This is a genomic window from Paraburkholderia acidipaludis NBRC 101816, assembly GCF_000684975.1.
GTDB classification, from domain to species: Bacteria; Pseudomonadota; Gammaproteobacteria; order Burkholderiales; family Burkholderiaceae; genus Paraburkholderia; species Paraburkholderia acidipaludis.
Genome location: NZ_BAXZ01000026.1, coordinates 1 through 54,017, shown reverse-complemented (window position 1 = coordinate 54,017; position 54,017 = coordinate 1). Strand labels below are relative to the sequence as shown.

Genomic DNA, 54,017 nt, shown 5'->3' with positions numbered 1-54,017 from the left:
TTCGGGCCAACCGCAGGACAGCGGCCCGGATCAGTCCGCCGTGTGGGCGGCGATGTAGTCCTTCACGCGCCGGGCGTCGGCGGGCACCACTTCGAAACGCTGCGGCAGCGACTCGAGCCCTTCGAACGCGGCCGGACGTTCGGCCTCGCGGTCGAGCGCCTCGCGAATCGTCTCGCCGAACTTGATCGGCTGCGCCGTTTCCAGCACGACCATCGGCACGCCGGGCTGCAGATGCTCGCGCGCTACCTTCACGCCGTCCGCGGTATGGGTGTCGATCATCGTGTTGTAGCGCGCAAAGACGTCGCGGATCGTCGCGATGCGGTCCGCGTGGCTGCTACGGCCCGAAACGAAGCCGAACTGCTGCACGCGCACGAAATCGCCGCTCGCTGCCAGATCGAAGCCGCCCTTCTCCTCCACGTCGCGGAACAGTTGCGTGACGCGCGCCGGATCGCGGCCGAGCAGGTCATAGACGAAGCGCTCGAAATTCGAAGCCTTCGAGATATCCATGCTCGGGCTGCTCGTATGCCACGTTTCGGCCGCGCCGCGCACGCGGTAGATGCCGGTGCGGAAGAATTCGTCGAGCACGTCGTTCTCGTTGGTCGCCACGACGAGCTTTTCGATGGGCAGGCCCATCATGCGCGCGATGTGGCCCGCGCAGACGTTGCCGAAATTGCCCGAAGGCACCGTGAACGCAACACGCTCGTCGTTGTTCTTCGTGGCCGCGAAATAGCCCGCGAAGTAATAGACGACCTGCGCCACCACGCGCGCCCAGTTGATCGAGTTGACCGTGCCGATCTTCTGCTGCGCCTTGAATGCGTGATCGTTCGAGACGGCCTTGACGATGTCCTGGCAGTCGTCGAACACGCCTTCCACCGCGAGGTTGAAGATGTTCGGGTCCTGCAGGCTGAACATCTGCGCCGTCTGGAACGCGCTCATTTTCTTGTGCGGCGAGAGCATGAACACGCGCACGCCCTTCTTGCCGCGCATCGCGTATTCGGCGGCGCTGCCGGTGTCGCCCGAAGTCGCGCCGAGAATGTTCAGCTGCTGGCCGGCCTTCGCGAGCGCGTACTCGAACAGGTTGCCGAGCAGCTGCATCGCCATGTCCTTGAACGCGAGCGTCGGGCCGTTCGAGAGTTCGAGCAGCGAAAGCTGCGCGCCGTTTTCCTCGCCGAGCGGCGTGAGCGGCGTGATCCGGTTTGCGTCCTCGCCGTGACGCACGTTGCAATACGTCGCGGCCGTGTAGGTACGGCGCGTGATGTCGCGCAGGTCCTCGGCGGGGATGTCGTCGCAGAACTTCGAGAGGATCTCGAACGCGAGATCCGCGTAGGAGAGACCGCGCCAGCGCGCGAGCTCATCCGCCGTGACCTGCGGATACTGCGCAGGCAGATACAGGCCGCCGTCGCGCGCGAGGCCGCCCAGCAGGATGTCCGAAAACGAGTGATGCTCGCCGGCGCCCGCGCCGCGCGTAGATACGTAATTCATCGTCTTGCCCTTAATTCAGTCCTTCCATGCGCAGCTTCGTCACCGACGACTTCACCGTCGCCAGCTTCTCGATCTGCGCGATCGCCGCGTTCACGTTCTTTTCGAGCGTGACGTGCGTGATCAGAATGATGTCGGTTTCCGACTTGCCCTGCGCGTCGACCTGCTCCGATTCCTTCTGCAGCAGCGCGTCGATCGAGATGCCGCTGTCGGCCAGGATGCGCGTGATGTCGGCCATCACGCCCGTCTGGTCGGCCACGCGCAGGCGCAGGTAGTAACCGCTCGTCACTTCCTCGATCGGCAGGATCGGCGTGTTCGAGAGGCTGTCCGGCTGGAACGCGAGATGCGGTACGCGGTGTTCGGGGTCGGCCGTGTGCAGGCGCGTGACGTCCACGAGATCGGCGACCACGGCCGAGGCCGTCGGCTCCGCGCCCGCGCCCTTGCCGTAGTAGAGCGTCGTGCCCACGGCGTCGCCGTGCACGACCACCGCGTTCATCGCCCCTTCCACGTTCGCGAGCAGCCGTTTGGCGGGAATCAGCGTGGGGTGCGTGCGCAGTTCGATACCGTGATCGGTACGGCGCGCGATGCCGAGCAGCTTGATGCGATAGCCCAGTTCCTCGGCGTACTTGATGTCGATGGCGTCGAGCTTGCTGATGCCTTCCACGTAGGCACGGTCGAACTGCACCGGCACGCCGAACGCGATCGCGCTCATGATCGTGGCCTTGTGCGCCGCATCCACGCCTTCGATGTCGAAGGTCGGATCCGCCTCGGCGTAGCCCAGCTCCTGCGCGGCCTTCAGGGCGGTCGCGAAGTCGAGACCGCGCTCGCGCATCTCGGAGAGGATGTAGTTCGTCGTGCCGTTGATGATGCCGGCGATGTACTGGATACGGTTCGCCGTGAGGCCTTCGCGCAGCGCCTTGATGATGGGAATGCCGCCCGCCACCGCCGCTTCGAACGCCACCATCACGCCCTTCGCGCGCGCCGCCTGGAAAATCTCGGTGCCATGGACCGCCAGCAGCGCCTTGTTCGCGGTGACGACGTGCTTGCCGTTCGCGATGGCGCGCAGCACGAGGTCCTTCGCGAGCGTCGTGCCGCCGATCATTTCGGCGACGATCGCAATCGACGGATCGTCGGCCACCGCGTTGAAGTCGGTCGTCAATTCGACCGTGCCGGCCTCGCTGCCGAGCGCCGCCGTCGCCTTGGCCGGATTGCGCACGGCAATGCGCGCGATCTCGATGCCGCGGCCCGCGCGGCGTTTGATTTCTTCCTGGTTGCGGCGCAGTACCGTGAAGGTGCCGCTGCCCACCGTGCCGAAGCCCAAGAGACCTACTTTGATCGGTTCCATGCAGCGTGTGTTCGTCTAAGAGTTTGAAAGGGAATCGGGATTCAGTTGCCGTGCTGCTTGCGATAGCCGTCAAGGAAGCGCGCGATGCGGTTGATCGAATCGGTCAGGTCGTCCACGTTCGGCAGGAACACCACCCGGAAGTGGTCCGGCTGCTTCCAGTTGAAACCCGTGCCCTGCACGAGCAACACGCGCTCCTGCAGCAGCAGGTCGAGAATGAACTGCTGGTCGTTCTGGATCGGATAAAGCTTCGGGTCGAGGCGCGGGAACATGTAAAGCGCCGCCTCGGGCTTCACGCAGCTCACGCCGGGAATCGCCGTGAGCATCTCATAGGCGAGCTCGCGCTGGCGATAGAGGCGCCCGCCGGGCTGGATCAGTTCGTTGATGCTCTGGTAGCCGCCGAGCGCCGTCTGGATCGCGTACTGGCCCGGCACGTTCGCGCACAGGCGCATCGACGCCAGAATGCCGAGGCCTTCCGTGTAGTCCTTCGCGTGGCGGCGGTTCTCGCCCGTCATGCCGGAAAGGAACATCCAGCCCGCGCGGTAGCCGCACGCGCGATAGCTTTTTGACAAGCTGTTGAACGTGACCGTGATCACGTCTTCGGAAAGCGAGCCGAGCGCCGTATGCGTCTTGCCGTCGTAGACGATCTTGTCGTAGACCTCGTCGGCGAACAGGATCAGGCCGTGCTCGCGTGCGATGGCGACGAGGCCGCGCAACAGGTCGTCCGAATAGAGCGCGCCGGTCGGGTTGTTCGGGTTGATGACGACGAGCGCTCGCGTGTTCGGCGTGATCTTCGCGCGAATGTCGTCCAGGTCGGGCATCCACGCGTTCGATTCGTCGCAGATGTAATGAACCGGCGTGCCGCCCGAGAGGCTCACGGCGGCCGTCCACAGCGGATAGTCGGGCGCCGGCAGCAGCACTTCGTCGCCGTCGTTCAGGAGCGCCTGCATGGCCATCACGATCAACTCGGAAGCGCCGTTGCCGATGTAGATATCGTCGAGCTCGACACCCTTGATGCCCTTCTGCTGCGCGTAATGCATGATTGCCTTGCGCGCGGCGAACACCCCCTTCGAATCCGAATAACCCGACGAGCCCGGCAGGTTCAGGATCATGTCCTGAATGACCTCGTCCGGCGCGTCGAAGCCGAACGGGGCGAGATTACCGATATTCAGCTTGATGATGCGGTGGCCTTCTTCTTCGAGGCGCTTCGCATGTTCGAGCACCGGTCCGCGAATGTCGTAGCAGACATTCTGGAGTTTGTTGGATTTCAGGATCGGTTTCAAAGCGGGCAATCCGGTTAATAAAGTGGGCTAGATCGGGCCAGACACCCGTGGGCACCCGCGCGCCACCGGCCAGGCCGGGACATCGACAGGGTTGATCGATGGGGTCAAAACGCGGGCCGCAGCGAAGGACGGTGGCCACGGCTGACGCCGGGCGCACGTCTTGTCCCGTCCTGGGTGGTGTCCCCGGGGTTGCCTCGTGGTGTATTGCCTCTTGTTGACGGCAGGCCGAACAGCGGCCGAACAGCTCGTGGCGACGGCGCGCGAAGCGTGGAACGCCGCAGCAGCGGCTAAAAAGTTATAATTTAGCGGATATTGGTCAACTTCCGCAATGCGCAAGACGCCACGGCGTCACCCGAACCGCGACAATCCGGAAACCCGTTTTGAAACTACACCAGGACTCGAGCGGCGCCCTCAACACCGTCACCGGCTACGGCACCGACTACGTCGAAATCAATCTCGAACGCCACGAAAGCAGCATCATCGTGCTGCCCGACGTGCCGGTCGTCCCCTGGCCAGTGAACGCGTTCGATGCCTTGACTCCCGAACTCTTTGAAATGCTGCTGGCGAACGCGCCCGAAGTCGTGCTGTTCGGCAGCGGCTCCCGCCTGCGCTTCCCGCATCCGCGCCTCACGGCCGCGCTCGCGGCGAAGCGGATTGGCGTGGAGGCGATGGACATCCAGGCGGCCTGCCGCACCTACAACATCCTGATGGCCGAGGGCCGCCGGGTCGCCGCCGCGCTCTTGATCGAACGCTGATCCCGTTCGAGCCTGGATCGCGCCTTAAGCCCGCATTAAGCCCGCGGGCCGCGCGATGACGTACACTTGCGCGCCGCGCCTGCACGCGGCCGGCGCCGCGAGTCGACAGCGCGCCGCCGTGCCTCACGAACCCCGAACGCCATAACAGTCTGGAACCATGAACGAAACGCTTTCGAGGCCCCCGCTCAACCGCGCCGCGATCCTGCTCCTCATCGTGGCGCTCGCCGTGATCTGGTTCGTGCCACTCGGCTGGCGACACCTGCTGCCCAGCGACGAAGGCCGCTACGCCGAAATGGCCCGCGAAATGCTCGCCACCGGCGACTGGATCACGCCGCGCTACAACGGCTACAAGTACTTCGAGAAGCCGCCGCTGCAGACCTGGGCGAACGCGCTCACGTTCGCGTGGTTCGGCCTCGGCGAATGGCAGGCGCGCCTCTACACGGCGCTCGCGGGCTTCGCGGGCGTCCTGCTGATCGGCTTCACCGGGGCGCGCGTGTTCAACGCGGCGACGGGCTTCTTCGCGGCGCTCGTGCTGGCCACGGGACCGTACTGGAACCTGATGGGCCACTTCAACACGCTCGACATGGGCCTGTCGTTCTGGATGGAGCTCACGCTCTGCGCCCTGCTGCTCGCCCAGCGCCCCGGCCTGCCAAAGGGCCAGGTGCGGCTGTGGATGTGGGTGTGCTGGGCCGCAATGGCCCTCGCCGTGCTCTCGAAAGGCCTGATCGGCCTGATCCTGCCCGGCGCGGTGCTGGTGCTCTACACCCTGGCCACGCGCGACTGGGCGCTCTGGAAGCGGCTCTACCTCGTAAGCGGGCTGATCGTGTTCTTTGCGGTCGCCTCGCCTTGGTTCGTCCTCGTGCAGCAGCGCAACCCCGAATTCTTCAACTTCTTCTTCATCGTCCAGCAGTTCCGCCGCTACCTGACGCCCGAGCAGAACCGCCCCGGCGCATTCTGGTACTTCGTGCCGGTGCTGTTGGTGGGTTTTCTGCCGTGGCTTTCCGTGAGCGTGCAGAGCCTGCGCCACGCGCTCGCCACGCCGCGCCAGCCCAACGGCTTCGCCCCCGTCACGCTGATGCTGATCTGGAGCGCCTTCATCTTCCTCTTCTTCAGCGCCTCGCACTCGAAGCTGATCTCGTACACGCTGCCGATCGCCCCGCCGCTCGCGCTCGTGATCGGCCTCTACCTGCCGCTGATGAAGCGTGAACAGTGGCGCCGCCACCTGGCCGGCTACCTGTTCCTGTGCCTCGCGCTCGCCTTCGGCTCGTTCTACCTGACGCGCCTTGGCGACGCGCGCAACCCGAATACGCTCTACCGCGAGTTCCAGGTCTGGGTGTTCGCGGCGGCCGCGGTCGCCTTCGTGGCGACGGCCGTCGGCTTGTGGCTGAACCGTGCGAAGCGCACGCCGGGCACCGGCGCCGCCGCGCCGGCCATTGCCCAGGGCGCCGCCTGGCTCCTGCTCGCCACGATTGCGGGCACGGGCCACGATGTCTTCGGCACGCTCAGTTCGGGCGCGCCGCTCGCGCCCGCCGTGCGCGCCGCCATCGCGAAACTGCCGCCCGATACGCCGTTCTACTCGGTGGGCGTGCTCGACCACACGCTGCCGTTCTACGTGCGCCACACCATGACGATGGTCGAAGTCACCGACGAACTCGCGTTCGGCATCTCCGAGGAGCCCAACAAATGGATTCCGACCATCGCCGACTGGGAACACCGCTGGAAGGCGGACCGCTACGCGCTGGCACTGATCCCGGCGCAGCGCTACAGCGAACTGGCCGCGCAAGGGCTGCCGATGGAAGTGATCGCACGTGATACGCGCCGCGTCGTCGTCGAAAAGCCTGACTCACCCTGACACCGCGGCGGACGAGCGCCGCGCTTGAGCGATAATCGCGCCCGGGCGCGACCAGGAAACCGACGCCGCGCAGACACCCGCATTCGACCCCATATATAGCCGAACCCGCCCGATGATGAATCCGATTTCCCTCTTCTGCATCCTTGCCGGCGTCGCCCTGAATGCGTGCGCGCAACTGTTGCTCAAGGCCGGTGTCAATGCTGTTGGACACTTCGAATTCAGCCGTGCGAACATCCTGCCCATCGGCCTGAAGCTCGCCACCCAGCTGCCGATCATCGGCGGGCTGGGCTGCTACGTGGTGAGCGTGGCCGTCTGGATCGTCGGGCTGTCGCGCGTGGACGTCTCGATCGCCTATCCGATGCTCTCGCTCGGCTACGTGGTCAACGCATTCGCGGCGTGGTACCTGTTCGGCGAGCCGCTCACCGTCCAGCGGCTCATCGGCATCGGCATCATTCTGATTGGCGTGGTCGTGCTCGCGCGCAGCTGACGGGTGCCCTCGCACGCCACGAGCTTGCAGCCGGCGCATTGCGCCCCAACATTACAATTCGGCAAGATAGGCCATCCGCCTTGCGTTTCGCCCCATTTTTCACGAGCCCTGCACCCATGACCCAGTCCAGCGTTGCGTTCCTGCCGTTCGTCAGGCCCGAGATCGACGAAGAAACCATTCAGGGCGTCGTCGACGTGCTGCGCTCCGGCTGGATCACGACCGGACCGCAGAACCAGGCGTTCGAGGCCGCCCTCTCGGCATTCTGCGGCGGCCGGCCGGTGCGCACCTTCAATTCGGGCACGGCCACGCTCGAGATCGGCCTGCGCATCGCGGGCGTGGGCGCCGGCGACGAGGTCATCACCACGCCGGCCTCGTGGGTCGCGACGAGCAACGTGATCTACGAGGTGGGCGCCACACCCGTCTTCGCCGACATCGACCCCGTCACGCGCAACATCGACCTCGACAAGCTCGAGGCCGCCATCACGCCGCGCACCAAGGCCATCATCCCGGTGTTCCTCGCGGGCCTGCCCGTCGACATGGACCGGCTCTACGCCATCGCCCGCCAGCACAAGCTGCGCGTGGTCGAGGACGCCGCCCAGGCATTCGGCGCCACGTGGAACGGCAAGCGCATCGGCGCGCTCGGCGACATCGTCTCGTTCAGCTTCCACGCGAACAAGAACCTCACGTCGATCGAAGGCGGCGCGCTCGTCCTCAATGACGAAGCGGAGGCCGTGCTCGCCCAGAAGTACCGCCTGCAGGGCGTCACGCGCACCGGCTTCGACGGCATGGACTGCGACGTGCTCGGCGGCAAGTACAATCTCACGGATGTCGCGGCCCGCGTCGGCCTCGGCCAGCTCCGGCATCTCGAGCGTTTCATCGAGCAGCGGCGCAAGCTTGCGCGGGCCTATTTCGCGGGCTTCGCGGGCGGCGCGGCGGTAAAGCTCGGCGTCGGCCTGCCGGTTGTGGACTTCGCGAACAGCAACTGGCACATGTTCCAGATCACGCTGCCGCTCGAGCGCCTCGCCTTGAGCCGCGCGGGATTCATGGAGCAGTTGAAGGAACGCGGCATCGGCTCGGGCGTGCACTACCCGGCGATCCATCTCTTCACGCTCTATCGCGAGCGGGGCTTCAAGGCAGGGATGTTCCCGCACGCGGAGCGGTTCGGCGCGACCACGGTCACGCTGCCGCTCTTCACGCAGATGACGGAAGACGACGTGGCGCGCGTGTGCCGCGCCGTGAACGAGATTTGCGAGCAGTACAGCCTGGGCTGAAAGCCCGACTTGCCGGCCATGGCAGCACGCGCGTACGGCGCAGGCCGAAGCCTTGACAGGGAAAGGCCCGTACACATGACCGCAACACCACGCGCAAGCGCTACGAATACATACGGAAAAGACGCACTCATGAGTCAAACGGAACAACGCACCTTGACGAGGCTAGAGCCGGAAGTCTCGGTCATCATTCCGGTCTACAACGAGGAAGCCGGGCTCGCGGCGCTGTTCGCGCGCCTGTATCCGGCGCTCGACAAGCTCGGCGCGGCGTATGAAATCATCTTCATCAACGACGGCAGCCGCGACCGCTCGGCGGCGATGCTCGCGGAGCAGTTCCGCGCGCGCCCCGACACTACGCGCGTGATCCTGCTCAATGGCAACTACGGCCAGCACATGGCGATCCTCGCCGGCTTCGAGCAGGCGCGCGGCGAGATCGTCATCACGCTCGATGCGGACCTGCAGAACCCGCCGGAAGAAATCGGCAAGCTCGTCGAGAAGATGCGTGAAGGCTACGACTACGTCGGCACGATCCGCATGCAGCGCCAGGACAGCCTGTGGCGCCGCAAGGCTTCGCAGATGATGAACCGTCTGCGCGAGCGCATCACGCGCATCAAGATGACCGACCAGGGCTGCATGCTGCGCGCCTACAGCCGCCACATCATCGACACCATCAACCGCTGCGGCGAGATCAATACGTTCATCCCGGCGCTTGCCTACACGTTCGCGCAGAACCCGGTCGAGGTCGAGGTCGCGCACGAAGAGCGCTTCGCGGGCGAATCGAAGTACTCGCTCTACAGCCTCATCCGCCTGAACTTCGACCTCGTCACCGGCTTCTCGGTCGTGCCGCTGCAGTGGCTGTCGTTCATCGGCGTGATCCTCTCGCTCGGCTCGGCCGGCCTCTTCGTCCTCCTGCTGATCCGGCGCTTCATCATCGGCGCGGAAGTGCAAGGCGTGTTCACGCTGTTCGCCATCACGTTCTTCCTGCTCGGCGTGATCATCTTCGCGCTCGGCCTGCTCGGCGAGTACATCGGCCGCATCTACCAGCAGGTGCGGGCGCGTCCGCGCTATCTCGTGCAGACCATCCTCGAAGAGCGCAACGGCGAGGCCGTCGCTGCTGCGCCGCGTCAGGACGTGGTCCAGCCCGTGCAGCCAGCCGCGCAAGGCGTGGGGATGCAGAAATGAAACCGCGCGCCGTCGTTTTCGCCTATCACAACGTCGGCGTACGCTGCCTGCAGGTGCTGCTCGCGGGCGGTGTGGACGTCGCGCTCGTGGTCACCCACGAAGACAGCCCGACCGAAAACATCTGGTTCGGCAGCGTGAAATCGGTGGTCGAAGAGCACGGCATCGACGTCGTCACGCCCGCCGACCCGAAAGGCGCCGAGTTGCGCTCGGCCGTTTCCGCGGCGCGCCCGGACTTCATTTTCTCGTTCTACTACCGGCACATGCTGCCGACCGACGTGCTCGCGCTCGCCGCGCGCGGCGCGTACAACATGCACGGCTCGCTCCTGCCGAAATATCGCGGCCGCGTGCCGACCAACTGGGCGGTGCTCAACGGCGAAACGGAAACCGGCGCGACGCTGCACGAAATGGCGGCGAAGCCCGACGCGGGCGCGATCGTGGCGCAAACGCCGGTGCCGATCCTGCCCGACGATACGGCTGCCCAGGTCTTCGACAAGGTCACGGTGGCCGCCGAGCAGACGCTCTGGCGCGTGCTGCCGGCGCTCGTCGCCGGCGAAGCGCCGCACCTGCCCAACGATCTCTCGCAGGGCAGCTATTTCGGCGGCCGCAAACCGGAAGACGGCCGCATCGACTTCGGCCAGAGCGCCCAGCAGGTCTACAACCTGATCCGCGCCGTCGCGCCGCCCTATCCCGGCGCGTTCACGGATATCGGCGGCGAACGCTTCGTGATCGCCCGCGCGCGCCTTGCCCGACCGGGCGCGATGCCGGCGGCGCTTTCGGGCGCGCTGTCGGGCCGATTGCCCCCCGGTATCCACGTAAGCGATAATGCGCTTTTCGCCCTCTGCGGCGATGGCCGCGCCATCGCGATCCACGAACTGCGCCGCGAGCGCGACGGCGTACAAACCGTCGTCAGCCCCGCCGCATTCGCCGAACTCACTTCATCCGCTTCCCGTCAATGAAAAAAGTCCTGATCCTGGGTGTGAACGGCTTCATCGGCCACCACCTCTCCAAGCGCATTCTCGAAACCACGAACTGGGAAGTGTTCGGCATGGACATGCAGACGGACCGCCTCGGCGACCTCGTCAAGCATGAGCGGATGCACTTCTTCGAAGGCGACATCACGATCAACAAGGAGTGGGTCGAGTACCACGTCAAGAAGTGCGACGTGATCCTGCCGCTCGTCGCGATCGCCACGCCCGCTACTTATGTGCAGCAGCCGCTGCGCGTGTTCGAGCTCGACTTCGAGGCGAACCTGCCCATCGTGCGTTCGGCCGTGAAGTACCGCAAGCATCTCGTGTTTCCGTCGACCTCGGAAGTCTACGGCATGTGCTCGGACGAACAGTTCGACCCGGACGCCTCCGCGCTGACCTACGGTCCGATCAACAAGCCGCGCTGGATCTACGCGTGCTCGAAGCAGCTCATGGACCGCGTGATCTGGGGCTACGGCATGGAAGGCCTGAACTTCACGCTGTTCCGTCCGTTCAACTGGATCGGCCCGGGCCTCGACTCGATCTACACGCCGAAGGAAGGTTCGTCGCGCGTCGTGACGCAGTTCCTCGGCCATATCGTGCGCGGCGAGAACATCAGCCTCGTCGACGGCGGCGCGCAAAAGCGCGCGTTCACCGACATCGACGACGGCATCGAAGCGCTCATGAAGATCATCGAGAACAAGGGCGGCGTGGCCTCGGGCAAGATCTACAACATCGGCAACCCGACCAATAACTTCTCGGTGCGCGAACTCGCGCACAAGATGCTCGCGCTCGCCGCCGAGTTCCCCGAGTACGCGGAAACGGCGAAGAAGGTGCAGCTCGTCGAAACGTCGTCCGGCGCGTACTACGGCGCGGGCTACCAGGACGTGCAGAACCGCGTGCCGAAGATCGACAACACGATGCAGGAACTCGCCTGGGCGCCGAAGTCGAGCTTCGACGACGCGCTGCGCAAGATCTTCGAAGCGTACCGCGGCCACGTGGCCGAGGCGCGCGCCCTCGTCGAGCAGCAATAACGCCTCGCGCGAAGGACCCTGGCACTTGGCCCGCATCGTCCTCAAGATCGACGTCGACACGCTGCGCGGCACGCGCGAAGGCGTGCCGAATCTCGCCCGCATCTTCGACTGCTACAAGGCGCGCGCAACCTTCCTCTTCAGCCTCGGCCCGGACCACACGGGCTGGGCGCTGCGCCGCGTGTTCCGCCCGGGCTTTCTGAAGAAGGTGTCGCGCACGTCCGTGGTCGAGCACTACGGCGTGAAGCAGCTGATGTACGGCGTGCTACTGCCCGGTCCCGACATCGGCGTGCGCGCCGCGGCCGAGATGCGCGCGATCCACGAGGCCGGCTTCGAATGCGGCATCCACACGTGGGATCACGTCTACTGGCAGGACAACGTGCGCGTTCGCGAGCGCGACTGGACCGTGCGCGAGATGCAGAAGAGCCACGAGCGCTTCGCGCAGATCTTCGGCGCGCCGCCCGTCACGCATGGCGCGGCCGGCTGGCAGATGAACGAAGCGGCGTTCGAGCAGATCGACGCGTGGGGCATGCGCTACGCCTCGGACGGGCGCGGGCACTCGCCCTATCTGCCGGTCGTGGAAGGCCGCACGCTGAACCACGTGCAGATGCCGACCACGCTGCCCACGCTCGACGAAGTGCTCGGCGTGGATGGCGTCGACACCGGCAGCGTTGCCGCCTGGATGCTCAAGCTCACGGAAAACAACCCGCACGACCAGGTGTTCACGCTGCATGCGGAGCTGGAAGGCCAGAAACTCGCACCGGTGTTCGAGCAGCTGCTCGCGGGCTGGCGCGCGCAGGGCCACACGTTTGCCACGATGGGTGACTACCATGCAACGCTGGACCGCGATTCGCTGCCATCGTACCCTGTTACCTGGGGCGAGATCACCGGCCGCTCCGGCCAGTTGATCGTCCAGCCCGACTGAATTCGCCGTCCGCACGCGTTTTTCGAGTCTCTCTCGCGTCCCGGACGGCGTCGTCCCGGCAATGCGCCGCGCCGCCCTCGCGCTACGCCCGACAATAACAACCGGAGGACCTCGTGCCCATCGCAGTCGACCAACCCGTTCCCGACTTCACCGCACCCGCTACCGGCGGCGACTTCACGCTTTCCAGCCTCAAAGGCAGCAAGATCGTGCTGTACTTCTATCCGAAGGACAACACCCCGGGCTGCACGACCGAGGGCTTGCAATTCCGCGACCTCAATCCGAAGTTCAAGAAGGCGGGCGCGCAGATCGTCGGCGTGTCGCGCGACAGCGTGCGCTCGCACGATAACTTCAAGGCCAGGCTCGAATTGCCGTTTACCTTGGTATCGGATGGCGATGAAGCGCTGTGCACGCTCTTCAGCGTCATCAAAATGAAGAAAATGTATGGCAAAGAAGTACGTGGCATCGAACGCTCCACCTTCCTCATCGACGCCGCTGGCGTGTTGCGCCGAGAGTGGCGCGGCATCAAGGTTCCGGGCCATGTCGACGAGGTCCTGGAGGCTGTACAAGCGCTTTGAGGCGCGTTATATTGGGCTGCAATGAGTGCCTGTCCACCCCATTTTTATTCGCATTGCCGCGGTTTCGCCAACGGTCACAGGATGACCGCTCAAGCCCTACCGCGCCGCGAAGCAGTCAAGCCGCTTGCCTCGTCAGTCGGGGCGGCGGCTTTTTTGTTTGTTCTCACTCCCTCTACGCCGCACCGGCCTAGCGACCCGGCGCGCGTCTACGTCAAGGAGCCGATCGAAAACCAGGCGAACCGGCATTTCCAGACCTGAGCGCGCACCCAGCGCGACAGCGGCGGGCGCCCACCCGGCATCCGAGCGCGTCGCCCGAAAGCGCACCGCACGGTTAACACCGCGCCCACTCGACCCGATTTTTTCGAGGGACACCATGCCTTTGCCTACCCCCCCCAGCAAGCTCGGCAATCTGCTGCCGCCCGAGGAATACAAGGCGCGCGCGCGGACCACGCGCAGCACGCGCAAAACGGCGAGCGACAATGACGCGCTCGACGTTGCCGAATACGGCGCCGCGAGTGTCGCCGAGCCGATGACGCCGGCCGCCAACGCCGCCACGACGTTGCGCACGGTGCCGCTGCCCGTCGGCGGCGCGGAGCTGGCTGCGCTCGAACCCGTGGCGCCCGCACCCGCCCGCAAGCGCAAGCAGACCGCGGCGCTCCTGCAGCCCATGGAAGCGGATGTCGAAACCGAAGCGCCGATTGCCCGCAGCGGCAAACCGGGCGCGGGCAAGACCGCCGGCGCGACGCCCGCACCGGGCACGCGCGGCACCGCGAAAAAACGCCTGCATCCGGAAGAAGGCACCGAAGTGCGCAAGCTCTTCGTGCTCGACACGAACGTGCTGATGCACGACCCGACCTGTCTCTTCCGCTTCGAGGAACACGACGTCTATCTGCCGATGATGACGTTGGAGGAACTCGACAATCACAAAAAGGGCATGTCGGAAGTGGCGCGCAACGCGCGCCAGGTGAGCCGCACGCTCGACCAGCTCGTTGCCAACGCGGGCCCGATCTCCGAAGGCATTTCGCTGGCGCGCCTCGGCAGCCGCGAGGCGCTCGGACGCCTGTATTTCCAGACCACGCTCACGCACATCGATCCGGTGGACGGCCTGCCCGAAGGCAAGGCCGACAACCAGATCCTCGGCGTCGTGCGCGCGCTGCAGCGCGACCGGCCGGACCGCCTTGTCGTGCTGGTGTCGAAAGACATCAATATGCGCATCAAGGCGCATGCGCTCGGCCTGCCCGCCGAAGATTACTTCAACGACCAGGTTCTCGAAGACAAGGACCTGCTCTACTCGGGCATCCGCGCGCTGTCGCAGGACTTCTGGGCGAAGCACGCCAAGGGCATGGAATCGTGGCAGGACACCAAGTCCGGCACGACCTACTACCGCGTGACGGGTCCCGAGTGCGCGTCAATGCTCGTGAACGAGTTCGTCTATCTGGAGCCGCAGAACGGCGAACCCGCGTTCCACGCGATCGTGCGCGAGCTCAACGGCAAAACGGCGCTCCTGCAGACGCTACGCGACTACGGCCACCACAAGAACAACGTATGGGGCATCACGGCGCGCAACCGCGAGCAGAACTTCGCGCTGAACCTGCTGATGAATCCCGACATCGACTTCGTGACGCTGCTCGGCCAGGCGGGCACGGGCAAGACGCTCGTGGCGCTCGCGGCCGGCCTTGCGCAGGTGCTCGACGACAAGCGCTACAACGAGATCATCGTGACGCGCGCGACGGTGCCCGTCGGCGAGGACATCGGCTTCCTGCCGGGCACGGAAGAGGAAAAAATGCAGCCCTGGATGGGCGCCTTCGACGATAACCTCGAAGTGCTCCAGAAAACCGACGACGCCGCCGGCGAATGGGGCCGCGCCGCCACGCAGGAACTGATCCGCTCGCGCCTGAAGGTCAAGAGCATGAACTTCATGCGCGGCCGCACGTTCGTCGACAAGTATCTGATCATCGACGAGGCGCAGAACCTGACGCCGAAGCAGATGAAGACGCTCGTCACGCGCGCGGGCCCGGGCACGAAGATCGTCTGCCTCGGCAATATTGCGCAGATCGACACGCCGTATCTGACCGAAGGCAGCTCGGGCCTCACCTACGTCGTCGACCGCTTCAAGGGCTGGGCGCACAGCGGCCACGTCACGCTCGCGCGCGGCGAGCGCTCGCGCCTCGCGGACTACGCGTCGGACATCCTGTAAGCGCGTTCCACACCCTCTGAGCAACCCCCGAAGGACCGTTCCGGATCGCCGGATACGGTCCTTTTTTTATAACGTGGCGTGCCCGGGAAGCAACATCTTTTGTACGAAGTTTAAGTAAATTATCAAGAATTCTTGCGACAGCCCCGCCAGCCGGGCTACTATCGGCGCATTACCGGCTATCCCCCGGGTGGATGTCGTCGCCCGAGCGTTGTTTCATGCGCCGACTCTGGCTTCCGTTACTGATCGTGATTTTTCTGGCTGCCTGCTCCAGCGCGCCGGAGCGGGTTTCGCGCAGCAGCGGTTCGTCCACGACCGCCGATGCCTGGCGCACCCGGCCGCCGGGCTTCCCGGATTTCGTCGACCACAGCATCGGCCGCGAGGAAATCTCCATCGAGGCCATGGGGCTCGTGGGCATACCCTACCGCTGGGGCGGCAATACGCCCGACAGCGGCTTCGATTGCAGCGGTCTCGTCAAGTACGTGCTGGCGCGGGCCGCCTCCGTGGACCTGCCGCGCACCACCGCGGAAATGAGCGAGCGCGGGCAGAGCATCGACCCCGACGAAATCGCGGCCGGCGACCTCGTGTTCTTCAACACGACCGGACGACCGCATTCACACGTGGGCATCTATGTGGGCAAGCTGCGCTTCGTGAACGCGCCTTCGACCGGCGGGACCGTGCGGCTCGACTATCTGACCAATCCCTACTGGGCGAAGCACTTCGACGGCATTCGCCGGATGGCGCCGCCAAAACAGACGCCGGCGCCGTTTGAGACGCCGACCTGGGAAGCGTCCGCGCCGGCGCAGGGTCCCGGCGCCGCGACCGCGGTCATGCCGGCACCCGCGCCGGTGGTAGCGACGGCTGTCACGGCGCCTCCTGCTGCGCGAACCGCTCCCGCCGATCAGAACCGGCTGACGGCTGCCGTAGCGCCAGTTGCCGTCGCACCTGCCTATACCCCGGCTACGACCCCGGCGCCGGCCACGCCCACAGCCGCGCAGGCCGATGCGTTCGAGCCGCCGCCCGCAACGCTCGGCGCGGCTCAAATGCAGGCGCGTCAAGCCGGCGCAGTTGCGCCAGGCGTGGCTGCGCCGGTTGCCGGCGTGGCCGCCAATGGCGGCAGCGCGCCAGCGACTTCAACAGCCCCGCCCGCCCCAACCGCAACTGCCGCGCAACCCGACCCGATCGACGCTGCGGCGGATGCCTTCGAACCACCGCCGCCGGCCGCCGCCACGGCCGAACGCCAGGCTGCGCGGGCCGGCTCGGCGGCCGTCCAGCCCGCCGCCGAACCGGTGCAGATCATGCGCGCTTCGACAGCAGGCACCGCACAGCGCGCCCCCACGCAATCGAGCGACGACCCTATCGCCCGCTTCGCCAACGGCGGCTACTGACGCCCCGCACCTCGCAACACCGCATGGCGCAGAGCCCCCTGGCCGGACGGCCAACGCGGTTTGCGCTGCCCGCTGCGTCTGCTATCGTCTTTGATACCCCTTCCGTAGCAAGGCAAGCGAGGCAGCGATGGATCTTGGACTCAACAACAAGGTGGTTCTGATCACCGGCGGCAGCAAAGGTATCGGCCTCGCCTGCGCCCGGGCGTTTGCGAGAGAAGGTGCGCGGGTGGCCATCGTTTCGCGCGACCCCGCCAATCTGGCTCGCGCGCGCGAACAACTGGCCAGCGAGGGACTGCACGTGCACCTCACGCGCGCCGACCTGCACGAACCGCACAGCGCCGCCGACGTGGTCGAAGACGTCTCGACGAGCGTCGGCCCCATCGACGTCCTCGTCAACAGCGCGGGCGCCGCGCGCCGCTACGATCCCGAAACGCTCGACGCCGAAGCCTTCAGGGCGACCATGGAAGCCAAGTACTTCCCGTACATCTACCCGCAGCAGGAGGTGCTGCGGCGCATGGTGGAACGCGTGAAAGCCGGCGACGTTGCGGAGCCCGGCACGATCGTGAACATCATCGGCATGGGCGGCAAGTACGCGAGCGACATCCATATCGCGGGAGGCGCCGCCAATGCCGCGCTGATGCTCGCGACCGTGGGGCTCGCGCACTATCACGCGCGCTACGGCATCCGCATCAACGCGATCAATCCAGGCTCGACGCTCACGGAGCGGATACAGGAAGCGCTGGAACTGGAAGCTGGGAGGGAAGGCACCGACAAGAAAACGGTGCTTGAGCGCAGCGAGGCCAAGGTGCCGCTCGGGCGCTATGCGAAGCCGGAAGAAGTCGCCGATGTCGCGCTCTTTCTGGCAAGCCGCCGCGCCAGTTACGTCACGGGCGCGTTGATCCCCATGGACGGCGGCTCGGCGCCGATCATCTGAGCCCTATCCGCAAAAAACGGCCCGGCGCGGCCTGCGGCGGCGCCGGGCACTGCATCACATCAGACGGTGCCCCAGCCACCAGCCCGCAGCGGCGAGCGCGGCGGAAGCCGGAATCGTGAGCACCCATGCCCAAACGATGTTTCCAGCCACGCCCCAGCGCACGGCGGAGAGCTTTTGCGTCGCCCCCACGCCGACGATGGCGCCGGTGATGGTATGTGTGGTCGAAACGGGGATGCCGAGCCAGGAGGCAGTGAAGAGCGTGATCGCCCCGCCTGTCTCGGCGCAGAAACCGCCCACCGGCTTGAGCTTGGTGATCTTCTGCCCCATCGTCCGCACGATCCGCCAGCCGCCGAACAGCGTGCCGATCCCCATCGACAGATAGCAGCCGCCCACCACCCAGATCGGCGGCGCAGCGGCCGTGGCCGAAGCGTAGCCCGTGGCGATCAGCAGCATCCAGATGATGCCGATGGTCTTTTGTGCGTCGTTGCCGCCGTGGCCAAGGCTATAGAAGCTCGCGGAAATCAGCTGCAGCCGGCGGAAGCGCCGGTCCACCTTGCTCGGCGGCGTGCGGAAATACAGCCACGACACGAGCAGCATGAAGAACGAGCCGAGGATGAAACCGAGCAGCGGCGAGATGAAGATGAACGCGACGGTCTTCATGAGGCCGTCGAAGTTCAGCGAATGCCAGCCCGACTTGGCGAGCGCCGCGCCCACGAGTCCGCCAATCAGCGCGTGCGACGAACTCGACGGAATGCCGTAATACCAGGTCAGCACGTTCCAGCCGATCGCGCCCACGAGCGCGCCGAACACGACATAGTGGTCGACGATATCGGGATCGATGGTGCCCTTGCCTACCGTTTGCGCCACCTTCAGGTGGAACACGAAATAGGCGATGACGTTGAACATGGCCGCGAACGCCACCGCCTGCTGCGGCTTGAGGACGCCCGTCGACACGACCGTGGCGATCGAGTTCGCCGCGTCGTGAAAGCCGTTCATGAAGTCGAAGATCAGCGAGATGGCGACGAGCGACGCGACCACCCAGATGGCGAGTTGTATCGATTGCATCGCGGCGAGCTCAGGCGTTTTCCAGCACGATGCCTTCGATGATGTTCGCCACATCCTCGCATTTGTCGGTGATCGCCTCGAGCAACTCGTAGATGGCCTTCAGCTTGATCAGCGTCTTGACGTTGTCTTCCTCGCGGAAGAGCTTCGAGATTGCGGAGCGCAGCAGGCGGTCCGCGTCCGACTCCAGGCGGTCGATGTCCTCGCACGCCTTCAGGATCTCGCGCGCCTGCTTCATGTCCGAGAGCAGCCCCACGGCGGTCTGAACACGCTGGGTCGTGGTAGTGCAGATGTGCGCGAGCTGGCTCGCTTCCGCGGTCACCGCCTGCACGTCGTACAGCGAAATGGCCGTGGCGACGTCTTCCATCAGGTCGAGCGCGTCGTCCATCGTCGAAATCAGCTTGTGGATCTCGTCGCGGTCCAGCGGCGTAATGAAGGTCTTGTGCAGCAGGTCGATCGCTTCGTGCGTGAGCTTGTCGGCGGCCTTCTCGGCGGTCTGGACGTTCTGCTTGTGCATTTCCGCGTCGGCCAGGTTGTCGATCAGAAGCTCCAGCTCCTGGCTCGCGGAAACCATGCACTTTGCATGCGCGTTGAAAATCTCGAAGAACTTGCCCTCGGTGGGCATGAATCGACCGAACATTGGAATCCTGGAAATGGGTCTCGGTTTGCCGTCACAAAACGGCAAAATTGCCGTCAAATGGCCGTCATAAAGCGGCAACATTGTAACGTCAGGCGCAATGAGGCGCACTTGTCGCCGGACACGGGAGCGGCATTTGCGCCACGCCGGCGCCCCGTCTCGCTCCGCGCGGCTTGACAGGCGGGACGACGGCGTCAGTCGCCGCCGTAGAAGGTCTGCGCTCCGGCAAAGTTGTCGAACTTCGTGTATTGCCCATGGAACGTGAGGCGAACCGGTCCGATCGGACCGTTACGCTGTTTGCCGATGATGATCTCGGCCGTGCCCTTGTCGGGGCTGTCGGGGTTGTAAACCTCGTCGCGGTAGATGAACAGGATCACGTCCGCGTCCTGTTCGATAGCGCCCGATTCGCGCAGGTCCGACATCACCGGACGCTTGTTCGGACGCTGCTCGAGCCCCCGATTCAGCTGCGAAAGCGCGATCACCGGCACGTCCAGCTCCTTGGCGAGACTCTTGAGCGAACGTGAAATTTCGGAAATTTCCGTGGCGCGGTTCTCACCGCTCGAAGAGCCGCTCATCAGCTGCAGGTAGTCGACGATGATGAGGCCCAGCTTGCCGCACTGCCGCGAGAGGCGCCGCGCACGCGAGCGCAGCTCCATCGGGTTCAGGCCGCCCGTCTCGTCGATGAAGATTTGCGCCTCGCTCATTTTCTGCACGGCGTGCGTGAGCTTCGGCCAATCCTCGTCGGTGAGCCGGCCCGTGCGCATGCGGTGCTGGTCGAGACGGCCAACGGAACCGAGCATACGCATGATGAGCTGCGTACCCGGCATTTCCATCGAGAACACCGCCACCGGCAGGCCGTATTCCACGGCCACGTACTCGCCGATATTCATCGAGAACGCCGTCTTACCCATCGACGGACGCCCCGCCACGATGATCAACTCCCCGCCATGCATGCCCGAGGTCATGCGGTCGAGATCCATGAAGCCCGTGGGCGTGCCTGTCACGTCGCTCGGGTTGGCCGTGTGGTAGAGCGTGTCGATGCGCTCCACGACCTGCGTGAGCAGCGGGCCGATCTCCAGGAAACCCTGGGTGCCGCGCGCGCCGTCTTCGGCGATCGAGAACACCTTCGCCTCGGCCTCGTCGAGAAGCTGCCGCACCTCCTTGCCCTGCGGATTGAACGCGTCCGCCGAAATTTCGTCGGCGACCGAGACGAGACGGCGCAGCACGGCGCGGTCGCGCACGATCTCGGCGTAGCGGCGGATGTTCGCCGCGCTCGGCGTGTTCTGCGCGAGCGCGTTCAGGTACGCGAGGCCGCCCACCTCCTCGGCCTTGCCCGAAGTGCCGAGCGACTCGTACACCGTCACCACGTCGGCGGGCCGCGCGGACGAGATCAGCCGGCCGATATGCTCGAAAATGATGCGGTGATCGTACCGGTAGAAGTCGCCTTGCGAGAGGAAATCGGCAATCCGGTCCCAGGCGCCGTTGTCGAGCAACAGGCCGCCGAGCACCGACTGCTCGGCCTCGATCGAATGCGGAGGGACTTTCAGCGATTCGAGTTGGGGATCTTTGGGCGCGTTCATGGAGGGCAATTATCGGACAAGCCGGCTACCTGGAACAAGCCGGAAAGCGCGAAACGCCACAAGGCGCCCGCGCAACAAAAAAGGCAGAAGCCGCGGGGCTCCTGCCTCTTTCGAACAACCAGGGTCGAGCGGCCCTGACGGGTCGCCCGTGTGCCTTAGGCGTGCTCGCCCAGCACCGACACCGTGACGTCGACGAGGACGTCGGTGTGCAGCGAAACTTGCACCGGGTGGTCGCCCACCATCTTCAGCGGGCCTTCCGGCAGACGCACTTGCATCTTTTCCACTGCAAAGCCAGCCTTCGTGAGGGCTTCGGCGATGTCGGCGTTCGTGACCGAGCCGAACAAACGGCCGTCCACACCAGCCTTCTGGCCGATCTGAACGGTCAGGCCGTTCAGCTTTTCGCCTTCGGCTTGAGCAGTTGCCAGCTTTTCAGCGGCGGCCTTTTCGAGTTCGGCGCGGCGAACTTCGAATTCGGCAATTGCGTCCTTCGTGGCGCGGCGTGCCTTCTTGTTCGGGATCAGGAAGTTACGTGCGTAACCGTCCTTCACCTTCACGATGTCGCCGAGGTTGCCCAGGTTGACGACTTTTTCCAGAAGAATGATCTGCATTCTATTGCTCCTTATCGCGTCGTCTTGTTAGGCCTTGTGCTGGTCGGTGTACGGCATCAGCGCGAGGAAACGCGCGCGCTTGATAGCCGTGTCCAGCTGACGCTGATAGTGGGCCTTCGTACCCGTCAGGCGTGCCGGCGTGATCTTGCCGTTTTCGCCGATGAAGTCCTTCAGCGTGTCGAGATCCTTGTAGTCGATCTGTTCGACGTTGGCTGCCGTGAAGCGGCAGAACTTCTTGCGCTTGAAGAGCGGATTTTGTTGCTGACGACGCTTGTCGAATTTCTTACCAGTCGGGCGGGGCATGATTAGTCCTTTCCTGTACCTTGCATTTCGGTGATGTGAAACACCAGGGTTCGCGCGTTGCGGTGCTTTTTAGCCAGGAAGCCGGTGAAGAGCGTTTCGACGCCCATCTCGCAGCTTTCCAGCTTGCCGCACGCCTCGCCGGCAGCTACCGCGTCCATCGTCAGTTCCACGAGGCGGGCAATGCCGGCCTCGACGACTTCGGTGCGGTGATGCAACGTGCAGCTTGCGATCGGAACGCCAGCGGGGGTATACCGCACCGGTTCGCGTTCGACGACGCTGGCTGTAAGTTGCAGCCTGTTCACGTGGCTGATTTACGCAACTACGTTCAAAAAACCCTGATGGCTTGTGTCATTAAGCCTGCGCGTCGGCCGGCTGGGCAGCCGCCTTCTTGGCTTCTTCGCGCTGCACTTCCTTCATCATCGGCGACGGGCCGGTTTCGGCCTTCTTCATCTTGACGATGAGGTGACGCAGAACGGCGTCGTTGAACTTGAACGCGTGTTCCAGCTCGTCGAGCGTGGCCTGGTCGCATTCGATGTTCATGCAGACGTAGTGAGCCTTCGCGAGTTTCTCGATCATGTAGGCCAGTTGGCGACGGCCCCAGTCTTCGATACGGTGGATCTGGCCACCGTGCGACGTGATCGTGCCCTTGTAACGCTCGATCATGGCGGGCACTTGCTCGCTTTGATCGGGGTGCACGATGAAGACGATTTCGTAATGACGCATGTATCACTCCTTGTGCTTACTTGTGGATATAAGCCACCCGGGCGTCGGAACCGGTGCGGCAAGTGAGAAGCCGAACATTGTAGCGCGAGTGTGGATGGCACGCAACCAGAATCGTGATCGGGCACGCTGATTCGGGCGTATTTTCAATGACTTGCGCGGCCTGCCGGCCCTCGAACGCACCCGGCCCCGTATCTGCCCCCCCATCGGGCGCGCCAGTCAGCCCGCCTCGCCGCTCCAGTACCCCGGCCGCGCATAGACTTCCTTCAGGTAGTCGATGAAGTAGCGCACCTTGGCCGGCACGTAGCGCTGCTGCGGATACACCGCGAGGATGTCGTAGTCGGGCAACGCATACTCGTCGAGCACCGTCTCGAGTTCGCCGCGCGCCAGTTGCGCATCGATCTCCCAGGTGGACCGCCAGCCCAGCCCCAGGCTCTCGGTCGCCCAGCGGTGCAGCAGTTCGCCGTCGTTGCAGTCGAGCGTGCCGCCCACGCGCACCGTCACGATTTTTCCATTGCGCCGGAAGTACCAGCCGCGGTTCTGGCCGCCCTGCAGGTTGAACGCGAGGCAGTTGTGGTTCGGCAGGTCTTCGAGCGTCTTCGGCTTGCCGTGCTTGCGGAAGTATTCGGGCGTGCCGCACACCACGCGCCGGTTCGAGGCGAGCTTCACGGCGACGAAGTTCGGATCGACCGAACCGCCGATGCGAATCGACAGGTCGTAGCCCTCGCGCACGAGATCGACCACGCGGTCGGTCAGGTTGAAGGAGACCTGGAGTTCGGGCTTGTCGGCGAGAAACGCCGGTGCGAGCGGCGCAACGTGCTTGCGCCCGAAAGCCGCCGGCGCCGAGACGATCAGATGGCCGTTCACGACGCGCCGCCCCGCGGAAAGCTCGTTCTCCGCCTGCTCCCACTCGGCGAGCAGGCCCCGGCAGCGTTCGAGAAAGGCGCCGCCTTCCTCGCTCACCACGAGCCGCCGCGTGGAGCGGTACATCAGCTTCACGCCCAGGCGCTTTTCCAGCGCGTCGATGCGCCGCCCGAGGATCACGGGCGAAACACCCTCCTCCAGCGCCGCCGCCGCAAGGCTGCCCGCGTCGGCCACGCGCACGAAGGTTTCGATCTGCTTGAAGCGGTCCATGGCGTCTCCCTCTCCTGCCGCCGAGGCCCATCCCGGCGGCATTCCATACTTTTAGTTTCGAAATAAGCGACCCGGACTGATCTTATCAAACCTTTCGTATGTCCTTAAAGTGCGCTTCAGGAACCTTGTCATTTGCGCATATCGCGATACTCAGGAGACATTCATGGCCAAGATGAGAGCCGTCGACGCAGCCGTGCTGGTGCTCGAAAAAGAAGGGATCGACACCGCGTTCGGCGTGCCGGGCGCCGCCATCAACCCGTTCTATTCGGCGATGAAGAAGGCCGGCGGCATCACGCACGTGCTGGCGCGCCACGTCGAGGGCGCCTCGCACATGGCCGAAGGCTACACGCGTGCCGCGCCGGGCAACATCGGCGTGTGCATCGGCACGTCGGGCCCCGCCGGCACCGACATGATCACGGGCCTCTACTCCGCTTCCGCCGACTCGATTCCGATCCTCGCGATCACGGGCCAGGCGCCGCGCGCCCGCCTCTACAAGGAAGACTTCCAGGCCGTCGACATCGAATCGATCGCCAAGCCCGTCACGAAGTGGGCCGTCACGGTGCGCGAACCGGCGCTCGTGCCGCGCGTGTTCCAGCAGGCGTTCCATCTGATGCGCTCGGGCCGTCCGGGTCCGGTGCTGGTCGACCTGCCGATCGACGTGCAGCTCGCCGAAATCGAATTCGACATCGACACCTACGAACCGCTGCCGGTCTACAAGCCGAAGGCGACGCGCAAGCAGATCGAAGCGGCGCTCGAATTCCTCAACGCCAGCGAGAAGCCGCTGATCGTTTCGGGCGGCGGCGTGCTGAACGCCGCGGCGGAAGACCTGCTCGTCCAGTTCGCCGAAACGGTGGGCGTGCCGGTGATCCCGACGCTCATGTCGTGGGGCGCCATTCCCGACGACCATCCGCTGATGGCCGGCATGGTCGGCCTGCAAACGTCGCACCGCTACGGCAACGCGACGATGCTCGCTTCGGACTTCGTGCTCGGCATCGGCAACCGCTGGGCCAACCGCCACACGGGCAGCGTCGAGGTCTACACGAAGGGCCGCAAGTTCGTGCACGTCGACATCGAACCGACGCAGATCGGCCGCGTGTTCGGCCCGGATCTCGGCATCGTGTCGGACGCCAGGGCCGCGCTGGAGCTCTTCAACGAAGTCGCGCAGGAATGGAAGGCCGCCGGCAAGCTGAAGGATCGCAGCGCCTGGGTGGCCGAGTGCCAGGAGCGCAAGCGCACGATGCTGCGCAAGACCCACTTCGACAACGCGCCGATCAAGCCGCAGCGCGTGTATGAAGAGATGAACAAGGTGTTCGGCCGCGACACGTGCTACGTGAGCACGATCGGCCTCTCGCAGATCGCGGGCGCCCAGTTCCTGCACGTCTACAAGGCGCGCAACTGGATCAACTGCGGTCAGGCGGGCCCGCTCGGCTGGACGATTCCGGCGGCGCTCGGCGTGCGTGCCGCCGATCCGGCCCGTCCGATCGTCGCGCTCTCGGGCGACTACGACTTCCAGTTCATGGTCGAAGAACTGGCCGTGGGCGCGCAGTTCAAGCTGCCGTATGTCCACGTGGTCGTGAACAACTCGTATCTGGGCCTGATCCGCCAGGCACAGCGCGCGTTCGACATGGACTTCTGCGTGCAGCTCGCGTTCGAGAACATCAACGCGCCGGAAGTGAACGGCTATGGCGTGGATCACGTGACGGTAGCCGAAGGCCTCGGCTGCAAGGCGCTGCGCGTGTTCAAGCCGGAAGAGATCGAGCCCGCGCTGAAGCAGGCCCAGGCACTGGCCGCCGAGCATAGCGTGCCGGTGGTGGTTGAAGTGATTCTCGAGCGCGTGACCAACATCTCGATGGGCGCCGAAATCGACGCGGTCAACGAGTTCGAGGAACTGGCCGACAAGCCGGAGCACGCGCCCACCGCGATCAGCGCACTGCAGGCACTCGACTGAGCCTCACCCATGCGGGCAGCGCGCACGATACCGGCGCGCCGCCTGCCCCGACTTCCTTCTTTGACCGACCAGCGAGACCCAAGCATCATGCCGAAATTCGCAGCGAACCTGACCATGCTGTTCAACGAAGTCCCGTTCCTCGACCGCTTCGCCGCGGCCGCGAGCGCGGGCTTCGACGCCGTGGAATTCCTCTTCCCGTACCCGTACCAGACCAACGAGCTGGCTGAGCGCCTCGAGGCGAACAAGCTCAAGCTCGTGCTGCACAACCTGCCCGCCGGCAACTGGGAAGCGGGTGAGCGCGGCATTGCCTGCCTGCCCGATCGCAAGAGCGAGTTCCAGGAAGGCGTGGGCCGCGCGATCGAATACGCGAAGGCGCTGAAGGTGCCGCAATTGAACTGCCTCGTCGGCATTCCGACGGCCGGCGTGTCGCGCGACACGGCGCTCGCGACGATCGTGGAGAACCTCACGTTCGCCGCCGCCGCGCTCAAGCAGGAAGGCATTCGCCTCCTCGTCGAGCCGTGCAACGCATACGACATTCCGGGCTTCGCGCTGAACCGTTCGGCCGAGGCGCTGGACGTGATCGAGAAAACCGGCTCGGACAACGTCTTCCTGCAGTACGACATCTATCACATGCAGCGCATGGAAGGCGAACTCGCGGCGACCATCAAGAAGCACTTCGCGAAGATCGCCCACATCCAGCTCGCCGACAACCCGGGCCGCAACGAGCCGGGCACGGGCGAGATCCACTACCCGTTCCTGTTCGACCTGCTCGACTCGCTCGGCTACGAAGGCTACATCGGCTGCGAGTACAAGCCGAAGACGACGACCGTGGAAGGACTTGGCTGGCTGCGCGCCGCGCAGCAGCGTTCGGCCGCGCTCGTCTAAGCGCGCAGCAACCGCATTCGATCCGACTGCACAGTTTTAACGGAGACACACAAGATGGCAAAGATTGGTTTTATCGGCCTCGGCATCATGGGCGCGCACATGGCGCGCAACCTTCTGAAGGGCGGCCACACGCTCACCGTGAACGGCAAGTACCCGGTGCCGGACGACCTGCGCGCAGCGACTAACGTCGTGGCCGACTCGACGGCGGTGGCAAAGGACGCCGACATCGTCATCCTGATGGTGCCGGACACGCCTGACGTCGCGAACGTCCTCTTTGCCGACGACGGCGTCGCGAAGGGCCTCACGGCGGGCAAGCTCGTGATCGACATGAGCTCGATCTCGCCGCTGGAAACGCAGGAGTTCGCGAAGAAGATCAACGCGCTCGGCTGCGACTATCTCGACGCGCCGGTCTCGGGCGGCGAAGTCGGCGCGCGCGAAGCGACGCTCTCGATCATGGTGGGCGGCCCGCAAAAGTCGTTCGACCTCGCGAAGCCCCTGTTCGAACTGATGGGCAAGAACATCTCGCTCGTCGGCGACAACGGCGCCGGTCAAACCACCAAGGTGGCGAACCAGATCATCGTCGCGCTGAACATCGAGGCCGTGGCGGAAGCCCTGCTCTTCGCGGCACGTTCGGGCGCCGATCCGGAGCGCGTGCGCAAGGCACTGATGGGCGGCTTCGCATCGTCGCGCATTCTCGAAGTGCACGGCGAGCGCATGACGAAGCGCACGTTCAACCCGGGCTTCCGCATCGAACTGCACCAGAAGGACCTGAACCTCGCCCTCGACGGCGCGCGCAAGCTGGGCATCGCGCTGCCGCATACGGCGAGCGCGCAGCAACTCTTCAGCGTGTGCGCGGCGAACGGCGGCAAGGCATGGGATCACTCGGCGCTGATTCGCGCGCTGGAAATCATGGCGAACTTCGAGATCGCCGAAGGCGAAGGCTCCAAGGCGAAGGCTGCCTGAAGCAGGCGGCTTGTCGTGTAGCGAACCGGGCGGCGTTGCGCCGTCCGGCGAGCGGGGCGTGACGAGGAAGGCGCGCCCCCGCTCGCAAACAGCATCTGGCGCAAAGCGCCTTAGCGCAACGCAAGAACAGCAACACGCTGCAACACACGCATTCAGGCCGGCGCGCGAGTCGCGACGGCCATTGGTGGGGCGCTCCGCGGCGGCGGCAACCGTCGCGGGGCAAATCGGGGCCGCTCTGGGCTGAGGGCGGCCAGTGGGGTCCGCAGCGGCGCCCGGTGACGACGGGGAAGCCTTGGTCGGTCAGACGTCGTCATCGGGTGTCCGCCTGTCGGATTGCCTTCTTCCGCTGCTTCAGCTCTCACACCTCCTCACGCGACAAAGCGCGGTCCGGCTCGGTATTTTCCGGATCTGCCGCATTCCTGCCCGGTCCCCGCAAACATCAACACGTCCTCATCTGTGTAGCGCCCGGCGAAGGCATGGGCACAGGAAACGCACCGGGTCTGCGCGAGACCTATACTGGTGGCGCGCCAGTCGCGCTTCGCCGATCGCATTGCCGACGAGAAGACGCCCGGCGTGCGCGCAAAACTCGCCGGGGTCCGCGCCTTTTCAGGATGACCGACCACGGACGCGCGGCATACTCACGTTCGAGGGATTGGGGACGTGCGCCCTGTGCGCACGGCGTCGGTCCCTTTGTCATCTACACAGGAGTAGCGTTTATGAGCATTTTTGGCGATATCGTGAACAAGTTGTTTCACAAGGCGAAGCCCGATGAAGCGCCGCCGGCAGCGGAGCCGACCCCGAATCCCGCCGCAGCGCAGGCTGCCGCACCCGATGCTGCGCCCGCGCCCGCGCCGCTGGCAGACGTCGACGTCGAAGCCGTGATGGACCAGCTTGTCTCGGAGAGCGGCGAGACGCTGAACTGGCGCGTGTCAATCGTCGACACCATGAAGGCGCTCGGCGTCGACAGCAGCCTCGACCACCGCAAGCAGCTCGCACAGGAACTCAAGTATTCAGGTGACCTGAACGACTCCGCAAGCATGAATGTCTGGCTGCACAAGCAGGTGATGGCGGCACTCGCCGCCAATGGCGGGAAACTGCCGGCTAATCTGGCGGGCTGATACACCGGCCTGCCATTCGGCCTGCAATTCGCGACGGTTGTGATGTCGCGGTTGCGCGATCGCCGACGATAGCTTTCCGTACGGCAGATCCTGCGAAATCAGGCCGGACGAACTGGTTGTGGCAATCCTGGGCCACCAGTTCTTCCGGTCTTCGACCTGATCTTCAATCTAGTCAATAAGTATCGAACACGCGCTGCAACGCGGTCCGCTCGGCCACGCCCTGTGCGAGCGCAAGCGCGAGCAGCACGCGCGCCTTATAGGGATTGAGCGAGCCCGCCGAGACGAAACCGAGCGCGTCGTCGCTCGCGGCGCCGTTGTGCATCACGTGCCCCGAGCCCACGCGCGAGGCGCGCACCACGGCCACGCCCTTCGCGGCGGCCTCCGACAGTGCCTGCTGCAGCGTGGCATGAATCGAGCCGTTGCCCGTGCCGGCCACGACGATGCCGCGCACGCCCGCCGCCACGAGCGCATCGACCGCAATGCGCGAGACGCCCGCGTAGCTCGTCACGACCTCGACATGCGGCCACGCCTCGACGGCCGAAAACGGCGCGGCGACGGTGTGCGGGCGCAGCGCGCCGCGCTGGAACTCCACGCGCCCGTCCTGCACCCAGCCCAGCGCGCCGATCTCGGGCGACTGGAACGCATCCACGGCATAGGTGCTGGTCTTGACGACATCGCGCGCGCAATGAATGCGGTTGTTGAACGCAACGAGCACGCCCTGCCCCGCCGCCGCGCCGCTTGCCGCGAGCGTGACCGCGTTGAGCAGGTTGAGCGGACCGTCGGCCGAAAGCGCCGAAGCCGGGCGCATGGCCGCCGTCAACACGACAGGCTTCGCGCTTTTCACGACGAGATGCAGCAGGTAAGCCGTTTCTTCGAGCGTGTCGGTGCCGTGCGTGATGACGACGCCATCCACGTCGTCGGCCGCGAGCAGCGTATTCACGCGCTGCGCAAGCGTGGTCCAGAGCGCGAGCGGCATGTCCTTGCTGTCGATGCTCGCGACCTGCCCGGCCGCGATCTGCGCGACGGCATCGAGGCCCGGCACGGCGGCCAGCAGTTGCGCGACGCCGATCACGCCGGCCTGGTAGCCGGATGTGTTGGCCGCATCGGGCGCGGCGCCCGCAATGGTGCCGCCGGTGGCGAGCACGGCAATACGCGGCAGCGGCTTCGCAGCCGCTGCCGGGGAGGAGGAGGGAGTCAGTGGAGTAGTCATGGCGGCGATTTTAAGCGATTCGCCGCCCGCGCAACCGCCGTTATGTCGTCTCGCGCAACTGGGCCGCGATCTGCTGCTCGTTCAGATGCGGCGCGAACATTTCGATCAGCCGGTATGCGTACTGGCGCAGGAACGCCCCCTTGCGCAGGCCCACGCGCGTCGTGCTCGCCTCGAAGAGGTTTTGCGTATCGAGCGCCACGAGCTCCGAATCGCGTTTCGGGTCGTAGGCCATCGCCGCCACCACGCCCACACCCATGCCCAGCTCGACGTAGGTCTTGATCACGTCCGCGTCGATCGCGGTCAGCACGACGTCGGGCACCACGCCCACCTTCGCGAACGCCTGGTCGATGTGCGAGCGGCCCGTGAAGTCCTGGTCGTAGGTGATGATCGGATACTCGGCGATCTCTTCGAGCGTCAGGTTCTCGCACCCCACGAGCGGGTGGTCCTTCGGCACGACGACCACGTGATGCCACGAATAGCACGGGAACGTCACGATATCCGGGTAGCGGTCGAGCGCCTCGGTCGAGATGCCGATGTCGGCCTCGCCGTTGATGATCGACTGCGCGATCTGCTGCGGATTGCCCTGGCGCAGCGCGAGGTGCACCTTCGGAAACACCTCGCGGAACCGGTGCACGACCTTCGGCAGTGCGTAGCGCGCCTGCGTATGCGTCGTCGCGACGACGAGGTGGCCGCTGTCCTGGTCGGCGAACTGGCGCGCGACGCGGCGCAGGTTCTCGGCATCGAGCAGCATGCGCTCGATGAGCTGGTGCACGGCCTTGCCCGGCTCGGTCAGGCCCGTCAGGCGCTTGCCGCGGCGAATGAAGATATCGACGCCGAGTTCGTCCTCGAGGTCCTTGATCTGCTTCGACACGCCCGACTGCGACGTGTACAGCACGCTCGCCACTTCGGTCAGGTTCATGTTCTGGCGCACCGCTTCGCGCACGAATCGCAACTGCTGGAAGTTCATCTTTCGTCTCCGGAAACGCCGAAGTCATCAGGTTGATTTTATGTAAGTATCATGCCGCCTGCGCCGCGAACACGCGCAGCCCGCGCGGCACCGCCGTGGCGTTGTCGCCCACCGAAAGGCAGAGCGCGCGCCATGCCTCGCGGTCGAGCTCGGCTTCGAGCGCACTGCCCGCGCCGCTTTCGAGCTCCACGCGCACCGAGCCGCCTACCGGCACCACGCGGCGCACGCCGACGGCGATGCCCTCGTGATGATCCGCCTGCCGCGGATACAGCGTGAGATCGTGCGGCCGCACGTAGGCCAGCGCACGGCCCTCGAAGCCGGCCTCCACGGCGATCGGCTGCGCCGCGCCATCGGCCACGAAGCCGCGCGGGTCGACATAACCCGCAAGCCGGTTCGCCGCACCGAGGAACTCGTAGACGAACGCCGTCTGCGGGTGGTCGTAGACGTCCTGCGGGCTGCCCGCCTGCTCGACGCGGCCGCGATTGAGCACGACAATGCGGTCGGCCACTTCGAGCGCTTCTTCCTGGTCGTGCGTGACGAAGATCGTGGAGATGTGCAGGTCGTCGTGCAGGCGCCGCAGCCAGCCGCGCAGCTCCTTGCGGACCTTGGCGTCGAGCGCGCCGAACGGCTCGTCGAGCAGCAGCACCTTCGGCTCGACAGCAAGCGCCCGCGCGAGCGCGATGCGCTGACGCTGGCCGCCCGAAAGCTCGGACGGGTAACGCTGCGCGAGCCAGTCGAGCTGCACGAGGCTCAGCAGCGCGTGCACCTTCTCGCGAATCGCGGCCTCGGACGGACGCTCGCCGCGCGGCTTCACGCGCAGCCCGAACGCCACGTTCTCGAACACCGTCATGTGCCGGAACAGCGCGTAGTGCTGGAACACGAAACCCACCTGGCGCTCGCGCGCGCCCACCGCGCCCACGTCCTGGCCCTGCAGCACGACCTGCCCCGCATCGGCGTATTCGAGGCCGGCGATCACGCGCAACAACGTAGTCTTGCCGCAGCCTGACGGCCCGAGCAGCGCGACGAACTCGCCCGGAGGAAAGTCGAGCGAGACGTCGTCGAGCGCGGCGAAGTCGCCGAACCGTTTTTGCAGATTGCGAACCGTGATGCCCATGTCTTACAGATCTCCTTGTTCGAGCACATGCCGGACAACGCCCGGGTGTACGGCGCGTTGCGTGCCGGGTTGCAGCGGGACGCCGACGGCCTGCGCCGTCACATCGGTCTCATCCCTGAGTTCGGCCGAAAGATGACGCTCCGCGAGCAGCTTCAGTCCCAGCGTCACCAGCGCGAGCAGCGCCAGCAAGGACGCCACCGCGAACGCCGCGGCGAAGTTGTATTCGTTGTAGAGGATCTCGACGTGCAGCGGCATCGTGTCGGTCTGCCCGCGAATGTGGCCCGAGACCACCGACACCGCGCCGAACTCGCCCATCGCGCGCGCATTGCAGAGGATCACACCATAGAGCAGGCCCCACCGGATGTTGGGCAGCGTCACGCGCCGGAACATCTGCCAGCCCGAGGCGCCGAGCACGCGCGCGGCCTCTTCCTCGTCGTCGCCCTGCGCTTGCATCAGCGGGATCAGTTCGCGCGCGACGAACGGGAATGTCACGAAGATCGTTGCGAGCACAATGCCTGGCACTGCGAAGATGATCTGCGCGTCGTGGTCTTCGAGCCAGGGGCCGAGCCAGCCCTGCGCGCCGAACAGCAGCACGTAAATAAGGCCCGAGATCACGGGCGAAACCGAGAACGGCAGATCGATCAGCGTCGTGAGGAGTGCCTTGCCGCGAAACTCGAACTTCGCGATCGCCCACGAGGCCGCAAGGCCGAACGCGAGATTCAGCGGCACGGCGATCGCGGCGGTGAGGAGCGTGAGCTTGATCGCCGAGACCGCGTCCGGATCGGCAAGCGCCTCGAAGTAGAAGCCGATGCCCTTCGACAAGGCCTGGCAAAAAACCGCGACGAGCGGCACCACGAGAAAGAGCGTGAGAAAGGCGAGCGCGATGCCGGTGAGGAGCCAGCGCACCCAGGGCGCCTCCGTCACCGGATCGGGCCGGCGCGGCGCACGCGTTGAGGATGCCGGCGTGCTCATTGCACACCTCCCGCGACGGCGGCGGCACGCGGAAGCTCATCGATCGCGGGACCCGCCGACGCACTGCGGCTCGTGCGCCGCTGCAGATACCACTGCAGCGTGTTGACCAGAAGCAGCATGACGAACGAGACGCACAGCATCACCACGGCGAGCGCGGTAGCGCCCGCGTAATCGTACTGCTCGAGCTTCGTGATGATGAGCAGCGACGTGATCTCGGACTTCATCGGGACATTGCCCGCGATGAAGATGACCGAGCCGTACTCTCCCAACGCGCGTGCGAACGCCAGCGCGAATCCCGTCAGCAGCGCGGGGAGCGCCGCGGGCAGCACGACGCGGCGAAACGTGAGCCAGCGCGACGCGCCGAGGCAGGCGGCGGCCTCTTCCTGCTCGCGCTCGAAATCTTCCAGCACGGGCTGCACGGTGCGCACGACGAACGGCAGGCCGATGAACGTCAACGCCACGAGCACGCCGAGCGGCGTGAATGCGACCTTCAGGCCGAGCGGCTCGAGAAATTGCCCGATCCAGCCATTGCCCGCATAGACGGCCGCGAGCGAAATGCCCGCAACCGACGTGGGCAGCGCGAACGGCAGATCGACCAGCGCGTCGACGATGCGCTTGAACGGAAACGTATAGCGCACGAGCACCCACGCGAGCAGAAAGCCGAACACGGCGTTGATCAGCGCCCCGCCCAGCGCCGAGAGGAACGTGAGCCGGTAGGATGCGATCACGCGCGGCGACGCCACCGCATGCACGAACTGCCCCCAGTCGAGCGTCGCCGTCTTGAGGAAGGTGGACGCAAGCGGGATCAGCACCACGAGACTCAGATAAGCCACCGTGATGCCGAGCGTCAGGCCGAATCCCGGCAGCGCGCTCGGCTTGCGTAATCGAAACGTGGTCATGCTCATGGCTCTTTCAGATTGCTGCGGCGCCATGCGCCAAAAAGCGCGCCTGCGAGGCGCGCTCGTCGATGACCTGAAACGCGGTCGCGGCGTTTTACGTCACTGCGGCGCATAGATCGAATCGAACACGCCGCCGTCCGCGAAATGGGTTTTCTGCGCCTTCGCCCAGCCGCCGAAGGTGTCGTCGACCGTGTACAGCCTCAGCTTCGGAAACTTCGCCGTGAGATCCGCCGGAACCTTGTCCGAGCGCGGGCGGTAGAAGTTCTTCGCCGCGATCTCCTGGCCCTCCTCCGAATAGAGGAACAGCAGATAGGCCTCGGCCACCTTGCGCGTGCCGCGCTTGTCCGCCACCTTGTCGACCACGGCGACGGGCGGCTCGGCCAGAATGCTCGCCGACGGCACCACGATCTCGAACTTGTCGGGTCCGAACTCCTTCAGCGAGAGAAACGCTTCGTTCTCCCATGCAATCAGCACGTCGCCAATGCCGCGCTGCACGAAGCTCGTCGTCGCGCCGCGCGCGCCCGAATCGAGCACACCCGCATTCTTGTAAAGCTTCGTGACGAAGGCCTTCGCCGTAGCGTCATTACCGCCCGGCTGATGCAGCGCGTACGCCCAGGCTGCGAGATAGTTCCAGCGCGCGCCGCCCGAGGTCTTCGGATTCGGCGTGACGATCGAGACACCGGGTTTCACGAGATCGTCCCAGTCCTTGATGTGCTTTGGATTGCCCTTGCGCACGAGGAACACGATGGTGGAGGTATACGGCGAGGCATTGTCGGGCAGGCGCTTTTGCCAGTCGGCGGCGACGAGACCCTTCTTCGCGAGCGCGTCGATGTCGTACGCGAGCGCGAGCGTGACGACGTCGGCCTGCAGCCCGTCGAGCACCGAGCGCGCCTGCGCGCCCGAGCCGCCATGCGACTGCTTGATCGTGACCGTCTCTCCGGTCTTCGCCTTCCATTCCTTGATGAACGCGTTATTGATGTCCTGATAGAGCTCGCGTGTCGGGTCGTAGGAAACGTTCAGGAGCGAGGTATCCGCGTGGGCAACCGGCATCAGAACGGCCATGCCGGCGAGCGACGCCGCGCCGATCAGCAGTCTTGCGGCCAGCGTCCTGAGCCGGCCATTTTTTCCCGCTTTCCTCGCTTTCCCACTACGCATCCGCTTTCTCCGTGTTGTCGTGCGTGATTGCAGCTAACGATGTAGCGGAGTCTAACAATCAGCTTAAATGAGTAAAAATAATGTTTCCTTATTTTTTAATATGAAATCGTGCTAAAGAGACGCGACCCAGGTCGATGCGCGTGCTGCCGCCCTGCCGATGCGCAATTCGCACATCCTGGCGCCGGCCAAACGGAGAACTTCAAGTAACACTTGAAAAGTGCCGAATACTGTATAAAAATACAGTCACCTGTCTATCCATACAGTGGCGCCATGACCAAACTCACCGCACGACAGCAGCAGGTTTTCGATCTGATCCGGCGCGCGATCGAGCGCACCGGCTTCCCGCCCACCCGCGCCGAGATCGCGGCCGAGCTCGGCTTTTCGTCCGCGAACTCCGCCGAGGAGCATCTGCGCGCGCTGGCGCGCAAGGGCGTGATCGAACTGGCGGCCGGCGCGTCGCGCGGTATCCGTCTCATGCCGGGTCCGGACGACCTCCCGCACCAGTTCACGCTGCCGCACGCCAGCATCATGCAGCTCTCGCTGCCGCTCGTGGGCCGCGTGGCGGCGGGCAGCCCGATCCTCGCGCAGGAGCACATCGCGCAGCATTACGCCTGCGACCCGGCGCTCTTCTCGAGCAAGCCCGACTACCTCCTGAAGGTGCGCGGCCTCTCGATGCGCGACGCCGGCATCCTCGACGGCGACCTGCTCGCGGTGCAAAAGAAAAGCGAGGCGAAAGACGGCCAGATCATCATTGCGCGCCTTGGCGACGACGTCACCGTCAAGCGCCTGAAGCGCCGGCCGAACGGCCTCGAATTGATTGCCGAAAACCCCGACTACGAAAACATCTTCGTCGAGGCCAACAGCGCCGAATTCGCGCTGGAAGGCATCGCCGTCGGGCTGATCCGCCCTACCGAATTCTGATAATCCGAACACTGTCTGGAGGGAGTCATGGAACGTCTTGCCCGTCTGCTGCCCTTTCGTCAATTTGGCCGCCTGCGCCATCTGCGCGGCCTTGCCGACTGCGCCGCGCGCAATGCGCGCGCAACGGCTGCCGCCTTGTCCGGCTCGCTCTTCGAGGCGGCGGATTATGAGTCCGCCGGTGCTGCCGCGGCTCCGGTTGACCTGCCGCCGTTGCCTTCCGCACAGCCCGCATTTGCGCGTGTCTCGCTCAACAGCGGTCTCAATCACGCCGAGCCGGATCGCCGCGCGCCGGTGCGCGTGTATCACGGCCCCTCGCGCCTGATCATGGTGGGAACCATGGATGCGGTATGCCGCATGATCGATCGCTGCATCGCTGAACAGGCCGACCCGGCGGCGCTCGCCCGGTAACACGGGCCGCATGAAAGCTGCGCGTGAAGGCAGCCCGGAAACGCGTAACCAGAAACTTCGGGATCGTTTCGGCACCGGCACGGTCAACAGGACGTGTCCCACTACTCCCGACCTGAACGATGACCGAGTCCGTTTCGAACCAACGCTGGATCAAACCCGTTGCTGTCGTGCTCATTGCGGCGGCGCTCGTCGCCGCGCTAGGTTACGGCTATGCGTCGCCCTATGTGGCGCTGAATCGACTGAAGGCCGCCGCCGACGCGCGCGACGCGGCCACGCTCAGCGAGTATGTCGACTACCCGGCTTTACGCGTGAGTTTGAAGCAGCAGGTTGGCGAACTGCTTCAGCGGCGCATCGCGGCGCAGCACAGCAGTAACCCGTTGCTGCTGTTCGGCGCCGTGATTGGCGCGGCGCTCATCGGCCCGCTCGTGGACGCGTATGCAACGCCGGATGGCGTCGCCGCGCTGCTCAATGGCATGCCGCCCACCGGCAAGCCGGGCGAGCAGCCGCCGCAAGCGGGTAATCCGACAGCAGCGCCTGCGCCCTCCAATCCACCCGCGCAAACGCCTTCGGCCGCCTCGTCCGAAAGCGCGCAGCCGGCGCCTCGGCCTCAGACCACGGCCGGCTATCGCAGCCTCAACGAGTTCGTCGTGACCTGGCAGCGCAGCGCGAACGGCGAGCGTTACGCCGCCGTCTTGCAACGCCATGGGCTGTTTTCGTGGAAGCTCGCGGCGGTCGAATTGAACGACCCGGCTGATACAAACAGCGCGAGCAGCACGAACAGCGGCCAATAGCGGTGAATCCTGCCGCTCGCAGCGGCGCTCCTCAGGTTGGCGCTCCGGTAGCGCTCAGGCCGCCTCCTGAGCCTGCTGCTTTTGCTCCGCAGCCGAAGAACACGCCACCAGAATGCTGCACGACACACGATCGAGCAGCAGCGTGTTGCCCGCCCCCATCCACCACCGCGAAAGGCCGGTGCGGCAGCGATGCCCCACCACCACCAGATCGACGTGCAGTTCGTTGGCCAGATTCGCGATCTCGTCGATCGGATGGCCGAAGGCGAAGTGACCCTGCGCATGCACGCCGCGCTCGGTCAGCCAGTCCACGCCCTCCTGAAGAATCTCGCGCGCCGTCTCTTCGAAACGGCCGCAAGCCACATCGGTCAAGAGGCCGGCGCTCTGCGCGATCGTCGAACGCATGTCGACCACCGAAAGCAGATGCGTTTCCGCCCGCAGGTCCAGCGCAAGATCCGCGCCGCAACGCAGCGCCTTGCGGCCTTCGCGCGAGCCGTCGTAACAAAGCAGAATCTTCTTGTAGCTCGCCATGATGTTTCTCCCCGCCCACGCGAATCGCAGGCTGTGCCATTTCATGATGGTGCGCCGCAATTCCACATGCAAGGGCTGGAAAACGCCAGGTCCGACCCCGTTGCGCCTGATCCGGAGTCCTGCGTAGCAAGCCAGGGTCGTTGCTGCGTCAAAGCTTGTCGTGGCAGGTTTCTCCCTCAACCGGACGCGCAGGATTGCTCTAGAATAGGCCCCCTCATGGTGCATCGCGCGTGCACCGCTTCCGCCGAACTCATCGTTCATTACGGCCTATGCCCGCACCCGCCATCGAATTCGAGCAGGTCATCAAACACTATGGAGACAGGGCGGTCGTCAATGGCCTGTCCTTCGAGGTTCGGCCCGGCGAATGCTTCGGGCTTCTCGGGCCCAACGGCGCGGGCAAGACCACGACGCTGCGCATGCTGCTTGGCATCGTCGCACCCGATGCGGGCCGCATCAGCCTTTGCGGCGAGCCGGTGCCCGCGCGGGCGCGCCATGCCCGCACGCGCGTAGGCGTCGTGCCGCAGTTCGACAATCTCGATCCGGACTTCACGGTCCGCGAGAACCTGCTCGTATTCGGCCGCTATTTCGGCCTGTCCGCCAGCGAGGCGCGTGCGCTCGTCGCGCCTTTGCTCGAATTCGCGCGGCTCGAAAGCAAGGCCGATGCGCGCGTGAGCGAGCTCTCGGGCGGCATGCGCCGGCGCCTCACGCTCGCACGCGCGCTCGTCAACGATCCCGATGTGCTCGTGCTCGACGAACCGACCACCGGCCTCGATCCGCAGGCGCGCCATCTCATCTGGGAACGGCTGCGCTCGCTGCTCGCGCGCGGCAAGACCATCCTGCTCACCACGCATTTCATGGAGGAAGCCGAACGACTCTGCAAACGCGTATGCGTGATCGAGGAAGGCCGCAAGATCGCGGAGGGTGCGCCGAGCGCGTTGATCGAATCCGAGATCGGCTACGACGTGATCGAAGTGTACGGCCCCGACCCCGCCGCGCTGCGCGATGAGCTGGCGCCTTTCGCGATCCGCACGGAAATCAGCGGCGAAACGCTCTTCTGCTATGTCGACGATCCGCAGCCCGTGCACCAGCGCCTGCGCCAGCGCGCCGACCTGCGCTATCTGCACCGGCCCGCGAATCTCGAAGACGTGTTCCTGCGGCTCACGGGCCGCGAGATGCAGGATTAAACCCGGCAGGATTCAACCTGGCAGAACCGAAAGCGCATGACCCGGCACGACAACACCCGCGAGGCCTCATCCCACTCCCCTATGCAAGCACGCTCCGAAGACCGCGCGCCAGCGCGCCCCGCCCGCCACCCGCAGCGCGAGCCGCGCGCCGCGCTGCCCTCCAGCGCGACGCACTGGGTCGCCGTCTGGCGCCGCAACTATCTGGTGTGGCGCAAGCTCGCGCTCGCCTCGATGTTCGGCAATCTCGCCGATCCGATGATTTACCTGTTCGGCCTCGGCTTCGGGCTCGGGCTGATGGTCGGCCACGTGGACGGCGTCTCCTATATCGCCTTCCTGGCGGCGGGCACGGTGTCGTCGTCGGTCATGATGTCGGCGAGCTTCGAGTCGATGTACTCGGGCTTCTCGCGCATGCACGTGCAGCGCACGTGGGAGGCCATCATGCACACGCCGCTCTCGCTCGGCGATATCGTGCTGGGCGAGATCGTCTGGGCCGCGAGCAAGTCGATGCTCTCGGGCGCCGCCATCATGCTCGTGGCAGGCGTGCTCGGCTACGCGAGCTTTCCGTCCATGCTGCTCGCGCTGCCCGTGATCGCCCTCGCCGGACTCGCGTTCGCAAGCTGCGCGATGATCGTGACGGCGCTCGCACCGTCGTACGATTTCTTCATGTTTTACCAGACGCTCGCGCTTACGCCGATGCTGCTGCTTTCGGGCGTGTTCTTTCCGATCACGCAATTGCCGCCGGCCGCGCAACACATCACGCTGATGCTGCCGCTCGCGCATGCCGTCGAGTTGATCCGCCCGGCCATGCTGGGGCGGCCCGTAGAGAATGCGGCAACGCACGTGTTCGTGCTGGCCCTGTACGTGCTGGTGCCGTTCGCCATCGCGACGGTTTTGTTCCGCAGGCGGATGATGCGCTGAAAGCGCAGGCGGCAGCGATGTGCGCCGCCTCGCGCAGCGGCGAGACATGACGACGGATCAGTCCTCGTCGTCGCCCCAGGGAATATCGACGTCCGAAATAAAGGCGACCGTCGCGAACGGGCCGCCTTCCTCGCGGCCGAGCTTGCCGTCGGCGCGATGCCATTCAACGCGGAACGTGGTTGCCGGCGTTTGCGCGAGTAGCCGCACCATGCGGATCTCCTCGGGGTCGGAGTCCTCCACCGGACCGTCGAGCGAGACCAGCAACTGCTGCGGCCACACGCCGTCGGCGGGATCGTAGATACGGTCGCCGTCGGGGATCGCGACGTGCGCCTCGACGCCGATCGTTGCCGAAGCCTCCACGACCATCTTGCCGAGCGCGCGCAGCACGGCCGTCGCGCGCGCCGAATTGGCCTGGCGAATGGCGAGGTCGCCGCGCGTGAGCGCCTGTTCGAGTTTCGGATTCGTTTTCTGCTGTGCCATGCTCATTCCTGGGCCGAAGGCCCTCTCTCTTGTCAAACGGCCTAAACGGCCCAAACGGCCGCCGGTAATCGCTGCTCGCCGTTGTTGCCCGATTCGCTGCCCGATTCCGTTCGCACTCCATCGTAGCATCGCGAATGCGGGCCACACCAAAGCACCGTGCGAGCATGCCACACGCCGCTAGAAGCCGAACGCCACCACGGCGAGGCCCGAGACCACGCCGAACAGCACGACCACCGCGGCCACGAGCGCCAGCGTACGCGCACGGAACGAGCCCGCCAGCATCGCGAGCGAAGGCACACTCACGGGCGGCAGCGTCATGAGGAGCGCGCCTGCCGGACCCACGCCCATGCCGAGTGCAAGCATCGCCTGGATGATCGGCACTTCGCCGGCCGTCGGGATCACGAACAGCATGCCCGCCACCGCGAACGCGACGATCCAGCCGAGACTGCTCGTCACTTCGGGCCCGATATGCGGAAAGAGCCACGCGCGCGCCGCGCCGAGCAGCAGCACGAGCACGATGTACTCGGGAATGAGGCGCACGGCCATGCGCACGAAGAGCGTCAGCCAGCGCACGAACATGTTTCCGCCGTCCGCCTGCTGCTGCGCAAGATGGGCGAGGCGGTCGTCGGCGGCGTGCGCCTCCTGCGGCGTGACGAGCCGGTTCGCGAGCCAGCCGAGGCCGAAGACCATCAGCACGCCCAAGACCAGACGCAGCGCGCTCCACTGCCAACCGAGCACGAAACCCATGAAGACGAGCGTGGCGGGATTGAGCACGGAATTGCCGAGCCAGAACGCAATCGCGCCGCCCGCCGAGGCGTTGCGCGCGCGCAGCCCGGCCACCACGGGCGCCGCGCAGCAGGTGCACATCATGCCCGGCACGGCGAGCAGGCCGCCTGCCGCAACGCTGCCGAAGCCGTGCCGCCCGAGCACGCGCGCGACCCATTGGACCGGCAGCAGCGCCTGGACCGCCGACCCCAGCAGCAGCCCGAGAACCATTGCCTGCCAGATCGCCTTGCCGTAAGCCCACGCGTAATCGAGCGCGGCGGACGCCGACGGAGCCGGCGCGCTGGCGTCGGCGCCCATCAGAATGGACTTGCCGATCGAATGGGTGGCCTCGGCCGTAAAGGCGCGGTGGTAATACGGGAACCACTTCACGTAGAAAAGACCGGCCACGGCCAGCAGAAGAAAAATGGGCCAGCCATACGAGGGCGTCGGTTGCGCGTCGCGGGCGCTCGTCATCGTGAACGTTCTCCGGGAAATGATGTGAGCTATCGGGGCCGCATCCGGCGATACGGCCCCGACAGCGCAAGCTGGATCGTAGTGTATGGCGCACGAATCGCCAAACGGCTTTCGCGGCACGGCGAACACTGCCGGCGCTACGCTGCCGCTGGCGCCGGTACTGCACTGCCGCTGGCGCGGCGTGCGCAAGGATACACGCACCGCACGGGCAGCGGTGCATGGCACGGGTCGTGCAAGTCGCGCAACGACCCGGACCAGCCGGGCGCGAGGGGTCCCGGCGGCTTCCGGCTGGCGGTCAGGGTGCGGGGTTGGGCTGCAGCTCGTGGAGTGCGTCGATCTGCGCGAGCACTTCGGGCGAGAGCTTTACGTCGACGCTGGCGATGTTCTCCTGCAGCTGCGCCATCGACGTCGCGCCGATCAGATTGCTCGTGACGAACGGCCGGCTGTTGACGAAGGCGAGCGCGAACTGCGCGTGCGTGAGGCCGTGCTCCTTCGCGAGCGCGACGTACCGCGACGTGGCCGCCACGGCCTGCGGCTTGCTGTAACGCTGAAAGCGCTCGAATTTCGTGATGCGCGCGCCTGCGGGCCGCGCGCCGCCCCCGTACTTGCCGGAGAGCCAGCCGAACGCCATCGGCGAATACGCGAGCAGACCGATGCCCTCACGATGCGTGAATTCGGAAAGCCCGCTTTCGAACGTGCGGTTCACGAGGCTATAGGGATTCTGGATGCTGACGATGCGCGGCAGGCCCAGCTTTTCGGATGCGCGCAGGAATTGCGCGACGCCCCACGGCGTTTCGTTCGACACGCCGATGTGGCGCACCTTGCCCGCCTTCACGAACTCGGCCAGCACCGACAATGTCTCCTCGATGGGCACCGTATAAGCGTCGTCGACCCACGGATACGCGTTGCGGCCGAACGTCATCGTGCTGCGGTCGGGCCAGTGCAGCTGATAGAGATCGACGTAATCGGTCTGCAGACGCTTGAGACTGCCTTCCAGCGCCTCGGTGAGATTCTTGCGGTCGAACTGGTTGCCCTCGCCGCGGATATGGCGCGGATTGTGCGGCTGGCGCGCCGGCCCGGCGATCTTGCTGGCGAGCACGATGCGGTCGCGTGCGCCGCGATGCTGCGCGAGCCACGTGCCGATATAGCGCTCCGTGAGGCCCTGGGTCTCGGGCCGCGGCGGCACCGGATACATCTCGGCGGCGTCGATCAGCGTAACGCCGTGATCGAGCGCGTAGTCGATCTGTTCGTGCGCATCGCGCTCGGTGTTCTGCTCACCCCAGGTCATCGTGCCGAGACCGATCAGGCTCACCTTTACGTCCGTGTCGCCGAGTGTGCGGTAGTCCATCGCAGCGTATTCCATCGTCAGTTGGTCAGACCCCGAAGCTAACACGCCTGGGCGGATTTTTCAGAGGATCGTCCAGCCGACGCGAGGTTTGCGCCGTGCGCAACGCAAGATGGCGTCTGGGTTAAAATGCAAGGTTGATTCCCGCATGCTGCGTTTTCGCGCCTTTTCCCATGTCCGCCAATTCTGCCTCCAGCCCCCGCCGCGTCTCCGTGGCGCCGATGATGGACTGGACCGATCGTCACTGTCGCTCGCTGCACCGGTTCATCTCCCGGCACACGTGGCTTTATACGGAGATGGTGACAACGGGCGCCCTGCTCCACGGCGACGTGCCGCGTCATCTGGCGTTCGCGCCGCATGAGGCGCCCGTGGCGCTGCAACTGGGCGGCAGCGAACCCGACGACCTCGCGCGCTCGGCGAAACTCGGCGAACAATGGGGCTACGACGAAATCAACCTGAACTGCGGCTGCCCGTCCGAACGCGTGCAGCGCGGGGCGTTCGGCGCCTGCCTCATGAACGAACCGCAACTCGTGGCCGACTGCGTGAAGGCCATGCGCGACGTCGTTTCGGTGCCGGTAACGGTCAAGCACCGCATTGGCGTGGATGCGGTCGAGACGTATGCGTTCGTGCGCGATTTCGTCGGCACCGTCGCCGACGCGGGCTGTGACGTGTTTATCGTCCACGCGCGCAACGCGATTCTCAAGGGGCTCAGCCCGAAGGAAAACCGCGAGATTCCGCCGCTGAAATACGAGTACGCCTATCAGTTGAAGCGCGACTTCCCGCACCTCGAAATCATCATCAACGGCGGCATCAAGACGCTCGACGAGGTTGAAACGCATCTCGAGCATGTGGACGGCGTAATGCTCGGCCGCGAGGCCTACCACAACCCCTATGTGCTGGCCGACGTGGATGCGCGCTTCTATGGCTCGCAGGCGTGCGCGCCCACGCGCGAGGCGGTGGAGGCGAAGCTCATCGAGTACTGTGCGCAAGAAATTGCACGCGGCACGCATCTGAGCGCGATCACGCGCCACGCGCTGGGACTCTATCGCGGGGTGGCCGGTGCGCGCGGCTGGCGCCGCGTGCTCTCGGACAACCGCAAGCTCGCGAAAGCCGACCTCGCCCTCTTCGAGGAGGCGCGCGAGCATCTGCCCGCGGCGGCGTTCTCCGAGGATGTGCCGGAAACGTCTGCGGAAATATTTCAATGAAAGGCTAGGCAAGCGCAATAGGGTGTGTATATAATCTTGCTTCTCGATTGATGACGCTGCCATGTTGCAGCATGGTCGAGCAAAGTTGTGCAGTGGTGGCTGTAGCTCAGTTGGTAGAGTCCAGGATTGTGATTCCTGTCGTCGTGGGTTCGAGTCCCATCAGCCACCCCAAGAGAATTCAAGCAAAAAGCCCATCTCGTCGAGCTGGGCTTTTTACTTTCTGTCGTCTACGTCGACAACCTGCCCTTGCAGCAAGCAGCTCTCAAGCGTCTCGAATCCCAAGAACAGCAAGCGCGGCCGCACGGCACATGCCTGGCGCGATAACGCCGGCTCATGGCTTACTGCGAACCGCAAAGTCAGTTCGCGCGCGTAGCCGGCGTTGCACCGCTACCCTTGCCCGTCCACCCATCCCCGCGCCGCCTCGAACCCGGCCTCGGCGGCGGCATGCTCGGTCGACCACAGCCGGTCGATATGGACCAGTTGCCAGTCCTTCACCACCGCATTGCCGCGCAGCACGCGAAAATGAGCCTTCACCCCCGTTAGCATCTGTTCGACCGCCACTTCGATGTCGAAGTCCTTGTAGTGCTCCTGATAGTCGCCCATGTCGAGGCCCTTCGGCTCCATGATCGCTTCTCCGTCGTGGCAGACCGGACCATCGTAGCACTTCCGCGCGCGTCAAAGCCTCGCGATGGAGACCTCCGTCGACTTCACGAGCGCCACCACCTCCGATCCCACCTTGAGGTCGAGCTCGTCGATCGAACGCGTCGTGATCACCGACGTCACCACGCCGAACGGTGTGTCCACATCGACCTCGGAGACCACCGGACCGCGGATGATCTCCTTGACCTTGCCACGAAACTGGTTGCGCACGTTGATAGCGGAAATACCCATAAAATCAGCCTCGAAAATTGGAATGGAATGGACAAAAAGGCAGCGAGAACGCACTACACCTGGCACGCCGCGCAGGCTTCACGCCGCGAAGGCAGGCTGTCGGGTGCGCGGCTCAACACGCGATCGAGCACGCGCGCTTCGAGCGCCGCAAAGCGCGCGTCGGCGCGCTGGCGCGGGCGTCCCAGCGGCACCGGTTCGTCGAGCGCGATGTTCCCCGCCTCCACGAGCAGAACGCGTTCGCCCAGTGCCACCGCCTCCTGCACGTCGTGCGTGACGAGCAGCGCCGTGAAGCGGTGTTCGCGCTAGAGGCGTTCGATCAGCGCGTGCATTTCGATGCGCGTCAGGGCGTCGAGCGCGCCAAGCGGTTCGTCGAGCAGCAGAAGATTCGGCCGGTGCACGAGCGCACGCGCCAGCGCCACGCGTTGGCGCTGGCCTCCGGAAAGGCGCGCGGGCCATTCGTCCGCGCGTCCCAAGAGCCCCACTTCGTCGAGCACGGCGCGCGCATCTTCGCGCGCGCCGCGGCCAAGGCCCAGCATCACGTTCTGCAGCACCGTTTTCCAGGGCAGAAGGCGCGCGTCCTGGAACATGATGCGCGTCTCGGGCGGCGCACCCGCCTCGCCGTGCCGGATCAGCTCACCGGCGTCCGGCGTCTCGAGCCCCGCAATGAGGCGCAGCAGCGTAGACTTGCCGCAGCCGCTACGGCCGACGATCGAAACGAAGCTGCCGCGCTCGATCGACAAATCGAAACCGTCGAGCACCACGCGTGGCCCATAGCGCTTGCCCACGGCACGCAATTCCACCGCCGGCGTGCCGCCGCGCAATAGCCCCGGCGCGCCTTCCGCGTCCCGCCCACTTGACCTCGACGTGTCGCCTTTCGCCCGACGGGGCGGCTCGACTGTGCCGCGCTCGCGCTGCCGCTGCGCCTCGATTTCGGCCTGCAGATCGTGGCCCGCAATGCCGGCATAGCCCGGCGCCAAAATCGTCGCGCTCATGTATCGCTCCCGGTTTGATACGCGGGGTGCCAGCGCAGCACGGCACGCTCGAGCGATCTGGCCAGCACGTCCGCCAGCTTGCCGAGCAATGCGTAGAGCAGAATGCCGACCACCACCACATCGGTTTGCAGGAATTCGCGCGCGTTCATCGTCATGTAGCCGATGCCCGACTGCGCGGAGATCGTTTCGGCGACGATCAGCGTCACCCACATCAACCCCAGCGCGAAGCGCACGCCGACGAGTATCGACGGCAACGCCCCCGGCAGGATCACGTCGCGATAGAGCGCGAAACCCTTGAGGCCGTAGCTGCGCGCCATCTCCACGAGGTTGGCGTCCACGCAGCGAATGCCGTGGAAGGTGTTCACGTACATGGGGAAAAACACGCCCAGCGCGACGAGAAAAAGCTTGGCCTCCTCCTCGATGCCGAACCACAGGATCACGAGCGGAATCATCGCGAGCGCCGGGATATTGCGGATCATCTGGATGGTCGAGTCGAGCGCGGTTTCGACGGGCTTGAAGAGCCCCGTCGCGAGGCCGAGCGCGAGCCCGAAGCCTCCGCCGATCGCAAAGCCCGCCAGCGCGCGCCAGGTGCTCACGCGCACGTCCTGCCACATTTCTCCTGACTCGATCAGCGCCCAGGCGGCCCTGAGCACGGCAAGCGGCTCGGGCAGCACACGCGAGGACAGCACGCCGCCGCGCGCAGCCAGCTCCCACGCCGCGAGCATCGCGAGCGGCACGATCCATGGCGCCACGCGGGCGAACGCCGCACGCAGCAGGAGTCCGAACGAATGCCGGTCACGCGGCCCAACCATCGAAGCAACAGCCGTTTGACTCATGAAAAACCTCTCCGAACCGGTTGACGATGTTCCGCCGGCGTTCAGCTCTGGCTGGCGCGCGGCAAATACTGGTTGCCCACCACCTCGCCGAACGGCCCCGACAGCGGGCCGTCCGCACGCTTCGCCTGACGCCCCGGCAACAGCGGAAACACGAGTTCGGCAAACCGGTAGGATTCCTCAAGGTGCGGATAGCCGGAAAGAATGAACGTCCCGATGCCGAGGTCCGCATACTCCTTCATGCGCGCCGCCACCTGTTCCGGATTGCCGACCAGCGCCGTGCCGGCGCCCCCGCGCACGAGCCCCACGCCGGCCCAGAGGTTCGGATAGACCTCGAGTTCCTTGCGCGTGCCGCGCTTGCCGCCGTGCAGCGCGGCCATGCGGCGCTGCCCTTCCGAATCCATCTTGCCGAACGCGGCCTGCGCACGGGCGACGGTCTCGTCGTCGAGGCGGCTGATGAGACGCTCGGCGTCGGCCCAGGCCTCTTCCTCGGTCTCGCGGACGATCACATGCAGACGGATGCCGAAGCGGATCGTGCGGCCGTGCTCGGCCGCGCGCTTGCGGATGTCGGCGATCTTCTTCGCGACGGCCTCGGGCGGTTCGCCCCACGTGAGGTAGGTGTCGATGTGTTCGCCCGCAATGGTGTGCGCCGCCGGCGACGAACCCCCGAACCAGAGCGGCGGATGCGGATGCTGCACCGGCGGATAGAGCGCCTTGCCGCCCCTCGAGACCAGATGCTTGCCGATAAAATCGACCGCTTCGTTGGTGTGCGACGCGGCCAGCAGCCGGCGCCAGATATGGAGGAATTCGTCGGTGATTTCGTAGCGCGTGTCGTGATCGGCGAAGAAGCCGTCGCCTTCGAGTTCGACCTGGTCGCCGCCCGTCACCACGTTGATGAGCAGGCGCCCGTTCGAGAGCCGGTCGAAGGTCGCCGCCATGCGCGCCGAGAGCCCCGGCGAAGACAATCCGGGGCGGATCGCCACGAGGAATTTCAGGCGCCGCGTGGCCGCGATCAGGCTCGATGCGACGACCCAGGCGTCTTCGCACGAACGGCCCGTCGGCAACAGCACGCCTTCGTAGCCGAGCGTATCGGCAGCGGTGGCCACTTGCTGGAAGTACGCGAGGTCAGCGGCGCGCGCGCCCTCGGACGTGCCCAGATAACGGCTGTCGCCATGGGTCGGGATGAACCAGAACACATTCATGCATTGCTCCTGCGGGGTGCTAAACGAAAAATGCGGGACGAAAAGCGGCTGACTGGCGTGCGCCATACAAGTACAAGGCGATCCGCCGACGGCGGGGCCGTCGTAGTCATGGGGAATCAGTCTAGGGAGGGGGGCCGGGCTTTTGAACGATTTTTTAAAGCTTAGGTTTTCCGCTTTCGTGCTTTGGCGCGCCGCGCCGATATAATGGCGCACGCCAACAAAAAGCCCGGCAGGCCGCGCTCCGCGCCGCCCTACGCGCCCCGCCGCCGGTGCTTCGCACTCTCGCCGTTCACATGCAAAAACTGATTCTGCCGTTCCTGTCCGGCTTTCTCGCCTCGCTCTTCTTTCGCGAGGCCACGCTCGCGCTGTTGCACGCCGCCCAGGTCATCGACGCAGCCGGCTTTTCCACCGCGCCGTTCGTGCCGTTCGGCCTGCCCGAGTTTCTCGTGAACGCGATCTGGAGCGCGGTGTGGGCGGTGCCCATGGCGTGGCTGCTGCGCGTCTCGCCTTCGCGGCCCGCGCCCTGGGTGCAGGCGTTCGTGTTCGGCGGGCTCGTGCTCACGGCCGCCATGGTGTTCGTGGTCGATCCGCTGCACGGCATCTGGCCGAGCGGCAACATGCTGCCGCGTCTCGCGCAGGGCTTCGCTTCGAATGCGGTATGGGGATGGGGCGCGCTCGTGTTCATGCGCGCGTTCATGAGCGAAACCGTCGAGGATTGACGCCGCGCCGCGCGCCGCCGGTTCAGCCCTTCAGGCCGCGCAACGGATGGCCCGCCTCGGACCACGGGCTTTCGAACATGCGCTCGAGCTGCGCGCGCGGCACGTCCTCGATGCGCCCGAAACGCCAGTTCGGACGATTGTCCTTGTCGATGATGCGGGCCCGGATGCCTTCCATCACGTCGCCCTCGGCAAAGGTCGAGCGCGTGAGATCGAGGTCGCGCCGCAACACGTCCGCCATCGAGCCCTCGGCACGCGACACCACTTCCAGCGAGACCGCCATCGATAGCGGCGAACGCTCGCGCAGCACGCCCGCCATCTGCTCGGCCCAGCCGGACTCGGGCCCCTGCGTCTCCCGTTGCGCCGCGTCGAGCGAGGCCGCGATGGCCGGCACGTCGGGCAGCCCGAAATGCCGGTCGATCCACGCGCGCGCCTCGGCAAGCGCGCTGGTGCCGGCGGCGCGTCGAAGATCCTCGCCCACGGACGCTTCGCGCCGGATCCGCGCGACGATCTCCTCGCCCGTCGCGAACGGTTCCGTTTCGAGCGCATCGATCAGCGCGGGCCATGCCGCCTCGTCGATGTAGGCGTCGGCGAGGCCTGCATAGAGCGCCGCGGGCGCATCGATCGTTTCGCCGCTTACCGCCAGATAACGGCCGAGCGCGCCCGGCGTGCGCGCGAGAAACCAGCCCATGCCCACGTCCGGGAAGAGGCCGATGCGCGTCTCGGGCATGGCAAGACGCGTGGACGGCCCCACCACGCGCAGGCCGCCCGTGCGATGCGCGCCCTGCGAGATCCCCATGCCGCCGCCCATCACCACGCCGTTCATGAAGGCGATATAGGGCTTCAGATAAGTGAAGATCGCATGATTGAGCCGATATTCCTCCGTGAAGAAAGTATCCAGCGCGGCCTGATCGCCGGCCCGATACGACTCGTAGAGAAAGCGGATATCGCCGCCCGCGCAGAACGCGCGCGCGTGGCGCGTGCGCACCACGACGGCAAGCACGCCGGCATCGTCGCGCCAGCGGTCGAGCGCGGCCTGCATGGCGCGGACCATGCCGGTCGAGAGCGCGTTCAGCGCCTCGGGACGTTCGAGTTCGATGAAACCGATGTGGTTCGCCACGCGGGTGACGACCTGTTGGCCGGCGCCGCTCGCGGACGAGGCGGTGGGATCCTGTGACATGGCAATCGACGTGGTCGGAGATTGAGGGGCAAGTACGATGAAAGCGCACCGCCCGATGCCCGAGCAACAGACTGAAAGGCGGTGGCGATTGCCGAGCCTATCACGCCGCCGTTGTCTTCGTCGCCTTCACGGCATGCCGCCGTTCGATCCCCGCGGACGCGCGCAGCCAGACGTCCAGCACGGCTTCCACCAGTTGGTCGAGCGGCGTGCGCGAAAACGCGGGGCGCGCTGCCGCGAGCGTCGCGATGCCGTGCAGCGTCGCCCAGAACGCCTTGGCAAGCCGCATCTCGTCCGGGTGCCCGAGTGCGGCCAGCGCATCGGCAAACACGCGCACCACGGGCTCGGCCTCCTGCTCGTGCGTGCCCGGCAGATCGACGAAGACAAGGCGATAGGTCTGAGGATGCGCGTGAGCGAAGGCGATATACGCCTGCGCGAGCGCGCGCAGGCGTATCACCGGCTCTGCGGCTGACTGGGATGAATCCGCAGGCAGTTCCAGCGCGGCGAGCAACATGGCGTAGCCCTCGTCGCCGAGGGCCTGCGCAATCGCGTCGCGGTTTTCGAAATACAGGTAGAGAGAGGCCGGGGAATAGCCGATCGCATCGGCTATCTTGCGCATGGAGAGCGCCGTCAGACCATCGCGCGCCACGATGCGTCGCGCCGCCTCGAGTATGCGCGCGCGCAGCGCCTGCCGCGCGGTGTCGGGAGCGCGGCTTGCCCGGTCGCTCGTTTGTTCGCTTGTTCGTTCGTTACGTCCCATTCCGGCGATTGTCGGCGCCGTCACACGAAAAGTCGAGATGCCGGCCACGGCGTCGAGACGCGCCGGGACCACGGGACACTACGAGCAAAGCCGTCCGGGCGGGAAATGCCCGCTTTTCAGCAGAACAGGCGTGCCGTTGCTGAGTTCCAGGTGCGCGCGAGCCACTGCCTCGATACGCGGGCGGCCCGCGTCGAAGGCCTGCATGGAAGCGTCGCGGCTGAATGAGCGCGCACCGAAGTGATCCTCAAGGGCCTCCACGGAAATCGCGCACGGCACGCGGGCGCCATCGACAAGCGCCGCGAATACGACCGTCAGATTCGAATCGCGGTACACCGGCGCATCGGAAGGAAAGCGAATATTCATCTCCAGCCTCGCAGGGCAATTCGTCGGAACAATCGGAGTAGCAGGATCAAGCGGTGGATCAAGCGGCGAATCAAGCGAACACCGGCAGACGGCGTGTTGACCGATACATGTTACGCTGCGCACTACCATGCCGTCGCGAACGCATGTGCGTGTGTAGCACCCGCAGCCCCCCGGCTGCACCCGGGCCGCCCGAGGTCCTTTCCCCGGTATTCCCGCTCTCCACTTCGGCGCACACGATGGACTCGAAACTCACCGGCCGCTACTTCGTCAACGAAGAGGAAATTCCCGAACCGCAAGCCGCGAACCGCTGGTTCGACTACGCACGGGAACACGACATCGACATCGCACGGGCGATCAGCCTGTGGGAAGACGCGGCCTCGCTGGAAGGCGAGCAGAGCCGCGCCACGATTGAGGCGGCAGGCATCCGCATCGAACCGCCCGCGGTGCGCTGACACCGGCCGCGCACGTTGCCGGACACGCGGCCCAGTGCCGGCCTCGGTGCGTATCAGTGCGCCTGCATCTTCGAGAACAGATTGAGCACGACCACGCCGGCCACGATCAAGCCGAGGCCCAGCATGGCGGGCAGATCGGGCACCTGGCGGTAGAGCGCCATGGCGACGAGCGTGATGAGCACGATGCCCACGCCCGACCACACGGCATAGACGATGCCGACGGGAATGTTGCGCAGCGTAAGCGAGAGCCCGTAAAACGCGAGCCCGTAGCCCGCGACGACGATGACCGAAGGCACGAGCCGCGTAAAGCCGTTCGAGGCGCGCAACGCCGAGGTCGCAATCACTTCCGCAATGATGGCGATGACAAGCCAGGTCCAGGGGCCGAAACGCATGGCTTCAGGCCTTCGCCAGCGCAAGCTGGCCGTAATCGGCGCCGAGCAGCGCACACAGGGCCTCGACGACGAGTTCGTGATCGGCGCGCTGCGGCAGCCCCGACACCGTCACCGAACCGATCACGCCCGCGCCGGCCACCGCGAGCGGAAATGCGCCGCCGTGCGTCGCGTAATCGGCAACGGGCAGACCGTGCTTCTCGGCGAGCGTCGTGCCCGCCTGCTGCATGCGCAGACCGATCGCGTACGAGCTGCGGCGGAAATGCTCGACTACGCGCGATTTGCGGCGCACCCAGTCGACGTTGTCGGGCGTGGTGCCCTCGAGCGCGCTGAAGAAGAGCGGCTGGCCGAAGGTGCGCACGTCGATCACGACGGCAAGCGAGCGGGCCCGCGCGAATTCGTGCAGGCAGGCGCCGAGTTCCCACGCGCGGGCCGCGTCGAAACGGGGAAAGACCAGCGCCGCTTCCTGTGCGGCAATCGACTGCAGATCGTGTGCAATATCCATGGATGCGAACGGGAATGGGTCTTTCGACAGGTTCCCGATTCTAGCCTGGGGCCGCTGGCAAGCGTCCTGCAAACGACTCGAAGGGAATTCGTTAATCTCTGTTGCAATGCGGCAGCGGTCGCGCTATAATCTTTTCTTCGACGGACGCGGGGTGGAGCAGTCTGGCAGCTCGTCGGGCTCATAACCCGAAGGTCGTAGGTTCAAATCCTACCCCCGCAACCAAGCAAATCAAAGGGTTACAGCGTTTTTACGCGTAACCCTTTTGTCTTTTCCGGCTTCCTGTAACCGCCATGTAACCCGCTGGCGGCAATCTGTCTCAACAGATACCAACGTGCTGATGGCCCGGCCAGCGAAAAGATTGCGCCCGCAACCTTGCCGAGCGGGCGCTCGCGCATACCGTGGCGAACAAGGTTGAGGCAGCCTATCACCGCACAGACCTTCTGGAACAGCGCCGCCCGATGATGGAAGCGTGGGCGGCGCATGTGAGCGACAACGCCGGATGATCTCTGTCCCGGCCACGCTAAGCAACGTCGCGGCCCGGAATGAAGTCATTTGGCACTCGCCTTGTACTTTTGACCATTGAAAAAGTACCGTTTACGAACACCTTCCTCGGCGGTTCCAGATGCGACGACAATACCGACGAAACTGCTGCGTGATTTTCCGGAAACCGTCACGCTATACCCGCCGGTTGCAAGTATGAGCGATGGCTCGCCTGTTGATGGGCTTTCCACTAGCCATATTGGGCCCAACGCCGCCCCCCATCCGCAAGCTTCGCTAGTGGTAACAAACCATGTAGAGACAAGATTATTTGACGAGAGAGGAATTTTTTTTCCTTGGATCTTGCAATTCAGTGACTCAAACGGCTTAAAGGAAACGTCCGATTCAATGGTTGAGCGGATAATTTGTGGAACCGGTCCGAGGTCTGAACTCTCGACGGACGCAAGTGGCTCAGATGCTTGCGCAAAACAAGTTACGCACGCTGCCATCAAAAATACCAATATTGATTTCATACCTACTCTCAGTCTGCCACGTTAGAGCATATGTTATTCAAAATAAGATCAAACACCGGCATCACCTTAGATTCCGATATCTCCTTCCCACCATATGCCAAGCTCGGTCCGTCATGGTGATACGCATACGTCATTACAAAAATATTTCTACCGGTTGCTCCGCCTGCAATTGCAAGTCGCTTATTTTCCAAATAATGTCTCACCATCGCATCGGCACCTTGCTCGGCATCGAATCGCTGGCTGCCTGTATTAATTCCATATGATGATGCTGTTTGATCAACAAACTGCCCTAACCCTGAGGCAGAAGTAGTTCCCGCCGCTGCGTCAGGGTTAAATCCGGATTCGTGACGTGTCATCGCCAAAACCATCGCAATATCCTCTCTATTCAGATGATATTGACGCCCTTTCTGAACCAAGAAATCAATAACCTTCATTTGCGCATCTTTCGATGCATCACCACCTCTTCTACTATTCCCTGAAACCCGGCCAGGTGATGTATCAATGGGGAGCCGATAATGACTCCAGTTCACAATTTGACTCTCTCTGTAGGCGGGGGCTGCGTGAGGCACCCAAATCGCATCATAATTGATGCAGTTACACGATTGCGCATACGCAAAATTACCCACCAGCCCAATCGGGTGCATGTGCCACACGTCCGGATCAGCCGGAAAACCCTTGACAGCCTTCACCTTGTCCCACCATTGCAGCTTCTTGATCCGTTCCATCTCGGTCTTCCAGATGGGTCCGCCAAGCGTCCCCATCAGCGGCAGAAA

The 54,017-nt window shown here is 65.2% G+C and carries 57 protein-coding genes, 2 tRNA genes and 1 pseudogene; 26 read left to right on the top strand and 34 right to left on the bottom strand.

What is annotated here, in order from left to right; all coding sequences use genetic code 11:
- Positions 1–30 precede the first annotated feature (30 nt).
- Genes thrC through BAC01S_RS25120 form a run of 3 tightly spaced genes read right to left on the bottom strand, consistent with a single transcriptional unit; the run spans position 31 to position 4,113 of the window.
- Entirely contained in the window at positions 31–1,482 is a 1,452-nt protein-coding gene (gene thrC / locus BAC01S_RS25130) for a threonine synthase (RefSeq protein ID WP_027797243.1), read from the bottom strand.
- Between the two features lie 10 nt (positions 1,483–1,492).
- On the bottom strand, positions 1,493–2,824 hold the full coding sequence (locus BAC01S_RS25125; protein WP_027797242.1) for a homoserine dehydrogenase: 1,332 nt from the start codon (positions 2,822–2,824) through the stop codon (positions 1,493–1,495).
- A gap of 41 nt (positions 2,825–2,865) precedes the next feature.
- Positions 2,866–4,113 (bottom strand): pyridoxal phosphate-dependent aminotransferase, encoded by a 1,248-nt coding sequence (locus tag BAC01S_RS25120; protein ID WP_027797241.1) that lies wholly within the window; start codon positions 4,111–4,113, stop codon positions 2,866–2,868.
- Between the two features lie 371 nt (positions 4,114–4,484).
- On the opposite strand from BAC01S_RS25120, the gene BAC01S_RS25115 reads away from it, so the two are divergent.
- From BAC01S_RS25115 to BAC01S_RS25060, 12 genes are all read left to right on the top strand, one after another.
- The gene (locus BAC01S_RS25115; RefSeq protein WP_027797240.1) at positions 4,485–4,859 is read left to right on the top strand and encodes an Mth938-like domain-containing protein; all 375 of its coding nucleotides are present in this window, start codon (positions 4,485–4,487) and stop codon (positions 4,857–4,859) included.
- A 157-nt stretch (positions 4,860–5,016) separates the two neighbouring features.
- Positions 5,017–6,711: a glycosyltransferase family 39 protein gene (locus BAC01S_RS32555; protein ID WP_043203632.1), complete on the top strand. Its 1,695-nt coding sequence runs from the start codon at positions 5,017–5,019 to the stop codon at positions 6,709–6,711.
- Positions 6,712–6,826: 115 nt separating this feature from the next.
- On the top strand, positions 6,827–7,198 hold the full coding sequence (locus BAC01S_RS25105; RefSeq protein WP_027797239.1) for an SMR family transporter: 372 nt from the start codon (positions 6,827–6,829) through the stop codon (positions 7,196–7,198).
- A gap of 116 nt (positions 7,199–7,314) precedes the next feature.
- A complete protein-coding gene (locus BAC01S_RS25100) occupies positions 7,315–8,469 on the top strand; it encodes a DegT/DnrJ/EryC1/StrS family aminotransferase (RefSeq protein ID WP_027797238.1) in 1,155 nt (384 codons plus the stop codon).
- Positions 8,470–8,598: 129 nt separating this feature from the next.
- Positions 8,599–9,648, top strand: a complete 1,050-nt coding sequence (locus tag BAC01S_RS25095) for a glycosyltransferase (RefSeq protein ID WP_027797237.1) — start codon at positions 8,599–8,601, stop codon at positions 9,646–9,648.
- Positions 9,645–10,604, top strand: a complete 960-nt coding sequence (locus tag BAC01S_RS25090; RefSeq protein ID WP_027797236.1) for a formyltransferase — start codon at positions 9,645–9,647, stop codon at positions 10,602–10,604. Before BAC01S_RS25095 ends, BAC01S_RS25090 begins: the two co-directional genes overlap by 4 nt.
- Entirely contained in the window at positions 10,601–11,647 is a 1,047-nt protein-coding gene (locus BAC01S_RS25085; RefSeq protein WP_027797235.1) for a bifunctional UDP-4-keto-pentose/UDP-xylose synthase, read from the top strand. The genes BAC01S_RS25090 and BAC01S_RS25085 overlap by 4 nt, the downstream gene beginning before the upstream one ends.
- Before the next feature lie 25 nt (positions 11,648–11,672).
- Entirely contained in the window at positions 11,673–12,569 is an 897-nt protein-coding gene (locus BAC01S_RS25080; protein WP_027797234.1) for a polysaccharide deacetylase family protein, read from the top strand.
- Between the two features lie 113 nt (positions 12,570–12,682).
- Complete coding sequence (locus tag BAC01S_RS25075; RefSeq protein ID WP_027797233.1) at positions 12,683–13,144, top strand: peroxiredoxin; 462 nt, start codon at positions 12,683–12,685, stop codon at positions 13,142–13,144.
- 373 nt (positions 13,145–13,517) lie between these two features.
- Positions 13,518–15,341, top strand: coding sequence for a PhoH family protein (locus tag BAC01S_RS25070; RefSeq protein WP_027797232.1), 1,824 nt, complete (start codon positions 13,518–13,520; stop codon positions 15,339–15,341).
- Between the two features lie 215 nt (positions 15,342–15,556).
- On the top strand, positions 15,557–16,726 hold the full coding sequence (locus BAC01S_RS25065) for a C40 family peptidase (RefSeq protein ID WP_027797231.1): 1,170 nt from the start codon (positions 15,557–15,559) through the stop codon (positions 16,724–16,726).
- A 127-nt stretch (positions 16,727–16,853) separates the two neighbouring features.
- Positions 16,854–17,660 carry an SDR family oxidoreductase gene (locus BAC01S_RS25060; protein ID WP_027797230.1) on the top strand — a complete coding sequence of 269 codons (807 nt, stop codon included), beginning with the start codon at positions 16,854–16,856 and terminating at the stop codon, positions 17,658–17,660.
- A gap of 54 nt (positions 17,661–17,714) precedes the next feature.
- Here BAC01S_RS25060 and BAC01S_RS25055 read toward each other — a convergent pair whose 3' ends face one another.
- The 8 genes from BAC01S_RS25055 to BAC01S_RS25020 all read right to left on the bottom strand — a co-directional run bounded on the left by BAC01S_RS25055 (position 17,715) and on the right by BAC01S_RS25020 (position 23,704).
- Positions 17,715–18,725, bottom strand: a complete 1,011-nt coding sequence (locus tag BAC01S_RS25055) for an inorganic phosphate transporter (protein ID WP_027797229.1) — start codon at positions 18,723–18,725, stop codon at positions 17,715–17,717.
- A gap of 10 nt (positions 18,726–18,735) precedes the next feature.
- On the bottom strand, positions 18,736–19,362 hold the full coding sequence (locus BAC01S_RS25050) for a DUF47 domain-containing protein (RefSeq protein WP_027797228.1): 627 nt from the start codon (positions 19,360–19,362) through the stop codon (positions 18,736–18,738).
- 191 nt (positions 19,363–19,553) lie between these two features.
- Positions 19,554–20,939: a replicative DNA helicase gene (locus BAC01S_RS25045; protein WP_027797227.1), complete on the bottom strand. Its 1,386-nt coding sequence runs from the start codon at positions 20,937–20,939 to the stop codon at positions 19,554–19,556.
- 155 nt (positions 20,940–21,094) lie between these two features.
- On the bottom strand, positions 21,095–21,547 hold the full coding sequence (gene rplI / locus BAC01S_RS25040) for a 50S ribosomal protein L9 (RefSeq protein WP_027797226.1): 453 nt from the start codon (positions 21,545–21,547) through the stop codon (positions 21,095–21,097).
- Positions 21,548–21,574: 27 nt separating this feature from the next.
- On the bottom strand, positions 21,575–21,850 hold the full coding sequence (gene rpsR, locus BAC01S_RS25035; protein WP_027797225.1) for a 30S ribosomal protein S18: 276 nt from the start codon (positions 21,848–21,850) through the stop codon (positions 21,575–21,577).
- Positions 21,851–21,852: 2 nt separating this feature from the next.
- Complete coding sequence (gene priB, locus BAC01S_RS25030; protein WP_027797224.1) at positions 21,853–22,152, bottom strand: primosomal replication protein N; 300 nt, start codon at positions 22,150–22,152, stop codon at positions 21,853–21,855.
- A gap of 49 nt (positions 22,153–22,201) precedes the next feature.
- Entirely contained in the window at positions 22,202–22,573 is a 372-nt protein-coding gene (gene rpsF / locus BAC01S_RS25025; protein WP_027797223.1) for a 30S ribosomal protein S6, read from the bottom strand.
- 216 nt (positions 22,574–22,789) lie between these two features.
- Positions 22,790–23,704, bottom strand: coding sequence for a LysR family transcriptional regulator (locus BAC01S_RS25020; RefSeq protein WP_027797222.1), 915 nt, complete (start codon positions 23,702–23,704; stop codon positions 22,790–22,792).
- 163 nt (positions 23,705–23,867) lie between these two features.
- Here BAC01S_RS25020 and gcl point away from each other — a divergent pair, with 163 nt between their 5' ends.
- The 4 genes from gcl to BAC01S_RS24995 all read left to right on the top strand — a co-directional run bounded on the left by gcl (position 23,868) and on the right by BAC01S_RS24995 (position 28,618).
- Positions 23,868–25,652, top strand: a complete 1,785-nt coding sequence (gcl, locus tag BAC01S_RS25015; RefSeq protein ID WP_027797221.1) for a glyoxylate carboligase — start codon at positions 23,868–23,870, stop codon at positions 25,650–25,652.
- An 87-nt stretch (positions 25,653–25,739) separates the two neighbouring features.
- A complete protein-coding gene (hyi, locus tag BAC01S_RS25010) occupies positions 25,740–26,537 on the top strand; it encodes a hydroxypyruvate isomerase (protein ID WP_027797220.1) in 798 nt (265 codons plus the stop codon).
- 15 nt (positions 26,538–26,552) lie between these two features.
- Positions 26,553–27,500 carry a 2-hydroxy-3-oxopropionate reductase gene (locus tag BAC01S_RS25005; RefSeq protein WP_281175949.1) on the top strand — a complete coding sequence of 316 codons (948 nt, stop codon included), beginning with the start codon at positions 26,553–26,555 and terminating at the stop codon, positions 27,498–27,500.
- A gap of 716 nt (positions 27,501–28,216) precedes the next feature.
- Positions 28,217–28,618, top strand: a complete 402-nt coding sequence (locus BAC01S_RS24995; protein WP_027797218.1) for a DUF3597 domain-containing protein — start codon at positions 28,217–28,219, stop codon at positions 28,616–28,618.
- Positions 28,619–28,790: 172 nt separating this feature from the next.
- On the opposite strand, the gene BAC01S_RS24990 is transcribed toward BAC01S_RS24995, so the two are convergent.
- The 6 genes from BAC01S_RS24990 to BAC01S_RS24965 all read right to left on the bottom strand — a co-directional run bounded on the left by BAC01S_RS24990 (position 28,791) and on the right by BAC01S_RS24965 (position 34,935).
- Positions 28,791–29,828: an asparaginase gene (locus BAC01S_RS24990; protein ID WP_027797217.1), complete on the bottom strand. Its 1,038-nt coding sequence runs from the start codon at positions 29,826–29,828 to the stop codon at positions 28,791–28,793.
- Between the two features lie 40 nt (positions 29,829–29,868).
- Positions 29,869–30,795 (bottom strand): CysB family HTH-type transcriptional regulator, encoded by a 927-nt coding sequence (locus tag BAC01S_RS24985; RefSeq protein ID WP_027797216.1) that lies wholly within the window; start codon positions 30,793–30,795, stop codon positions 29,869–29,871.
- A 49-nt stretch (positions 30,796–30,844) separates the two neighbouring features.
- A complete protein-coding gene (locus tag BAC01S_RS24980; protein ID WP_027797215.1) occupies positions 30,845–31,909 on the bottom strand; it encodes a sulfate/molybdate ABC transporter ATP-binding protein in 1,065 nt (354 codons plus the stop codon).
- Positions 31,910–31,912: 3 nt separating this feature from the next.
- Complete coding sequence (gene cysW, locus BAC01S_RS32550) at positions 31,913–32,881, bottom strand: sulfate ABC transporter permease subunit CysW (RefSeq protein WP_043203629.1); 969 nt, start codon at positions 32,879–32,881, stop codon at positions 31,913–31,915.
- Complete coding sequence (gene cysT, locus BAC01S_RS24970; RefSeq protein WP_027797214.1) at positions 32,878–33,780, bottom strand: sulfate ABC transporter permease subunit CysT; 903 nt, start codon at positions 33,778–33,780, stop codon at positions 32,878–32,880. The genes cysW and cysT overlap by 4 nt, the downstream gene beginning before the upstream one ends.
- 99 nt (positions 33,781–33,879) lie before the next feature.
- Positions 33,880–34,935, bottom strand: a complete 1,056-nt coding sequence (locus BAC01S_RS24965) for a sulfate ABC transporter substrate-binding protein (RefSeq protein WP_027797213.1) — start codon at positions 34,933–34,935, stop codon at positions 33,880–33,882.
- A 270-nt stretch (positions 34,936–35,205) separates the two neighbouring features.
- Here BAC01S_RS24965 and lexA point away from each other — a divergent pair, with 270 nt between their 5' ends.
- The 3 genes from lexA (at position 35,206) to BAC01S_RS32545 (ending at position 37,055) form a co-directional block, all read left to right on the top strand.
- Entirely contained in the window at positions 35,206–35,856 is a 651-nt protein-coding gene (lexA, locus tag BAC01S_RS24960) for a transcriptional repressor LexA (RefSeq protein WP_027797212.1), read from the top strand.
- 27 nt (positions 35,857–35,883) lie between these two features.
- On the top strand, positions 35,884–36,264 hold the full coding sequence (locus BAC01S_RS24955; RefSeq protein WP_027797211.1) for a hypothetical protein: 381 nt from the start codon (positions 35,884–35,886) through the stop codon (positions 36,262–36,264).
- Positions 36,265–36,383: 119 nt separating this feature from the next.
- On the top strand, positions 36,384–37,055 hold the full coding sequence (locus tag BAC01S_RS32545; RefSeq protein WP_043203628.1) for a DUF2939 domain-containing protein: 672 nt from the start codon (positions 36,384–36,386) through the stop codon (positions 37,053–37,055).
- Between the two features lie 54 nt (positions 37,056–37,109).
- Here the strand turns inward: BAC01S_RS32545 and BAC01S_RS24945 are convergent, their stop codons facing one another.
- Positions 37,110–37,583 (bottom strand): universal stress protein, encoded by a 474-nt coding sequence (locus BAC01S_RS24945; RefSeq protein ID WP_027797210.1) that lies wholly within the window; start codon positions 37,581–37,583, stop codon positions 37,110–37,112.
- Between the two features lie 230 nt (positions 37,584–37,813).
- Between BAC01S_RS24945 and nodI the strand changes: the two genes are divergently transcribed.
- Together nodI and BAC01S_RS24935 are read left to right on the top strand one after the other, a co-directional pair.
- Positions 37,814–38,767, top strand: coding sequence for a nodulation factor ABC transporter ATP-binding protein NodI (gene nodI, locus BAC01S_RS24940; protein WP_281175947.1), 954 nt, complete (start codon positions 37,814–37,816; stop codon positions 38,765–38,767).
- An 81-nt stretch (positions 38,768–38,848) separates the two neighbouring features.
- Positions 38,849–39,685 carry an ABC transporter permease gene (locus BAC01S_RS24935; protein WP_027797208.1) on the top strand — a complete coding sequence of 279 codons (837 nt, stop codon included), beginning with the start codon at positions 38,849–38,851 and terminating at the stop codon, positions 39,683–39,685.
- A gap of 57 nt (positions 39,686–39,742) precedes the next feature.
- Here the strand turns inward: BAC01S_RS24935 and BAC01S_RS24930 are convergent, their stop codons facing one another.
- From BAC01S_RS24930 to BAC01S_RS24920, 3 genes are all read right to left on the bottom strand, one after another.
- Positions 39,743–40,165 (bottom strand): hypothetical protein, encoded by a 423-nt coding sequence (locus BAC01S_RS24930; protein WP_027797207.1) that lies wholly within the window; start codon positions 40,163–40,165, stop codon positions 39,743–39,745.
- Positions 40,166–40,342: 177 nt separating this feature from the next.
- Positions 40,343–41,404, bottom strand: coding sequence for a permease (locus BAC01S_RS24925; RefSeq protein ID WP_027797206.1), 1,062 nt, complete (start codon positions 41,402–41,404; stop codon positions 40,343–40,345).
- A 295-nt stretch (positions 41,405–41,699) separates the two neighbouring features.
- Positions 41,700–42,752: an NADP(H)-dependent aldo-keto reductase gene (locus BAC01S_RS24920; protein WP_027797205.1), complete on the bottom strand. Its 1,053-nt coding sequence runs from the start codon at positions 42,750–42,752 to the stop codon at positions 41,700–41,702.
- A 170-nt stretch (positions 42,753–42,922) separates the two neighbouring features.
- On the opposite strand from BAC01S_RS24920, the gene dusA reads away from it, so the two are divergent.
- A complete protein-coding gene (gene dusA, locus BAC01S_RS32540; RefSeq protein ID WP_062859423.1) occupies positions 42,923–43,954 on the top strand; it encodes a tRNA dihydrouridine(20/20a) synthase DusA in 1,032 nt (343 codons plus the stop codon).
- Positions 43,955–44,049: 95 nt separating this feature from the next.
- Positions 44,050–44,125: transfer RNA gene (locus BAC01S_RS24910), tRNA-His, on the top strand.
- A gap of 216 nt (positions 44,126–44,341) precedes the next feature.
- On the opposite strand, the gene BAC01S_RS24900 is transcribed toward BAC01S_RS24910, so the two are convergent.
- From BAC01S_RS24900 to ssuD, 5 genes and pseudogenes are all read right to left on the bottom strand, one after another.
- A complete protein-coding gene (locus tag BAC01S_RS24900) occupies positions 44,342–44,578 on the bottom strand; it encodes a hypothetical protein (RefSeq protein WP_027797204.1) in 237 nt (78 codons plus the stop codon).
- Between the two features lie 51 nt (positions 44,579–44,629).
- Complete coding sequence (locus BAC01S_RS24895; protein ID WP_027797203.1) at positions 44,630–44,845, bottom strand: TOBE domain-containing protein; 216 nt, start codon at positions 44,843–44,845, stop codon at positions 44,630–44,632.
- A gap of 53 nt (positions 44,846–44,898) precedes the next feature.
- Positions 44,899–45,837 (bottom strand): annotated as a pseudogene (locus BAC01S_RS32535) (ATP-binding cassette domain-containing protein).
- The gene (gene ssuC, locus BAC01S_RS24885) at positions 45,834–46,649 is read right to left on the bottom strand and encodes an aliphatic sulfonate ABC transporter permease SsuC (RefSeq protein ID WP_245616674.1); all 816 of its coding nucleotides are present in this window, start codon (positions 46,647–46,649) and stop codon (positions 45,834–45,836) included. Before ssuC ends, BAC01S_RS32535 begins: the two are co-directional and overlap by 4 nt.
- 65 nt (positions 46,650–46,714) lie before the next feature.
- The gene (ssuD, locus tag BAC01S_RS24880) at positions 46,715–47,872 is read right to left on the bottom strand and encodes an FMNH2-dependent alkanesulfonate monooxygenase (protein WP_027797201.1); all 1,158 of its coding nucleotides are present in this window, start codon (positions 47,870–47,872) and stop codon (positions 46,715–46,717) included.
- A 293-nt stretch (positions 47,873–48,165) separates the two neighbouring features.
- Between ssuD and BAC01S_RS24875 the strand changes: the two genes are divergently transcribed.
- Positions 48,166–48,591 (top strand): hypothetical protein, encoded by a 426-nt coding sequence (locus BAC01S_RS24875; protein WP_027797200.1) that lies wholly within the window; start codon positions 48,166–48,168, stop codon positions 48,589–48,591.
- A 22-nt stretch (positions 48,592–48,613) separates the two neighbouring features.
- On the opposite strand, the gene BAC01S_RS24870 is transcribed toward BAC01S_RS24875, so the two are convergent.
- The 3 genes from BAC01S_RS24870 to BAC01S_RS24860 all read right to left on the bottom strand — a co-directional run bounded on the left by BAC01S_RS24870 (position 48,614) and on the right by BAC01S_RS24860 (position 50,888).
- The gene (locus BAC01S_RS24870) at positions 48,614–49,768 is read right to left on the bottom strand and encodes an enoyl-CoA hydratase/isomerase family protein (protein WP_043203622.1); all 1,155 of its coding nucleotides are present in this window, start codon (positions 49,766–49,768) and stop codon (positions 48,614–48,616) included.
- 100 nt (positions 49,769–49,868) lie between these two features.
- On the bottom strand, positions 49,869–50,573 hold the full coding sequence (locus BAC01S_RS32530) for a TetR/AcrR family transcriptional regulator (RefSeq protein ID WP_156954541.1): 705 nt from the start codon (positions 50,571–50,573) through the stop codon (positions 49,869–49,871).
- Between the two features lie 30 nt (positions 50,574–50,603).
- On the bottom strand, positions 50,604–50,888 hold the full coding sequence (locus tag BAC01S_RS24860) for a DUF1488 family protein (protein WP_027797198.1): 285 nt from the start codon (positions 50,886–50,888) through the stop codon (positions 50,604–50,606).
- A gap of 236 nt (positions 50,889–51,124) precedes the next feature.
- Here BAC01S_RS24860 and BAC01S_RS24855 point away from each other — a divergent pair, with 236 nt between their 5' ends.
- On the top strand, positions 51,125–51,340 hold the full coding sequence (locus BAC01S_RS24855) for a hypothetical protein (protein WP_027797197.1): 216 nt from the start codon (positions 51,125–51,127) through the stop codon (positions 51,338–51,340).
- 53 nt (positions 51,341–51,393) lie between these two features.
- On the opposite strand, the gene BAC01S_RS24850 is transcribed toward BAC01S_RS24855, so the two are convergent.
- Both BAC01S_RS24850 and BAC01S_RS24845 read right to left on the bottom strand, forming a co-directional pair.
- Positions 51,394–51,732 carry a DMT family transporter gene (locus BAC01S_RS24850; protein WP_027797196.1) on the bottom strand — a complete coding sequence of 113 codons (339 nt, stop codon included), beginning with the start codon at positions 51,730–51,732 and terminating at the stop codon, positions 51,394–51,396.
- Positions 51,733–51,736: 4 nt separating this feature from the next.
- A complete protein-coding gene (locus BAC01S_RS24845) occupies positions 51,737–52,234 on the bottom strand; it encodes a heme-degrading domain-containing protein (protein WP_027797195.1) in 498 nt (165 codons plus the stop codon).
- A gap of 145 nt (positions 52,235–52,379) precedes the next feature.
- Between BAC01S_RS24845 and BAC01S_RS24840 the strand changes: the two genes are divergently transcribed.
- Positions 52,380–52,456, top strand: a tRNA-Met gene (locus BAC01S_RS24840).
- Between the two features lie 14 nt (positions 52,457–52,470).
- Here BAC01S_RS24840 and BAC01S_RS35885 read toward each other — a convergent pair.
- The 3 genes from BAC01S_RS35885 to BAC01S_RS34100 form a co-directional block, all read right to left on the bottom strand.
- Complete coding sequence (locus tag BAC01S_RS35885; protein WP_156954540.1) at positions 52,471–52,716, bottom strand: hypothetical protein; 246 nt, start codon at positions 52,714–52,716, stop codon at positions 52,471–52,473.
- A gap of 66 nt (positions 52,717–52,782) precedes the next feature.
- Positions 52,783–53,244, bottom strand: coding sequence for a hypothetical protein (locus tag BAC01S_RS34855; protein ID WP_156954539.1), 462 nt, complete (start codon positions 53,242–53,244; stop codon positions 52,783–52,785).
- A gap of 8 nt (positions 53,245–53,252) precedes the next feature.
- On the bottom strand, positions 53,253–54,017 hold a 765-nt coding region (locus tag BAC01S_RS34100), incomplete at its 5' end, for a lytic transglycosylase domain-containing protein (protein WP_156954538.1).

Excerpts from the sequence above, each read along its gene's own strand:
- hyi (WP_027797220.1), top strand. The coding sequence starts at position 25,740 with ATGCCGAAATTCGCAGCGAACCTGACCATGCTGTTCAACGAAGTCCCG.
- BAC01S_RS24995 (WP_027797218.1), top strand. The coding sequence starts at position 28,217 with ATGAGCATTTTTGGCGATATCGTGAACAAGTTGTTTCACAAGGCGAAG.
- BAC01S_RS25070 (WP_027797232.1), top strand. The coding sequence starts at position 13,518 with ATGCCTTTGCCTACCCCCCCCAGCAAGCTCGGCAATCTGCTGCCGCCC.
- BAC01S_RS34855 (WP_156954539.1), bottom strand. The coding sequence starts at position 53,244 with ATGAAATCAATATTGGTATTTTTGATGGCAGCGTGCGTAACTTGTTTT.
- cysT (WP_027797214.1), bottom strand. The coding sequence starts at position 33,780 with ATGACCACGTTTCGATTACGCAAGCCGAGCGCGCTGCCGGGATTCGGC.
- BAC01S_RS32555 (WP_043203632.1), top strand. The coding sequence starts at position 5,017 with ATGAACGAAACGCTTTCGAGGCCCCCGCTCAACCGCGCCGCGATCCTG.
- BAC01S_RS24990 (WP_027797217.1), bottom strand. The coding sequence starts at position 29,828 with ATGACTACTCCACTGACTCCCTCCTCCTCCCCGGCAGCGGCTGCGAAG.
- BAC01S_RS24925 (WP_027797206.1), bottom strand. The coding sequence starts at position 41,404 with ATGACGAGCGCCCGCGACGCGCAACCGACGCCCTCGTATGGCTGGCCC.
- BAC01S_RS24900 (WP_027797204.1), bottom strand. The coding sequence starts at position 44,578 with ATGGAGCCGAAGGGCCTCGACATGGGCGACTATCAGGAGCACTACAAG.
- BAC01S_RS24870 (WP_043203622.1), bottom strand. The coding sequence starts at position 49,768 with ATGTCACAGGATCCCACCGCCTCGTCCGCGAGCGGCGCCGGCCAACAG.
- ssuD (WP_027797201.1), bottom strand. The coding sequence starts at position 47,872 with ATGAATGTGTTCTGGTTCATCCCGACCCATGGCGACAGCCGTTATCTG.
- BAC01S_RS25090 (WP_027797236.1), top strand. The coding sequence starts at position 9,645 with ATGAAACCGCGCGCCGTCGTTTTCGCCTATCACAACGTCGGCGTACGC.
- BAC01S_RS25045 (WP_027797227.1), bottom strand. The coding sequence starts at position 20,939 with ATGAACGCGCCCAAAGATCCCCAACTCGAATCGCTGAAAGTCCCTCCG.
- BAC01S_RS24955 (WP_027797211.1), top strand. The coding sequence starts at position 35,884 with ATGGAACGTCTTGCCCGTCTGCTGCCCTTTCGTCAATTTGGCCGCCTG.
- rpsR (WP_027797225.1), bottom strand. The coding sequence starts at position 21,850 with ATGCCCCGCCCGACTGGTAAGAAATTCGACAAGCGTCGTCAGCAACAA.
- rpsF (WP_027797223.1), bottom strand. The coding sequence starts at position 22,573 with ATGCGTCATTACGAAATCGTCTTCATCGTGCACCCCGATCAAAGCGAG.
- BAC01S_RS24850 (WP_027797196.1), bottom strand. The coding sequence starts at position 51,732 with ATGCGTTTCGGCCCCTGGACCTGGCTTGTCATCGCCATCATTGCGGAA.
- BAC01S_RS25105 (WP_027797239.1), top strand. The coding sequence starts at position 6,827 with ATGAATCCGATTTCCCTCTTCTGCATCCTTGCCGGCGTCGCCCTGAAT.
- BAC01S_RS24965 (WP_027797213.1), bottom strand. The coding sequence starts at position 34,935 with ATGCGTAGTGGGAAAGCGAGGAAAGCGGGAAAAAATGGCCGGCTCAGG.
- BAC01S_RS24980 (WP_027797215.1), bottom strand. The coding sequence starts at position 31,909 with ATGGGCATCACGGTTCGCAATCTGCAAAAACGGTTCGGCGACTTCGCC.
- BAC01S_RS25125 (WP_027797242.1), bottom strand. The coding sequence starts at position 2,824 with ATGGAACCGATCAAAGTAGGTCTCTTGGGCTTCGGCACGGTGGGCAGC.
- rplI (WP_027797226.1), bottom strand. The coding sequence starts at position 21,547 with ATGCAGATCATTCTTCTGGAAAAAGTCGTCAACCTGGGCAACCTCGGC.
- BAC01S_RS24845 (WP_027797195.1), bottom strand. The coding sequence starts at position 52,234 with ATGGATATTGCACACGATCTGCAGTCGATTGCCGCACAGGAAGCGGCG.
- BAC01S_RS35885 (WP_156954540.1), bottom strand. The coding sequence starts at position 52,716 with ATGCGCCGCCCACGCTTCCATCATCGGGCGGCGCTGTTCCAGAAGGTC.
- BAC01S_RS25065 (WP_027797231.1), top strand. The coding sequence starts at position 15,557 with ATGCGCCGACTCTGGCTTCCGTTACTGATCGTGATTTTTCTGGCTGCC.
- BAC01S_RS24855 (WP_027797197.1), top strand. The coding sequence starts at position 51,125 with ATGGACTCGAAACTCACCGGCCGCTACTTCGTCAACGAAGAGGAAATT.
- dusA (WP_062859423.1), top strand. The coding sequence starts at position 42,923 with ATGTCCGCCAATTCTGCCTCCAGCCCCCGCCGCGTCTCCGTGGCGCCG.
- BAC01S_RS25100 (WP_027797238.1), top strand. The coding sequence starts at position 7,315 with ATGACCCAGTCCAGCGTTGCGTTCCTGCCGTTCGTCAGGCCCGAGATC.
- BAC01S_RS25020 (WP_027797222.1), bottom strand. The coding sequence starts at position 23,704 with ATGGACCGCTTCAAGCAGATCGAAACCTTCGTGCGCGTGGCCGACGCG.
- BAC01S_RS32545 (WP_043203628.1), top strand. The coding sequence starts at position 36,384 with ATGACCGAGTCCGTTTCGAACCAACGCTGGATCAAACCCGTTGCTGTC.
- BAC01S_RS24945 (WP_027797210.1), bottom strand. The coding sequence starts at position 37,583 with ATGGCGAGCTACAAGAAGATTCTGCTTTGTTACGACGGCTCGCGCGAA.
- BAC01S_RS25055 (WP_027797229.1), bottom strand. The coding sequence starts at position 18,725 with ATGCAATCGATACAACTCGCCATCTGGGTGGTCGCGTCGCTCGTCGCC.
- BAC01S_RS24895 (WP_027797203.1), bottom strand. The coding sequence starts at position 44,845 with ATGGGTATTTCCGCTATCAACGTGCGCAACCAGTTTCGTGGCAAGGTC.
- cysW (WP_043203629.1), bottom strand. The coding sequence starts at position 32,881 with ATGAGCACGCCGGCATCCTCAACGCGTGCGCCGCGCCGGCCCGATCCG.
- lexA (WP_027797212.1), top strand. The coding sequence starts at position 35,206 with ATGACCAAACTCACCGCACGACAGCAGCAGGTTTTCGATCTGATCCGG.
- BAC01S_RS25085 (WP_027797235.1), top strand. The coding sequence starts at position 10,601 with ATGAAAAAAGTCCTGATCCTGGGTGTGAACGGCTTCATCGGCCACCAC.
- BAC01S_RS24920 (WP_027797205.1), bottom strand. The coding sequence starts at position 42,752 with ATGGACTACCGCACACTCGGCGACACGGACGTAAAGGTGAGCCTGATC.
- BAC01S_RS24985 (WP_027797216.1), bottom strand. The coding sequence starts at position 30,795 with ATGAACTTCCAGCAGTTGCGATTCGTGCGCGAAGCGGTGCGCCAGAAC.
- BAC01S_RS24860 (WP_027797198.1), bottom strand. The coding sequence starts at position 50,888 with ATGAATATTCGCTTTCCTTCCGATGCGCCGGTGTACCGCGATTCGAAT.
- BAC01S_RS25095 (WP_027797237.1), top strand. The coding sequence starts at position 8,599 with ATGAGTCAAACGGAACAACGCACCTTGACGAGGCTAGAGCCGGAAGTC.
- ssuC (WP_245616674.1), bottom strand. The coding sequence starts at position 46,649 with ATGGTTGGGCCGCGTGACCGGCATTCGTTCGGACTCCTGCTGCGTGCG.
- BAC01S_RS24930 (WP_027797207.1), bottom strand. The coding sequence starts at position 40,165 with ATGGCACAGCAGAAAACGAATCCGAAACTCGAACAGGCGCTCACGCGC.
- thrC (WP_027797243.1), bottom strand. The coding sequence starts at position 1,482 with ATGAATTACGTATCTACGCGCGGCGCGGGCGCCGGCGAGCATCACTCG.
- gcl (WP_027797221.1), top strand. The coding sequence starts at position 23,868 with ATGGCCAAGATGAGAGCCGTCGACGCAGCCGTGCTGGTGCTCGAAAAA.
- BAC01S_RS24935 (WP_027797208.1), top strand. The coding sequence starts at position 38,849 with ATGCAAGCACGCTCCGAAGACCGCGCGCCAGCGCGCCCCGCCCGCCAC.
- BAC01S_RS24875 (WP_027797200.1), top strand. The coding sequence starts at position 48,166 with ATGCAAAAACTGATTCTGCCGTTCCTGTCCGGCTTTCTCGCCTCGCTC.
- BAC01S_RS25050 (WP_027797228.1), bottom strand. The coding sequence starts at position 19,362 with ATGTTCGGTCGATTCATGCCCACCGAGGGCAAGTTCTTCGAGATTTTC.
- BAC01S_RS25060 (WP_027797230.1), top strand. The coding sequence starts at position 16,854 with ATGGATCTTGGACTCAACAACAAGGTGGTTCTGATCACCGGCGGCAGC.